The following is a 44,043-nucleotide window of genomic DNA, read 5'->3' on the forward strand; positions in this document are numbered from 1 at the left end:
TGCTTGACGAGCATGGCTAGTGGCGTAAAGCCCTGCCCTCGCGCAGATTTGCTCCCCTCTCCCGCTGCGCGGTAGAGGGGTTGGGGGTGAGGGCTAGCGTATCGTGCTTGACGAGCTTGGCTAGTGGCGTAAAGCCCTGCCCTCACCCCTGGCCCCTCTCCCGCGCAGCGGAAGAGGGGAACAAACAGTCGGATTGGAGAGGATCACTCCAGCCGAATCTCCGCGGCCAGCCCCCCGCCCTCACGATTCCGCAGTTTCAGCGATCCGCCCACAGCCAACGCCAACTGGTGGGCAATCGCCAGACCCAGCCCACTGCCGCCCGTCTCCCGGCTGCGCGAGCCTTCCAGGCGTACAAATGGCTGCAGCACCGCATCGAGCTTGTCTTCAGGAATACCGGGACCGCGATCGAGCACTTCAATGATCACGGTATTGGCTTCGCGGCGCACATCCAGCTCGGCGGCGCCGCCGAATTTCAGCGCGTTATCCACCAGATTGGTCAGAATCCGACGCAGCGCATGGGGCCGCGTAGTCAGCGCCCCCCCTGCATTCCGGGTAATGCTGACCGCCTTGCCGGTGTCCTGGTAGTCATAGACCAGGCTCTCCACAAACGATCCAAGATCGATGCGTGACGGCTTCTCGCCCTCGCCGCTCGTGGTGCGGGCATAGGCGAGCCCTTCCTGCACCAGCGTCTGGATCTCGGCCAGATCGCTGACCATCTTGCGCTTTTCCTCGGTATCTTCGGCCATCTCGGCGCGCAGCTTCATGCGCGTGATGGGCGTCTGGAGATCATGGGAAATCGCCGCCAGGATCTGCACGCGCTCTTCCACGAACTTGGCGATGCGGTCGCGCATGGCGTTGAAGGCACGCGCGGCGCGGGCCAGTTCGGTGGGGCCGGATTCGTCGAGCGGTGTCGATTTGGTATTCGGATCGAGCGCGTCGGCGGCATCGGCCAGCGCCACCAACGGACGAATGGCCAGCCTCACCGCGAACCAGCAGCACAGCACCAGCAGCAGCAACTGCAGCACAAACGTGTACGGCAGCCACTGCGCCACAGGCGTCATGCGCGGATGCACGTCGATGGTCAGCGGGCTGCCGTCGCTCAGTGTCAGGTGCGCCTGCAGCCGCTTGCCATCGCCGGGAATTTCTTCCACGGACACCGGAAACCGTCCGCCGCTGGCGTCCATGATGCGCTCGGCGATGTCCCGTCCGCGCTGCGTCATCTCGGGCGTGCCCGGCAAACCCGGCCCCAGGATGTACTGGTAGTTGCCGCGATTCAGGCGCGGCAACCACTGGGGCCGCTCCGCCGCTGGCAGGCGGTCGAGAATCGCCACGGACGTGGCCACGTCGGTTTCCAGCGTGCCGAGCATCACTTGCCGCGCCGACAGGTACCGCTCGGAAAACAGCAGCGCGAACGACAGCAGATGGGCAACGATCAGGCCACCCAGCAGGATCAGGAACAGCCGCGATACCAGGGAACGCGGCCACAGCCAGTGGCGGATGTTCACTGACGGGCCTCCCGGATCTCCACCGGCATCGAGAACACATAGCCTTCGCTGCGCACGGTCTTGATGTAGGCGGGCTCGCGCGCATCGTCATTGAGCCGCTGGCGCAGGCGGCTGACCAGCAGGTCGATCGACCGTTCGAACATTTCCGCTTCACGCCCCTGCGTCAGGTTCAGTAACTGATCACGGTTCAGCACGCGCTGCGGATGATCCACGAAGACGCGCAGCAGCCGGTATTCCGCGCCGCTCAGGGCCACGATGGTGCCCTCCTGGTCGATCAGGTGCCGTGCGGTGGTGTCGAGCTGCCAGTCACCGAACGCCAGGATCTGGCCCGCCTCGGTGATCTGCAGGTTGGGCGGCAGCATCCGTGTGCGGCGCAACACGGCCTTGATGCGCGCCAGCAATTCGCGCGCGGCAAAGGGCTTGGTCAGGTAGTCGTCGGCCCCCATTTCCAGGCCGATGATGCGGTCGGTCTCGTCGTCTCGCGCGGTCAGCATCAGGATGGGCGTGGTCTTGTGCTTGCCGGCACGCAGCTCGCGGCACAGCACCAGGCCGTCATCGCCGGGCAGCATCACGTCCAGCACGATCAGGTCCACCGCGTTGGCATCCAGGAACTGGCGCATGTGGCGGCCATCGGGCGCCATGGTCACGCGCAGGCCATTCTTGGTCAGGTAGGTGGAGACCAGCTCCCGGATCTCGCGGTCGTCATCGACGATCAGGATGTGGTCCACGTGCGTTTCCATGCGTATTCACCTTTTTCTTTCTGGAACTGGGGGGCGATCTGCCTTGCTGGCCGCCATTGTATGGGGGGTGCGCAGGCAACGTGTATCGCAGTGTATCTGGCCGCGCGGGTCCCACAATCCGGTACAACTCGGCGCTTCCACGACACATCTGCGGAAGATGGCAGGCGTCTCATGGCGGCATGCCAGCGTTTGGCCTGCCCTGCAGACCCGAAGAAGACCACCGAGAGAGACACGACCATGACCCTGCTGATCCTTGCCTACCTGGGTGGCGCACTGACCATCCTGAGCCCATGCATCCTGCCCGTGCTGCCGTTCGTGCTGAGCCGGGGCACCCAGCCGTTCCTGCGCGGACGGCTGCCGATGCTGGCCGGCATGGCGCTGACCTTCGCCGGGGTGGCCACGCTGGCCTCGATCGGCGGTGCCTGGGCCGTGGAAGCCAACCAGTACGGCCGCTATGCCGCGCTGGCGCTGCTGGCCGTGTTCGGGGTGTCGCTGCTGGTGCCGCAACTGGCCGGATGGCTGGCTCGGCCCGTGGTGGCCCTAGGCAACCGGCTGACGAACAGGCAGGGGGTTCTCGCCGACGGTGGCCCCTCGCCCTGGGCATCGCTGCTGCTCGGCGTGGCCACGGGCATGCTCTGGGCGCCCTGCGCCGGCCCGATCCTCGGCATCGTGCTGACCACGGCGGCCCTGCAAGGCGCCAGCGTGCAAAGCTCTCTGCTGCTCGTGGCCTACGCGGCGGGTGCGGCCACCTCGCTGGCGGCGGCACTCGGTCTCGGCGGACGCCTGTTCGCGGCCATGAAGCGCTCGATGGGCACTGGCGAATGGCTGCGCCGGGGGCTGGGCGTCGGTGTGCTGGCCGGTGTGACCGCCATCGCCTTTGGCGCCGATACGGGCCTGCTGGCGCGTCTCTCCACGGGCAGCACGGCCGGACTCGAACAGACGCTGATCGACAAGTTCCACGCCGGCCGCCAGGCATCGGCCCAGGCCAGCGTGCCCGCCGACCCCGGCATGCTGCTGGCCGCCAACGACACCAGCCCTGGCTTTGGCAGCCGCCTGCCCATCGAGGGAAAGATGCAATCGTTCGACGGCGCCGTGCAGTGGTTCAACTCGCCACCGCTCACGCGCGAGCAGTTGCAGGGCAAGGTCACGCTGGTCTATTTCTGGACGTACTCGTGCATCAACTGCATCCGCACGCTGCCGTACCTGCGCGCCTGGGCCGAGAAGTATCCGAACCTGACGGTCGTCGGCGTGCATACGCCCGAGTTCGCTTTCGAGAAGAATCCCGAAAACGTGCGCCGCGCCATTGCCGATTTCAAGATCAAGTTCCCGGTGGCGGTGGACAGCGATTACCGCATCTGGCGCGCCTGGGGCAACAACTACTGGCCGGCTGCGTATTTCGTCGATGCACAGGGCAATATCCGTCATCACCAGTTTGGCGAGGGGGATTATGGCAAGTCGGAGCGCGTCATCCAGACGCTGCTCGCCGAGGCCGGCCAGCCGTCCGCCTCGCGTGACCTGGTGACGCCCGACGCGCCCGGTGCGCAGGCCGCCCCCGATCTCAAGGATCTGCGTTCCGGCGAAACCTACGTGGGCTATGAGCAGGCGACGAACTTCGCATCGCCGGGCGGCATCCGCCAGGATGCCCCGCGCAACTACACCGTGGGCGACCTGCGCCTGAACCAGTGGGGACTGAACGGCCAGTGGACCGTGCGTCCGGACCACGCCGCGCTCGAGCGCGCCGATGGCAGCATCCGCTACCGCTTCCAGGCGCGCGATCTTCATCTGGTGCTGGGGCCGGCCCCCGATGGCCGTGCCGTGCGGTTCCTGGTAACCATCGACGGCAAGCCGCCCGGCGCGAGCCACGGCGCCGATATCGACGCCAACGGCAACGGTGCCATCACGCAGACCCGGCTCTATCAACTGGTGCGGCAAGCGGGCGAAGTGGGCGAGCACACCTTCGAAATCCGTTTCCTGGACCCGGGCGCGCAGGCTTACGCGTTCACGTTCGGTTGAGCGGCGCGGCGCGGCGGGACTTTGACCGCCGCGCCCGCCCGTGGCAGCATCGCGGCTCATGCCTTTTCAGGAACAGGAGCATCGATGACCCGGATTCGTGCCATGCTGCTTGCAGCGATCATCCCCCCCTTGCTGGGCGCCTGCGCCAGCGGGACAAACGTGGAGTATCTGGAAGCCCAGGACGGCAAGGACCTGCACTCGGATGCCAGCGTGGGCGATCTGGTGCTCTGCCTGAAGCGCAAGCTCGGTGACGATGCCAACGTCATGGCCTATCCCGAACCCGGCAAGGTCGATGTCCGCGTGGGCTATGGCAGCCGCGCCGATGCAGGCTATTCCTACCTGATCCGCCTGCGCGCCGCACAGCAGGGTACGAACGTGGAAATCAGCACCGCCGGCGATTTCCGGCCGCTGCTGAGCCAGGGCCGCGTGACCGGCTACGTCAGGGACTGCAAGCCCGGCACGGCAGTGCGGTAAGACGTTTCTGATCGTCCAGAATCGACGGTTTCGAGTCGAATCCGGACATCGCATTCAATTATTTCAAGGCGCGATCTGACACCTTTCGTCGCGCGTTCGCGTGTGTGAAGGCGTACGGCATACTGCCCCGGCCATGGAGTCTTCCATCCCGAGGAGAGGTGAGCCAGTGAAATCCACACAGATCGCGAAAATCGTTAGCCCATTCATCGTCGCAGCCGCGCTTGCCGCGACAGGCGTGGCGCATGCCCAGCAAGCACCTGCACCTGCCACCGTGCCGGTCACGCTCGACAACTTCGTGCGCGCCGAATCGGACATGTATTTCGCCGGACTGGCGAAGCAAGGGGGCGTTGGCAAACTCCTGCATCGTCGCGAGCCCGCGTCGATCGACCACCAGACCGTGGTCCGACTCAACCGCGACACGCTCTACTCGTCCGGTGTGTTCGACCTCGATGCCGGCCCCGTGACCATCACGATGCCTGATCCGGGCAAGCGGTTCTTCTCGATGCAGGTCATCAACGAGGATCACTACACCCAGGCGGTGTACTACGGTGCCGGCAAGCGTGTGCTGACCCGCGCGAACGTGGGCACGCGTTACGCGGTGGTTGGCATCCGCACGCTGATCGATCCCGACGATCCCGCAGACGCCAAGCGCGTGCATGCATTGCAGGATGCCATCCAGGTCAGCCAGGCATCGCCCGGCAAGCTTGATCTGCCCAACTGGGACCCCGCAGGCCAGAAGAAGATCCGCGATGCGCTACTGGTGCTGGCCTCGGTGATGCCTGACTTCCACCAGTCCTTCGGCAAGAAGGGCGAAGTCGATTCGCTGAAGCACATCATCGGTACGGCCGCAGGCTGGGGCGGCAATCCGGATCGCGATGCCCAGTACCTCAACGTCACGCCCAAGCAGAACGACGGCAAGACCGTGTACCGGCTGAAAGTGGGTCAAGTGCCCGTGGACGGCTTCTGGTCGGTCAGCGTCTACAACGCAAAGGGCTACTTCGAGAAGAACGAAGCCAATGCCTATACGTTGAACAATGTGACGGCCCGGCGCGAGACCGATGGCAGCATCAAGATCCAGTTCGGCAACTGCGATGCGCAGACGTTCAACTGCCTGCCCATCATGGAAGGATGGAACTACACGGTGCGGCTGTACCAGCCGAAGAAGGAAGTGCTGAACGGGAAGTTTGTGTTTCCGGAGGCGGTGGCGGTGAAGTGAGGTTCAAGCATTCCGTCAACGTGGTCCCCTCTCCCGCGAGCGGGAGAGGGGTTAGGGGAGAGGGCAGGAGGTCCTGCTTGCCGATTACATCGTAATTTGCACCGCTTGCCCTCTCCCCCGCCCCTCTCCCGGAGGGAGAGGGGAGAAAACAATCAGTGATTCAAACTTTAGTGCGGCTTCTCATCCGGATTCGCCGCCAGCAGATCCAGCATTTCATCCGCGTGTTCTTCCTCCACGGCCAGGATGCTTTCCATCAGCCGGCGTGACGTCGGGTCTTTTTCCCCGATGTAATGCACGATCTCGCGATAGGTGTCGATCGCGATGCGTTCGGCGATGAGGTTCTCCTTGATCATGTCGGAGAGCGAGGACCCCTCCACATACTCCGCGTGGCTGCGGGAGACCAGGCTGTCAGGAGACAGGTCCGGCTCGCCGCCGAGTTGCACGATGCGTTCGGAAATCTGGTCGGCATGGCCCTGCTCCTCGTTGGAGTGCGCCAGGAACTCGTCGGCCACACCCTTGGAGTTCGGACCCTTCGCCATGAAGTAGTGCCGGCGATACCGCAGCACGCAAACGATTTCCGTGGCCAGTGCATCATTCAGCAGCTTGATTACCGTGGCACGGTCGGCGTCGTACCCGGCGGTCACCGCGCCGTCGTCGATGTGCTTGCGGGCGCGCTCGCGCAGCGTCTTGATGTCGGTCAGGAACGGTTGGTTATCAGACATGGGGACTCCTTCGTAATCGTTCGAATGGTTCCGCGCGATGCTGCGTAGGCGGCGGACTTTTACCCCGCAGGCAATATCGATGCCACGGCGCCAGCCTTGGTAATTCCGTGGCGCTCCGCATCACGGCGTGCGTTTTTTACAAAATCCACCCGGTGATGCCTGCAACGACCGTCCGCCCTGTGTATGTCCCTGTCATGCCAAGGCCCAACTTGTTCGCTGACGCCAACGAGCGTAGGGTGACGTTTCGCGCATTTACCGTGCGAACCATGAAACATCACCAAGAATCCAGGGGGTAGTCACCAATGATGTCGATAAAGTCGAGCTTGCCACGGCGCCTGTCCGCCATGTTCCTGACCGCAGCTACCGTTGCCATGGGGGCCGCCACCCTGCCACTGACCACCGGCGTGGCCCACGCGGCGCCGCCCGCGCAGCTCAAGACACAGGTTCCCGGCTACTACCGCATGATGGTGGGCCAGCTGGAAGTCACGGCGCTCTACGATGGCTACATCGACATCGACACCAAGCTGCTGAAGTACACCAGCGCGCGTGAAGTGCAAAGCCTGCTGGCGCGCATGTTCGTGAAATCGACGCCCGGCGTGCAGACCGCCGTCAACGCCTACCTCGTCAACACCGGCACGCACCTTGTGCTGGTCGATACCGGCGCGGCAGCCTGCTTCGGCCCCACGTTGGGCGGCATCCTGAACAACCTGCGCGCCGCTGGCTACACGCCGGAACAGGTCGATACGGTGTTGCTGACCCACATGCACGGCGACCATGCCTGCGGCCTGACCACGGCCGACGGCAAGATGGTGTTCCCGAACGCCACGGTACGCGCCGACAAGGCCGATGCCGACTACTGGCTCAGCGAATCCAACACGGCCGCCGCGCCCGAGGGCGGCAAGCCGTTCTTCGAGATGGCCCAGAAGGCGATTGCCCCGTACATCGCCGCGCAGCACTTCAAGACCTTCGATGCCGCCGCAGGCGAGCAGCCGGTGCCGGGCGTGCGCCCCGTTGTCGCGCGCGGCCATACGCCGGGCCATACCGGCTACCTGTTCACCTCGGGCAAGGAAAGCCTGCTGCTGTGGGGCGATATCGTGCACAGCCATGCCACGCAGTTCCGTCGCCCGAACATCGCCATCGAATTCGACGTGGACAGCCACCAGGCCGTGCAGACGCGCAAGCGCATGATGGCCGACGCCGCCAAGAACCAGCTTTGGGTGGGTGGTGCGCACCTGCCCTTCCCGGGGCTGGGCCATGTGCGGCGTGAGCACAACGGCTACGCCTGGGTGCCGGTGGAATTCGGACCGATCCGCAGCGACCGCTGAGCGGACGCGTCCGGGCGACAACGCATCGGGATTGCGAACGTGCGAACATAGGCGTTCCGCAAAAAAGCTCGCCCCCTCACGATGATCGTCCGCCCGCCGCTTCACTGGCTCCGCATGCTGTTTGTGCTGCGAGGCTCGGTCCTGCCCCGGATCACCTCGCAGCTGGTCGGCGTCACGCTGTTCGCCGCGCTGATCACGCTGGCGCATGGTCGGATCGGTGACTGGAAGGTATCCCTGAACTTCGTACCGTTCTCGCTGATCGGCCTGACGCTGGCGATCTTCCTGGGCTTTCGCAACAGCACGAGCTACGCCCGCTTCTGGGAAGGCCGCACGCTGTGGGGCAGCGTGCTCAACGAATCACGCTCGCTGACGCGGCAGGCACTGACGCTCGTCGGCGACCGTGCGGCAGCACAAGCCCTCGCCTATCGGCTCTGCGCCTTTGTCCATGCGCTGCGCCATCAACTACGTGGCACCGATGCCGCCGCCGATATCGGCAAGTTCCTCGATGAGACCGGCGCAGCGCGTCTGCAGGCCGCGAAATATAAGCCCGCTATCGCGCTGCTGATGGCCGGCGAATGGGTGGGCGAGCAGATCCGTCGCGGGCAACTGGCCCCATCGCTGGCGCTACCGATGGAAACATCGCTGAGCCAGTTGAGCACTGCGCTGGGCGGCTGCGAGCGGCTGGCCGGCACACCCATCCCGTTCACCTACTCGGTGATCATCCACCGCTGCATCTATCTGTACTGCACGCTGCTGCCGTTCGGACTGCTCGACAGCATCGGGCTGATGACGCCGGTCATCGTCTGCTTCATCGCCTATACCTTCTTTGCGCTGGAAGCATTGAGCGCGGAGATCGAGGAACCGTTCGGTGAGGAAGCCAACGATCTCGCGCTCTCGGCCATGTCTTACATGATCGAATCCACGGTATTGGAGATGGTTGGCGAGCTGCCACGGACCGCCGCGCCGGCACCGAACGGATTCATTCAGACCTGAGCGCCATCATCCAGCCGAGCGCTTGACCGCGCGAACCTTGCCGCTTTCACCGCCGCCACAGTAAAAGCGGTCGCGTCCATCGTATTCGAGTCCCGATACGCCCACGCCCTGCGGCATGTCGATGGTCTCCAGCACCTTGCCCGTCTTCGGGTCCAGGCCGCGCAGATCGCTCTGCTCGCCCTCCCAGGTGCCGTGCCACAGTTGCCCATCGACCCACGTCACACCCGTGACGAAGCGGTTCGATTCGATGGTACGCAGCACGTTGCCCGTTTCCGGATCGACCTGGACGATCTGGCGCGCCCGGTACTGGCCCACCCAGAGCGAACCCTCCGCCCAGGTCAGGCCCGAATCATTGCCATTGCCAGGCGCCGGGATGGTGGACACCACCTTGCCGGTTGCCGGATCGATCTTCTGGATATGACGCTCGGCAATCTGGTACAGGAAGCGCCCATCGAACGCGGTGCCGGCATCGGCCTGCACGTCGATGGCACGCCCGGTCTTGCCGCTGGCCGGATCGAGTGCCAGCAGCTTGTCGCCCACGGCGAACCAGACCTGCCGGCCATCGTAGGTCAGGCCATGCACGGTGTCGTGGCCCGGGAAGGGGCCGTATTCCTGCAGGATTTCGGCATTGGATCGCTTCATGGTGGTCTCCTTCGGCTTGTTGCCGTGTGGGTGTGCAAACCATGCTACGCGCCCGGCAGCGGCACAGGGAGTAACAACGCCGTCGCGAAACCGGGTGGCACCGGCGTCATCCAGCGCCGCGCGCGGCCACGCCCCACGGGTTCGACCTTGCCTGCCTCGGCCAATGTTTCGAGTGCGCGCTGCACCGCGCGCTGGCTTGTGCCGAGGGCCAGGGCGAGGGCGGAACTGGACCATGACTCGCCATCGGAAAGGCAGGCCAGCACCGCCGCAGGGAGCACACCGCGCGCGTCGTAAAGGCCAACGCCACCCGCTATGCGCTCCCCTCTCCCGCGCAGTGGGAGAGGGGAGAAAACATAGGGTTCCTCTACCGGATGCGTCAGCACAGCCACGCGCGTTGTGTCACGCGGCATCAGTGCAAACCCACGCGGCGTGGCGCTGATATCGGCCAACGATGCGAGGACCGCGCGCAATCGACCGATCTCCACACGTAGCCGGGCGCGATGCGTCTCATCGGCATGACGAGTCCGGAAAGCCTGAGCGATCAACGTATCGCGCGGCGCATTGTCCGGCCACGGCTCGGCCAGTGCGCGCGCCAGCGAGAACAGCACGGGGCGCCGCGCCAACTGCACCACGGTCTCACGCTGGCGCACGCTCATGCGGCAGGCGTCAATCACCAGCACATCGGATGCGAACAGTTGCTCCACGTCTTGCAGCATCATCGGCTGCGAGGCACCTTCCACCAGCAGACGCGCCACCGGAGTCCGCAAGGCCAGCGCCGCATGTTCCACCTCAGCCCGCAGCGCAGGAATACCGGCCTGCGCTGCGGCTTCGGCAGCACGAGTCATGGCCGCCTGCGCTGCCGCGCCATGCAGGCGCCGCACCGCAATCCCGGCCACGACAAGTTCATGCGCTGCACGCAGGGGCGATGGAAGCTGGACAGGATCGATATCGGCAATCGTCGATTCGGCGGCAACGATCTGCCCGACGAGCAACTGGTGCCGCGCGATCAGGTACTGAGCATGCGCGGCATTGGCGAGGTCGCCATGGGTCTGGAGCACCTTTCGCGCTGCATCGAGAGAGCGTTCGGGCCATCCAAGGTCGCGGGAGACCAGCGCGATCTCGGCCTCGGCCACTGCGCAGCGGGCACGAGCCACGGCTTCCCTCGGCCCAAAGCCCCGCGCCGCGGCGCGCACCAGTGCGCGGGCACGCGGCAAATCGCCAAGCTGGGCCATGGCGATACCGCGCAGTGCCAGCGCGGGCGGATCATCGCGCAGGGCCACGCGGTTCAGGGCGCCCAGCGGATCGCCTGCCGCCAGGGCACGTGCGGCAGCGGTAATCAGGGCGTCCACGGATGACGCTGCAATGGTTACGCGGCGATGCCTCCCAGCGCCTGCAGCTTGTAGACCACTTCCACCACGGTGCGGGCGTTCATCTTGCGCATCGCACTACCGCGATGAATCTTGGCCGTGATTTCGGCCACGCCCATCGCCGCGGCAATCTGCTTGTTCACCAGACCGGAGGCCAGGTGGCGCAGTACCTCACGCTCCCGTACGGTCAGCGTTTCCCAGTTCGAGCGCAGGCCGCGCAGCGACTGCTCGTTCTCCAGGCGCCTGGCGTCATGCTCCAGCGCTGCGATCACCGCGTCGATCATGTCCTGCTCGCGGAACGGCTTGGCCAGGAAGTCGACCGCACCGGCCTTCATCGCCCTCACGGTCATCGGAATATCGGCGTGGCCGCTCATGAAGATGATCGGCATATGCGGTTGGCCCTTGTCCACGATGGATCGCTGGAACGCCAGGCCGCTTTGCCCGCGCAGGCGCACATCGAGCACCAGGCAGCAGGGACCATCCACCGGCGGGCATTCCAGGAATTCTGCAATCGATGCAAACGCGCGGACGTTCAGGTCGAGGGATTCCAGCAGGCTGGCGAGCGCCTCACGCACCAGGTCGTCGTCGTCCACGATATGGACGGTACGTTGTTCGGAAGCAATCATCGGGGGAGTCATCGAGGCAGTCATTGCGGCACCTCCACGTTGTCAAGCGAGCGGCCCTTGGTCTCAGGCAGCATCAGAACCATCAGGAGCACCACGCCATACGCGGCACCGGAGAATGTGGCAATGGCGGTGGCAAGGCTGCTGGAATGGCTGAGCAAACCGACCAGTCCGGGAAACAGCGCGCCGATGCCCCGGCCAAAGTTGTAGGTGAAGCTCTGGCCGTTGGCGCGTACGTCCGACGGATACAACTCGGTCAGGTAAGCCCCCAGTCCACTGAAAATGCCGCACGAGGCAAAGCCCAGCGGAAACCCGAGCCAGAGCATCTCGCTGTTGGTCAGCGGCAGTGTCAGGTACATCGACACCGAAACCAGCGACAGCGCCGAGAACAGGATGAAGTTGCGCCGCCGTCCCCAGTAGTCGGCCAGGAACGCACCCACCATGTAGCCACAGAACGACCCGACGATGATCACCATCAGGTAGCCGCCCGTATCGAGCACGGACAGGTTGCGCTCCAGCTTCAGGTAGGTGGGCAGCCAAGTGGACATCGCGTAGAAGCCGCCCTGGATACCGGTGCAGAGCAATGCGGCGGGAATCGTCGTACGCAGCAGCGCAGGCGAGAAGATGACCCAGATCGAGGTCGACTTGCCCTGCTTGCGCGCGGTGTCGGCTCTCTTGAAGACCTCGGGCTCCGGCACGTTGTTGCGCACGTAGATCACCAGCAGCGCGGGCAGGATGCCCACCCAGAACAGGCTGCGCCACGCTATCGATTCAGGCAGCACCGAGTACGCGATGCTGTACAGGATGGCCGCCGCGCCCCACCCTACAGCCCAGCCGCTCTGCACCAGCCCCACCACCTTGCCGCGATGCCTGGGCGCGACGATCTCGCCGATCAGCACGGCGCCCACGGCCCACTCGCCGCCGAAGCCCAGCCCCTGCAGCGCGCGCAATACGAACACCTGCTCGAAGTTCTGCGCAAAGCCGATGCCCAGCGTGCACACCGAGAACCACAGGATCGTGCCCTGCAACACCTTCACGCGACCGTAGCGGTCGGCCAGCATGCCGGCCACCCATCCGCCAATTGCCGAGGCAACCAGCGTGACGGTGCCAAGCAGCCCGGCCTGTGCACGGTCGAGGCTCCACAGATCGATCAGCGATGCCAGCACGAAGCTGAACACCATGAAATCGAACGCGTCCGTGGCCCAGCCGGCAAACGATGCCTTGAAGGTCCGCTGCCCCGCCGGGCCGAGTTCTGCGTACCAGGACGGGCGCAAACTCCCCCACGCCACGTCTTCCCTGCCTGCTTTTGTTGTCATTTTTCTTTTACCTTCGGTGAAACGCTGTCCTACTGCGATCCGCCTGCCGTATCGGTGAGGGCCGCCAGCGCCCTGCGTACCACATCCGGCGTGGCGGGTGCCTGGCGTATGCGCGCGCCAGTCGCGTCGAAAATCCCGTTCAGGATGGCCGCCGCCGTGGGTACCAGCGCCGGTTCGCCGATGCCCTTGGCGCCATACGGGCCGAGGTCGGTCGGCGCCTCCACGAAGATCGCGCGGACCTCGGGCATGTCGTGCACCGTGGGAATCAGATAGTCATGCAGGTTGTTGTGGCGGCCCGGATGATATTTCTCCATCAACGCCAGGCCTACGCCCTGCGCCACGGCCCCTTCCACCTGCCCTTCGAGCAACGTCGGATTCACCATGCGACCGACGTCATGCGCGGCAACGACCTTCAGCACGCGGACACGGCCGCTCTCGCAATCGACCACGACCTCGGCGATCTGCGCGCCAAATGCGTACGTTGCATAAGGGCGGCCCTGTCCATCCGTATCGAGCGTGGTCACGGGCGGGTCGAAGCTCTCTTCGGCAGCAACGACATAGCCATGTGCATCGACAGGCAAGACACTGAGATCGAGCACGCGACCATCGACATGAATGCCTTGCCGATCCACCGCGATGATCGCCTCTGCCGGTGCGTTCGCCAGCTCGAGCAAGCGGCGGCGCAGTGTGGTTCCCGCGAGATAGGCCGCGCGGCCCGTCACGAACGTTTGCCGCGAGGCCGAGGTGCGCCCGCAGTCGGGCGTGACATGCGTATCGGGTCCGACGATGTGCAGCGTGCCCACCGGCACGCCCAACGCATCGGCGGCGATCTGCGGAATCACGGTATTGGCGCCCTGTCCCGCATCGACCGCCCCCTGGTGGAGCACGACGACGCCGTCGGGACGCACACCGAAGCGAACCGTCGAGGGATTCGGCAGTGCGGTATTGCCGCAGCCGTAGAAGAACGCGGCCAGGCCCACACCATGGCGGATGGTGGCGGGCGACGACGCGTTGAGCGTGGCCACGCGGGCCTGCGCTTCGTGCCACACGGGACGCAGCGCATCGAGGCAGGCGATGAGGCCCACGCTCTTGTCGAGTACCTGCCCGGTCGGCAGCGAATCCCCTGGGTGCATCGCGTTTCTCACGCGGAATTCGAGCGCATCGATGCCAACGCGGCGCGCCAGTTCGTCGATCAGTTGCTCCTGCGACATGGTCGTCTGCGGCACGCCGAAACCGCGGAACGCGCCAGCCGGCGTGATGTGCGTGTGAATCGCCCGCGCGCGCGCCGAGTAGTGCGGTACGACATAGGGACCACCGGCATGCACCGGCACGCGATTCGCCACGGCCGTGCCCCACGATGCGAAGGCGCCAGTGTTGTACTCACCTTCGAACGATACCGCGCAGATCCGGCCGTCCGCATCGGCGGCCATCGACGAAACGATGCTGGCGGGATGGCGCTTGGTCGATGTCGCCATCGACTCTTCGCGCGAAAACACCATCGATACGGGCCGATCCAGATGCCACGCCGCGATGGCCAGCCACGGCTGCACGGTCATGTCCAGCTTGCCGCCAAACCCGCCACCCACCGCCGTGGCGACCACCCTTACCTGTTCGGGTGCCACGCCAAGGATGCGCGCGAGATCGGCGCGATGCGGATGCGGCGCCTGCGTGGACGAGTGGATCTCCACGACATCGCCCACCCTGCGCGCCCAGCCTGCTTCCGGTTCCAGGTACGCGTGTTCGACAAAACTCGATTCGAACGTGGCGCTCACCACGTACGGAGCATCCTTCAGCGCCGTCTCCACATCGCCCCGACGCACCACCCCTTCGATCAGCAGATTGCCGGGACGATTCGCATGCAGTGGCGTGCTGTCGTCGCGGATGGCATCGCCGACGGTGAGCACGGGTGGCAATGCCTCCCATGTCACGGGGAAGCCATGGAGGTCGAGCGCTTCCATCGCGTCACGCTCGCCTGCCACCAGCGCAATCGCTTCCAGGTAGTGGCGCGTCTCGGAGACTGGCAGGACGGGTTGATCGGCATACGGCCCGGCTACGCCGTGCAGGTTCATGCCCGGCACATCGGCATGAGTCAGTACGCGCACCACGCCCGGGTGCGCGGCAACAAATGCGTGCAGATCGCCGAAGGCAAAGCGTGCGCGATGATGGGGACTACGCACGGCGCGCAGCACGAGGCTATCCGCCGGGTGCGCATCGGCGCCAAACGGTTGGCGTCCGTCGATCTTCTCCGGACCATCGAGTCGCGTGATCGGTACGCCTACGACCGGTCCCGTGGCGGGTGGTGCCGTGCAGGGGCGCGCGGGGGCGCCGCAACCGACTTCAGCCACGGCATCGACGATCTTCTGGTAACCCGTGCAGCGGCACAGCACCCCGTCGATGGCCGACCTTGCGCTGGCGCGATCCGTGACCCGCCCCGCATCGACTGCGGCAGCCGAAGCCAGCAGCATGCCCGGCGTGCAGAAACCGCACTGCACCGCCTGGTGCGCGAGGAATGCCTGCTGCAGGCGCGCGCCGCTCTGCGTGCCCTCGGCCACACCTTCGACCGTCACGACGCGACGTCCGGCAACCTGTCCCATCGGCACGAGGCAGGCATATCGCGCCTCGCCATCGATCAGCACCGTGCAGCTTCCGCAATCGCCCTGGCGGCACCCTTCCTTCGTGCCGAACTGCCGCAAGTCCGTGCGCAGATGGTCGAGCAGGCGCCGCGACTGGTCTGCAGGCAACGGCACACGCGCGCCGTTGAGGTCGAACCATGCAGCGTCCGCCGACGTGGAATGGCCGCGCGTTTCCGCTACGTCATCGGCGCAGGTTGAAGACTCAGTAAGCGGGGGCGTCATCGGCGAATTCCTCCAGGCGGAACCGGACAGCCCGCTGGATCGCAAGCCGGGAGAGGTCCAAGCGATGGGCTGCCGTCGCGCGGACATCATCAATGGGGGACAACTCGGCCAGCGCGGCGCCCCCGATGATGCCAGCAAGTTCGTGGCTGTGTCGCCCCATCAGTGCCAATTCCAACCCATGCAGGCGCAGAGGAACATCCGACGCACCGCCCACGCAGACCGCAGCCGATTCGAGCGTGGTGCCCTGCCCCATGCGCAGATGCACCGCGGCCGACACCACGGCCAGCGCCATGCCGTCGCGATTGGTGCATTTCACGAAGGCCGTGCGGTCACGCGCACCCGGCAGATCGAACACGATATCGACCAGCAGTTCATCGGACGCAAGCGCCGTGCGCCGACGACCGAGCAGGAATTCCCGCAACGGCAAGCGACGCAAGCCGCGCACGCTCGCCAGTTCCACTTCGGCATCCAGCACGAGCAGCGGCGGCACACCATCCGCCAGCGGCGAGGCATGGCACAGGTTCCCGCCCAGCGTACCCTGCACGCGAATCTGCCGCGAGCCCACGCCGGCCGCGGCATCGCGCAGCGCCACGGGCATCCAGGCGGTTTGCGCGATGGTCTGCCAGGTGCTGGCCGCGCCGATGCGCGCCACGCCATCGCGGCATGTCAGGCCCCGCAAGGCTTCGATGCCCGCGATGTCGATCCACTCGACACTCCCCGGCGCGAGTGCCGGGTCCGCAAGGCAGTCGGTTGCGCCGCACACGACACGCGCCGGGCGCGCCGCAAGTTGGGCCACTGCTGCATCGAGGGATCGGGGGCGAAGGTAGTTCATGACGAGAGGCTGGCGTCCTGCTGTCGGCGTCGGGGCGGCTTGTCGGGGGTAGCGGGCAGCTCACTGGTGGCAGCCTCCACTCTCACCACGCGCAGCACGCTGTCTATGACAAAGGACTCCCAGTGCTGCACGGCCTCTGGGGTGTCCAGCTCAACGCCGAGAAAGACCGTCAGCGTGTAGCGGTTCGAAGTATAGAAATACGCCGTCGAGGCAATCAACAGGAAAACATCGCGCGCATTCAGGTCCCGGCGGAATATGCCTTGATCCGCGCCGCTGGCGAGAATCCCGCCGATGATGTCCACGGCCAGCGTCGAGTAATCGCCCTTGCGCTCCAGCCTGGACACATGCCGGCCCTTGTGCAGGTTCTCGGTGTTGAGCAGGTTGACGAAATCGGGGTTGCGCCGGTAGTAGTCCAGCTTGAAGCGGATGATGGTCTTGAGCGCCTCCACGGGGTCTGACGGGTCCGGCGCCACCTTCGACTCGGCCTCGTCCATCCGCCGGTAGATACCTTCGAGCACCGCCACGAACAGCGCTTCCTTGCTGCCGTAGTAGTAGTAAATCATCCGGTCATAGGACTTCGCCAGCTTCGAGATCTTCTCCACGCTGCCGCCCTCATAGCCATAGCGCGCAAACACCTTGGTAGCGGCGCGCAGGATGTTGTCGCGGGTGGTCTGCGCCGCAGCCTCCCGGACACCGGTGCCACGCACAGCCTTTTTTACTGCTTGAGTCATATCGCTCCTATGGCAGCGGAGTCATCCGCTGGCGTTTCCCTGCATTTCGTACAGGGAACACTACATGAGTGAGCGATGATACAAGGCGCCCGGACGAGTTTCAACAGAAAGAAATAAATCTCTTTATATTCAATAGATTGCGGCATTAGATCGACGCCGAACCGGCCTCCAGTACGCCGTTCCGCGACCCACACCGTCTGTCATTCCAGAAAATGTTGTGCTAAGGTTCATTTATGGAGCGTTCACTACATGAAGTTGATGCAGGACGGCAAGAACATGACCAACGAACTCGACTACTACCGCTGCACCTTCCTGACGCCATCGGTCTGGCCGGTGGACGCGGACCTGCACGAAACCGCCGCAGACCGGCAGGCCGGGTGGTCGGCAATGATGCAGCACGCGCCTGACGTTCAGACGCTGCGCCACATCTCCCAGACACTGGCTGCCGAAGTGTCGCCGGGGCAGCGGGTCGAGACCTTGCTGCGGGCCGCCCTGCAAAGCACTGGCGCCACCTTCGGATGCGTGGCTGCCATCCGCGACGGTAGTTGGGAGTCTGCGGCGAGCGCCACGGCATCGAACGGACGCGCCCGTTTCGCGGACCCGCACACCCCTTCGGCAGTGCTGAAAGGCGATCGGCTTCCGGTGTCGATCCTCGCCACCGCCATTCGCCTGCGCAACGGACTGGTGCTCGATGACGCCTGCTCTGCCGCCAGTTGGCGCGACGATGAATACGTTCAGCGCTATCGGCCACGTTCCGTGATCTGCGTACCGATGCGCTGCAACGGCATGCTTGTCGGTGCGCTGTACCTGGAGCACCGCCACCTCTTCGGCATGTTCACATCGGCGCGCAGCGCCGTGGTCGAAATCATTGCGCTGCAAGCCGGATTCGCACTGGAGAACGCCCGCCTGCATGATGCGCTGTCCGAACAGGTGGCATTGCTGACCCATGCCGAAGAGAAAATGCGCAATACGCTCTCCGAGCTGGCACGCGCGAGCCGGTTCCAGGTCTACGGCGAGATGATCGCGTCCATCGTCCACGAGGTGGTACAGCCGGTGACGGCGCTGGACTCCTCCGCACGCGCCGGACTGCGTTGGCTGGACCGCAGCGCGCCAGACATCGAACGCGCCCGCCAGACGCTGGCGCATATCTCGGCATGCGCCACGCGCGCCCGCGCCATCATCGACGGTTTGCGCGCCAAGGCGCGGCAGGACACGCCCAATGTCGCCATCTTCGACGCCGACAAAGCCGTGATGGAAGTGGCGGACATGGTGACATCCACGCTGGAGGCGATGAAGATAGACTTCCGCGTGGAGGGGCAACTGTCATCGACGTCCGTGCAGGGCGAGCGCGTGCTGCTGCAGCAGGCACTCATCAACCTGCTGATGAACGGCGCCGAGGCCATGCAGGCAGTGCCGGAAGGCGAGCGCCAGCTGGTGCTGTCATGCGAAGCCGCACCGGACCAGTTGCGCCTGCATATCGACGACCGTGGTGAAGGCTTCGATCCGGAACTGGCCGGCCGCCTGTTCGAACCGCTGTTCACGACCAAACCCGAAGGCATGGGGATGGGACTCGCCATCAGCCGGTCCATCGTCGAAGCCCACCACGGCGAACTCGTCCTGACGCACCGGCCCCAGGGCGGGACACGCGCCACCATCACGCTGCCGCGTTTCGCAAGCTGAATCCCCGACGCAAAAATTAATTCTTGACTGCTCATTCCAATATTCCTAGAATGCGGTCCATGGCCAGACCAAAAGAATTCGACCAGGGCGAAGCCCTCGACGCGGCGATCGGCGTCTTCTGCGAGCACGGATATGCGGGCACATCCACGACCATGCTCACCAGCGCGATGAAGATCGGCCGCCAAAGCCTCTACGACACGTTCGTGGACAAGTGGCAGCTCTACTGCGCGGCATTGCGCCGCTATGGCGAGACCGAAATCCAGGCGCATATTGCGGCGCTGCAGGGCGGGCCGCGTGCCATCGACGGCATTCACCGGATGATGGCGCGTGTCGTGCAAAGTGCCCATACACCGTGCCTGGGCGTGGGGTCCGTGAGCGAGTTCGGCGATAGCCAGCACCAATTGAACGCCATCCGCGCGGAACTCGGTCACGTGCTGTCCGTGCCGCTGATCGCCCGGATTGCAGAAGCACAGCGCGATGGCGACGTGCTCAACGAGGCCGACGCCAAACTGCTGGCCGCATTCCTGCTGGCCAGTGTCTCCGCGCTGCGGCTATCGGCACGCGGCGGTGCGGACCTTGCGGAACTGCAGGGCCTGAGCCAGTTGGCATTGCGCGCGCTGCGATAATTTTTTTACCAATTTTGGAACGATCGTTCCATTAAGGAGCATTGAGATGAAAGCGGTGATCATGGCAACAGCGGGCGGTCCGGAAGTCCTGGAGGCAGTCGAGTGGAAGGCGCCAACAGCCGGCAAGGGCGAAGTCCGGGTGAAGGTAGCCGCAGCCGGGGTGAACTTCATGGACATGGGCGTGCGGCGCGGGCAGTTCTGGAACGAGATTCCCTATCCCCGCGTGCCCGGTGTCGAGGGAGCCGGCGAGGTTCTGGAAGTCGGTGAAGGGGTGACTGACTTCCATCCCGGGCAGCGCGTGGCCTGGGCCTACGCGCCGGGCAGCTATGCGGAACAGGTCGTGGTGCCCGCCACGTCGCTGGTGCCCGTGCCGGACGGCATCGACGACGAGACCGCTGCCTCGATCATGATGCAAGGGCTGACCGCCAGCCATTTCGCGACCGAGTTCTATCCCGTGCGACCCGGCGATACCGCATTGATCCACGCGGCGGCCGGAGGCGTTGGCCTGCTCCTGACCCAGATCGTCAAGCTCCGCGGCGGCCGCGTCATTGGCCGCGTCTCCTCCGAGAGCAAGGCGGCCGTGGCATGGGCGGCGGGGGCCGATCACATCATCGTCGATGCCACAGGCCGGTTTGCCGGGGAAGCGATCCAGTTGTCAGGCGGGGAGGGCGTGGACGTGGTGTATGACGGCTCGGGGCCGGCCACCTTCCAGGGCTCGATCGATGCATTGAAGGTGGCTGGCACGTTGTGCTGGTATGGTCCGATTCTCGGCGGGCCGGGCGCCATCGACATCATGGCCCTGCCCCGCAGCATCAAGATCGGCTATGCGGTCTTTGCCGACCATGTGCGGACGCCCGAACGGTTGCGCAGGCACGCCGCCCAGTTGTTCCAGTGGATTCTCGACGGCAAGGTGCGCCCCACCATCGGCCAGCGCTATCCGCTTGACAAGGCGGCGCGCGCTCACGCCGATATGGAAAGCCGTGCCACGACGGGCAAACTGCTGCTGGTGCCCGGCATGGATGCCTGATGAAAGACCCGGGGGACGGGCGCGGCATGCAGTGCTATGGTTCGACTGTTTCCGCCCCCGCCTACCCATCCCATGCCCGAGCAGACAGCACAGACATCGGCAACGCCCTTGTGGCTGCGTATCGCCCCCGCGCTGTTCCTGCTGCTCTGGTCTTCGGGCTTCGTCTTTCTCAAGCTCGGGCTGCAATACGCCGATCCGCTGACATTCCTCGCCCTGCGCTACGCATGCGTGACCGGACTGCTCATCCTGCCCTGTCTGCTGCTGCGCCCGCGACTGCCACCCGGTGCGGCGCCGTGGCTGCACCTGGGCGTGATCGGCCTGCTGATTCAGGCCGGCTACTTCGCGTTCACGTATCTCAGTCTCAAGCTTGGGATGTCCGCAGGCGCGGTGGCACTGGTTACGTCACAGCAGCCGATCCTGATCGGACTGCTGGCGCCAGCGGTAGCGGGCGAGCGCGTGGATCGCGTCCACTGGATCGGGCTGGCGCTGGGTGTGTCGGGCGCCGCCATCGTTATCGGGTCGCGTTCTTCTGTCGAGGTCGGCTCGCTGCCGGCGCTGATGTTCGCGATCCTCGCGCTACTCGCCATGACAGGCGGCACGCTCTACGAGAAACGCTTCGGCACGTCAGTCCATCCGGTCCTGGCCAACACCGTGCAATGCGCCGTCGCCCTGGCGGTGACCGCACCGCTCGCGTGGTGGCTGGAGCCGATGCACATCGAATGGACTCCCGGCCTGTTCGGCTCGCTGGCCTACCTCGTATTCGGCAACTCGCTCGTGGCGATATCACTGCTATTGGCGATGGTCCGCCACGGAGAAGCCTCGCGCGTCTCGGCCTTGTTCTTTCTCGTGCCGCCCGCCACGGCCGTCATTGCGTTCGTGCTACTCGACGAGGCACTGCCGCCGATGGCATGGGCCGGCATGGCACTGGCTGCAGCGGGGTTGCATCTGGTGATGCGACGCAGGGTGGGATGACCAGAAGGTCGCGCACTTCCACACTGCGAACTTGCGTTTGATCGAACGCAAACAGCATCGGCTTTTCGCCAAAAATGCGGATGCTGAAGGACTACTATCGAACGCGTGGCGCGCCATCCGCGGCGCCCACGCACTCCATGCGCAAACCATTCCCCCTCCACCCCAAGCACCCCGAGCGCATCTGCTGGGGCTGCGACAAGTACTGCGCCGTCAACGCCATGGGCTGCGGCAACGGATCGAGCCGCACCCAGCATCCCGCGGAATTACTGGGTGATGACTGGTACGAGCATGGGGATTGGGGGATCGAGGTGGAGACTCGCGCCACCCCCTCCACCTCCGCTCAATAGCCGTAGTAAGGCTGCGGCGCGTACCGGACCGGCGCCGGACGGCCGCACGGCACGTAGGCGCCCTGATAGTTGTCGTAGCAGTATCCCGGCGGTACTGCCGGCGCGGCGTAGGCTACGGGTTGCGGCGCGTAGACCGGCTGCGGCGGCGCATAGACCGGCGCGGGTGCGGCCATCACCGGTTGGCTGCTTGCCACCAGCGCGCCCAGCGCCAGGCCAGCCACTGCGGCCACGGCAATCGCGGCACCGGCAGATCCGCCGCCACCGCCGTGGTGATAACGATCGCGCGCCGAAGCCGTCCCGGCGACGAGCATGGTGGCACTCAGGACAGCAATACCGGCGTAACGAATCGACTTGCGCATGACAGGCTCCTTGGCGGGCCAACCTTGGCCCCCTTTTACGGACTCCATCATGGACGTCGATCCATTACAGTGGGTTACGCGCTGGTGAGCAGATGTAAATGCGCGGGACCTGCTCCCGGTCATCAAAGCTCTGAAAGTGGCTGATTTACGATGCCGCGCCGCGATTTCCACGCCACACGATAAATCCTGCGTTACAAATCACCCGGCGCCTGGCATGGGGCGATGCGGATTGACAGCGGCGCCGGCCGTGCAAATACTCGCTCTCGCAACGCTTCAGCAGTTGCAGTGCGATGTCCGCCGGAGCGGTGCGAAAGCCAATGTCGAGACAATCTCCATCCGGGACGACCATGACCACACGCCGCCTTTCCGCACTGCTGCTCGCCTGCTCCGCTGCAACCCTCGGCGCCTGCGCCTCGAACGTTGGCAACGCGCCCGTTCCAGTCCAGCCGACCGCCGCCTCGGCACCGGCCACCGCCGGCAAGACCGACGTCCTCTGGCTCGGCCAGGCCGCCATGCGGATCACCACCCCCGGTGGCAAAGTCATCGTTATCGATCCCTGGCTGACCGGTAATCCCAAGACTCCGGCTGGATTCAAGCAACTCTCGGCTATCGGCAAAGTCGACCTGATTCTCGTCACCCATGCCCACGGCGACCACCTCGGCGACGCCCCCGAACTCGCCAAACTCAACAACGCCCCGATCTACACAGGCGGCGGCATGGGCAACCAGCTCGTCCAGCTCGGACTCGTACCCGCCAACCTTTCGCAACGTTTCGGCAAGAGCGGCTCGGTCATGCCTTTCGGCCCCACCGGCCCCAAGATCACCGCCGTCCACGCCGAGCATTCGTCAGAACTGATCTACAAGAACCCAACCACGGGCAAGGATGAAGCCCACTACGGCGGCGAACCCGTCGGCTACATCATCGAGATGGAAAACGGGTTCAAGGTCTGGCATATGGGCGACACCGGCCTGTTCGGTGACATGAAGCTCATCGGCGACCGCTACAAGCCCGACCTCGTCCTGATTCCCATCGGCGGCCATTTCACGATGGGACCACAAGACGCCGCCATCGCCATCCGCGACTTCGTCAAACCGAAGTATGCGATTCCGATGCACTACGGGACGTCGCCGATGCTGAAAGGGACGCCGGACGAGTTGAAGGCTGCGCTGGGGACGGCGTCAGGCACGGCGGTAGTGGTGATGGAGCCGGGGATGCGGGTGGGGTTTTGAGAACCGATTGAGGTCAGCAGTAAAGAGAAAGCCCGCTTGATAGCGGGCTTTCTCATGGGTAAAGCGCGACGGCCGGAGCCGTCTGTTACGAGATTACGGACGGAGGACCGAAATGTCGTAGAACAGCGATTTCGGGTCGAGACTGACCAGGACGCCGATACCGGAGTTGCCCATCGTCATCGCGATCGATTCATAAGCCGTGCTGTCTGCAGACTTTGCGCGATAGCGAAGGCCGTCCGAAGGATTGTCCTGAATCCAGGTGTCCTTGCGGCCATCCGCTGCGCGCACGCGGCTATACGTTTTCGTCGCCTGGTCTACAGCCGTCACCGTCATCGTCGTTTCCGCCATCGAGACGTCCAGTTTGCCGAATACGGTAAGGTCCCAGAACGTCGTCACCGCGCCAACTTCCGGCAACGGACGTGCGATCTTCTTCGTGGCGATGATCAGACCGTTTGCCGTCGAGATGACCGCGAACATCTGGCCGTCTGCATCCTTGAATGCTGCAACCGGTGCAGTGCCGCTCGGGTCCGTCAACGTGAAACCATTCGAACCGTTCAGCGTCAGCGCAGGCAGTTCGTTCGGCAGCCAGTCTTCGCAACCCGTGTCGGTAGCGCCAGCGCAGTCAGCACCCGCGGTGAACTGGCCGGATGCGTTCACGCTGAACTTGATACGTGAAGGCTTGAACTGTTCGAGCGGGGTGTCGCGTTCGAAGCCCAGTGCATTCCAGTCACCAGCCATATCGGCCAGCGCAACCTGTTGCACCGGAATCAGCAGACCCGGCAGGCTCGGCACCGACACGTTGCGCACCAGCGCCATGCCCGACTTCGACACCATCACATCGTTGACGATACCGTTGCCCGATGCCACGAATCGGCAGTTCTGGCCTTGATACCGCACGAACGGCGACTTGCCGAGCTGCTTGCCCGACAGGTCGGAGGTGATGAGTTGAGCCGTGGCGCTGTCATATTGCGCGCGCACAAAGCCACCCATGCCGGCGAGGAAGAACGTGCCGCCATCTTTCAGCGCGGCGCAGCTTTCGACGCCGGGCTGGAGCATGCTGCCCGCGCCGCCTGCGTTGGTGCCAACGGCGGTCGACAGATCGGCCAGCGTCGTACGTGCCACAGCCAGGCGTGCGGCCAGCGCGTCAAGCAGCTTGTCCAGGTCATTGCCGGCCTGGGAGCCGGCTGCTGCTACCAGCGTGCCCTTCACGGGGTCCACGTTGGTCAGGTCAACGCTGCCTTGCAGCAGTTGTCGAATCGCTGCAATGGCCGTCGTCAGGTTTGCCACGGTCAGGCGACCTTGCGCGACGCTATCGAACTTGGCGAACGTTTCGGTGCTGCCCTGCGCCAGTGCGGCTGTGATCAGTTCCGTCAGCGGCGTGACGTTTGCCACGACGTTCGCACCCGTGCCGGCTTCCACGACCGAGTGCAGTACCGAACCATCCGGGCCTTGCGTGGACAGCACGCAGGGACGTACGGCGTTGGCGATGGAAATCTTGAACGTACCGTCCGAATTGGTGACGGCAGATCCGGTGCCCTGCGCGCAAATGACCTGGACCTTGGCTTGCGGGAGTGCAGCGCCAATCGCGGCGGTTCCGCTGATCGTCATTGCCTGCGGTGTCGTCGTAGTGCTGCCGCCCGTCGTCGACCCGCCATCCCCACCACCACCGCAAGCCGACAGCACAGCCGCCATCAGACCCGTCAAAAGAAGCTTCGATTTCATCCCAGTTGTCTCTTCTTGAAGTTGGATTTCCGTGACGCGTGCCGGGTAGCCGACCCCTGGCTCCCTTTCTTGTTGGCGCGCGCGATTTGCCTCGGCTTTGAAGCCAATGGCAAGCGGCGTGGAGTGTCGCGTAGGGGATGTATGTCGGCTAACCCCCCAGAGGGGCATTGACAGATGTCATTTCTGTCATCTTTCTGTGACACACTCGATACACGGTTCCGCTCCCGGCATGAAGTTAGTACCTACAATCGCCAGAATCGTTGTCGGAAAACGATTATGTCTTCTCGTATCGACGCGTCATACGTATGTCTGATGCCTGTCGCCGCAGCGCACATAGCGAAAACGCCACTATTGCCTATACTCTTCTGACTGTCCCCGCGTCACCAGAACGTCGCAATAAATCCATTGACCGGACCACGATCCGGTACAAGGAGGTGTCCCCCATGGTTACGATGAACCGCCGACAGTTCCTGAAGTTTTCAGGGGCTTCGCTGGCGGGTTCCAGCCTGGCGCTGATCGGGTTCGCGCCCGATGTGGCACTGGCCGAAGTGCGAGCCTATAAACTGGCGCGCACCACGGAAACCCGCAATACCTGCCCCTACTGCTCGGTGGCATGTGGCGTGCTGATGTACAGCCTTGGCGACAAGGCCAAGAACGCCAAGTCGAGCATCATCCACATCGAGGGCGACCCGGATCATCCGGTGAATCGCGGCACGCTTTGCCCCAAGGGTGCGGGCCTGATCGACTTCATCCACAGTCCCAACCGCTTGCAATATCCCGAGTACCGCGCGCCGGGCTCGGACAAGTGGCAGCGCATCACGTGGGAAGACGCCATCGACCGTATTGCCAAGCTGATGAAGGCCGACCGCGACGCCAACTTCGTCGAGAAAAACGACAAGGGCGAAACGGTCAACCGCTGGCTGACCACGGGCATGCTGGCAGCGTCGGCCAGCAGCAATGAAACCGGATATATCACGCACAAGACGATCCGCAGTCTTGGCATGCTGGGGTTCGACAACCAGGCTCGTGTCTGACATGGCCCGACGGTGGCAGGTCTTGCCCCGACGTTTGGCCGTGGAGCGATGACGAACCATTGGGTCGACATCAAGAACGCGGACGTCATTCTGATCATGGGCGGCAATGCAGCCGAGGCACACCCGTGCGGTTTCAAATGGGTGACTGAAGCCAAGGCGCACAACAAGGCACGCCTGATCGTGGTGGACCCGCGCTTCACGCGCTCGGCGTCCGTTGCTGACCTGTACGTGCAAATCCGCACGGGCACCGACGTGGTGTTCCTGGGCGGCGTGATCCGCTGGCTGCTGGAGCAGGACAAGATCCAGCACACCTACGTGAAGAACTACACGGACTTCACGTTCATCGTGCGCGAGGATTTCAACTTCGAGAACGGCCTGTTCTCGGGCTATGACGCCGAGCGGCGCTACTACAACAAGGCGAGCTGGGATTACGAGATCGGCGAGGACGGCTATGTGAAGTCCGATCCCACGCTGCAGCATCCGCGCTGCGTGTACAACCTGATGAAGCAGCACTACGCGCGCTATACGGCGGAGATGGTGGAACGCGTCTGTGGCACGCCGCAGGACAAGTTCCTCAAGGTCTGCGAGATGATGGCCAGCACGGCCACGCCCGACCGCGCGATGACGATGATGTACGCGCTGGGCTGGACGCAACACTCCATCGGCTCGCAGATGATCCGCACCGGCGCCATGGTGCAGTTGCTGCTGGGCAATATCGGCGTGGCGGGCGGCGGCATGAACGCGCTGCGCGGGCACTCGAACATCCAGGGCCTGACCGATATCGGCCTGATGTCGAACCTGTTGCCGGGCTATCTGACGCTGCCGGCCGAGAGCGAGCAGGACTATCGCAAGTACATCGAGGCACGTGCCTTCAAGCCGCTGCGGCCGAACCAGCTCAGCTACTGGCAGAACGTGGAGAAATTCCACGTCAGCCTGATGAAGGCATGGTGGGGTTCGGCGGCGACGGTCGAGAACAACTGGGCATTCGAATATCTGCCCAAGCTCGACAAGCCTTATGACCTGCTTCAGGTCTTCGAGCTGATGAACGCGGGCCGCATGACGGGCTACCTCGCGCAGGGCTTCAATCCGCTTGCGGCGGCGCCGAACAAGGCCAAGCTGCTGGCGGGATTGAGCAAGCTGAAGTTCCTGGTAGTGATGGACCCGCTTGCAACGGAGACCTCCGAGTTCTGGCGCAACGCGGGCGAATCGAACGATGTCGACCCGAAGACGATCCAGACCGAAGTGTTCCGTCTTCCCACGACGTGTTTTGCCGAGGAAAACGGCTCGCTCGTGAATTCGTCGCGCTGGCTGCAATGGCATTGGCAAGGGGCCGATCCACCCGCCGAGGCACGTTCGGACATCGAGATCATGGCCGAACTGTTCCTGAAGATCCGCCAGATGTATGTGAAGGACGGCGGCAAGTATCCGGACCCGATCGTCAACCTGTGGTGGCCGTATGCGCTGCCCGCATCGCCTACGCCTGAAGAACTGGCGAAGGAACTGTCCGGTCGCGCGCTGACGGATCTCGTCGATCCCAAGGACGCCACCAAGGTGGTGCGCAAGGCCGGCGAGCAGTTGAACAGCTTTGGCGAGTTGCAGGCCGACGGCAGCACCATCAGCGGCTGCTGGGTCTATTGCGGATCGTGGACGCAGGCCGGCAACCAGATGGCCAAGCGCGACAACAGCGACCCGACCAATATCGGCCAGACGCTGAACTGGGCGTGGTCGTGGCCGGCGAATCGCCGCGTGCTCTACAACCGTGCATCGTGCGATCCGGAGGGCAAGCCGTTCAACCCGGCGCGCAAGCTCATCGCATGGAACGGCAAGAGCTGGACCGGCTTCGACACGCCCGACTTCAAGCTCGATGAAGATCCGGCCAAGGGCATGGGGCCGTTCATCATGCAGGCCGAGGGCGTGGGCCGCTTCTTTGCGCGGCAGAACCTGGTGGAGGGACCGTTCCCCGAGCACTACGAGCCGTTCGAGAATCCGCTCGGCTACAACCCGCTCAACAAGTCGCCGCAGGCGGTGAGCAATCCGGCCGCGCGCGTGTTCAAGGGTGACTGGGCACAGTTCGGCAAGGCCGATGCGTATCCGGTCATCGCCACCACGTACCGGCTGACCGAGCACTTCCACTACTGGACCAAGCACGCGCGCATCAACGCCATTTTGCAGCCGGAACAGTTCGTGGAGATTGGCGAGGAGCTTGCCAGTCAGGTGGGCGTGAAGGCGGGAGACCGTGTGAAGGTGACATCGACGCGCGGCTACATCAAGGCGGTGGCGCTGGTCACCAAGCGGATCAAGCCATTCAAGATCGACGGGAAGGTGGTGCACATGGTGGGTATCCCGCTGCACTGGGGTTTCACCGGCATCGCCAAGCCAGGGTTCCTGGCCAACACACTGACGCCATACGTGGGCGACGGCAATACGCAGACGCCGGAGTTCAAGTCGTTCATGGTGAAGGTGGAACGGGCATAGGGAGCGAACCATGGCACTACAGTCACTCGACATCGTTCGGCGATCGGCCACCACCACGCCATCGCCCAGCGCACGCCAGCCCGCCACCGGCAGCGTGGCCAAGCTGATCGACACCACGAAATGCATCGGCTGCAAGGCATGCCAGGCGGCGTGCATGGAGTGGAACGATTTGCGCGGCGAGGTGGGCACCAACGTGGGCGTCTACGACAACCCGGCGGATCTCGACGAGCATACGTGGACGCTGATGCGGTTCGCCGAGTACGAGAACCCCAACAGCGGCAACCTGGAATGGCTGATCCGCAAGGACGGCTGCATGCATTGCGAGGACCCGGGCTGCCTGAAGGCATGCCCGTCCCCGGGCGCCATCGTGCAGTACGCCAACGGGATCGTCGATTTCCACGAGGAACACTGCATCGGCTGCGGCTACTGCATCACGGGCTGCCCGTTCAACATTCCGCGTATCTCCAAGACCGATCACAAGGCGTACAAATGCACGCTGTGCTCGGACCGCGTGGCCGTGGGGCAGGAGCCTGCGTGCGTGAAGACATGCCCGACGGGCGCCATCGTGTTCGGCACCAAGACCGACATGATTGCGCACGCCGAGGAACGCGTGGTCGACCTGAAATCGCGCGGCTTCCAGAAGGCCGGTCTCTACGATCCACCCGGCGTGGGTGGCACGCACGTGATGTACGTGCTGCATCACGCGGACGACCCCACGCTCTATCACAACCTGCCCGCGGACCCGCACATCAGCCCGCTGGTGAGCCTGTGGAAGGGCATCGCCAAGCCGCTGGCCGTGGCCGGCATGGCGCTGGCGGCGGTGGCCGGATTCTTCCACTACATCCGCGTGGGTCCGAACGAGACGGGGCCGGAAGACGAAGCAGCAGCCGAAGATGAGATCGTGCGCAGCGGGCGCGACAGCCCCAAGCCGCGCGGGACACCCGATGAAGTCGTGCCACCCGAGGAGGTCCGCGATGAGAATCGATAAGCAACGCGAAGCGTTCATCCGACGCTACTCCGCTGGAGAGCGCACGAATCACTGGATCGTGGCGCTCACGTTCATCCTGCTGGCGCTGTCCGGGCTCGCATTGTTCCACCCGTCGATGTACTGGTTGAGCAACCTGTTCGGCGGCGGCACGTGGACGCGCATCCTGCATCCGTTCATCGGTATCGTGATGTTCCTGGCTTTCGCCATCCTGGCCGTGAAGTTCTGGCATCACAACCTGATGACGTGGTCCGACCGCGAATGGCTGCGCCATGGCCGCGAGGTACTGAACAACCGCGAGGAAAACGTGCCCGAGGTGGGCCGCTACAACGCGGGGCAGAAGCTGCTGTTCTTCGTGATGGTGGCGTGCCTGGTGCTGTTGCTGGCCAGCGGCATCGTCATGTGGCGCGCCTACTTCGCTTTCCTGTTTCCGATCTGGGCCATCCGGCTGGCATCGGTCGTGCATGCGGTTTGCGCATTCCTGCTGATATGCGGCATCATCGTGCACATCTATGCAGCGGTCTGGGTCAAGGGATCGGTGCAGGCCATGACGCGCGGCACGGTCACGCCGGGCTGGGCTTGGAAACATCACCGCGCCTGGTTCCGCGAGACATTCCGGCCAGGCGACAAATAGCAGCGCTGCCGGTCACTCCGGGGCGCTTGCCAAAGGACGAAACGATGGTGCAGCGCATTCTGGAGCCGGCAGAAATCGAATCGATCGACCACGTTGCCATTGCGCGCGTGCGTCTGCCTGACCGCGCGGAGATCTTCGCCGCGCGGGCCGCACGGCTGCGGCAACTGGCGCCGGGCAGCGCCATTGGCCCGTACCTGCTGTTGATGGCCCACGTGGCCGACGCCCAGCACGCGGTGGCCCAGTCGCTCGACGTTCCCTTGCCATCCCACGCCGATATCGCACGCGCCACCGAGCATTGCATGCCGCTGCTCGACGCGCCCGATATCTCGCTGCGCGGGGCCGATGCGCTGTTCGCGCACATCGCGGCCCATGCCGATGCGCCGGAACTGGCCGCGCCGATAGCCCGCTTGCAGTCGATGTCCGCCGACGCGCGCCGCGCGCAACTGCAGGCGCTACTGGGCGTCGCTTCGGCCGACAACGATGTCGAAGTGGAAGCCACGCTCGCGCCGTTCCTGATCGCCGCACTGCAACTGGATCGCACGGTACTGGCCAGCCAGTTGCGCGAGAAGGACGTGCCGATGCTCGATGTCCACACGGTGTGCCCGGTATGCGGCACGCCGCCCGTGGCGAGCATCGTTCGCATCGGTGGCCGCTATCAGAGCCTGCGCTACCTGCACTGCGGCCACTGCGCCACGGAATGGCACATGGTGCGCGTGAAGTGCAGCCACTGTGAATCGACGGAAGGCATCTCGTACTATGCCGTGGAAGGTCAGGGCGATGCACTCAAGGCAGAGGCCTGCGAGCCCTGCCATCACTACCGCAAGATCAGCTACATGGAGAAGGATCCATTGGCCGAGCCACTGGCGGATGACCTCGCTTCTCTCGCACTCGACGTGATGATGGGTGCCGCCGGCTTCGGACGCCCCAACGGCAATCCGCTGCTATGGCTTGCCGATGACGACGAGGTTGCTGCCGATGAACGATAGCGTCTCGATGCCAGCGCGCCCTGCCGACCTTCCTTCGGTAGACCGGCTGCTCAACCTGCCCGCACTGCAACCGCTACTGGAGCAGTATGGCCGCGCACCGGCCACGGCAACGCTGCGCCGGCTGCTCGATACGCTGCGTGCGCAGGCCATCGCGGGCACGCTCACGCGTCAGGCACTTGCGGAGTCTGCACTGGTGGATACGCTGACCGCGCAGCTCGCACGCGAGCATCAACCCCGCCTGCGCACTGTGATCAACCTGACCGGCACGGTGCTGCACACGAATCTGGGCCGCGCGTTGCTGCCGGACAGCGCCGTGCAAGCCGTGATGCGCGCGATGACTGCGCCGGCCAATCTCGAATTCGATCTCGAAACCGGCGGCCGTGGGGATCGCGATGATCTGATCGCCGACCTGATCTGCTCGCTGACTGGCGCGGAGGCCGCGACCGTCGTCAACAACAACGCCGCCGCCGTGCTGTTGATGCTGAACACGCTCGCCACACGGCGCGAGGTGGTGGTGTCGCGCGGTGAATTGGTGGAGATCGGCGGCGCGTTCCGCATTCCCGACATCATGCAGCGCGCTGGCGCGAAGCTCGTGGAGATCGGCACCACCAACCGCACGCATCCGCACGACTACGCCAATGCCATCGGTGCGCGCACGGCAATGCTGATGAAGGTGCATTGCAGCAACTACGAAATCACCGGCTTCACGCGCAGCGTGGATGTGGCCGAGGTGGTACGCATCGCGCAGCCGCATGGCACTCCGGTGGTGGTCGATCTTGGCAGCGGCACGCTGTGCGACCTCACGCGCTGGGGCCTGCCGCGCGAGACCACCGTGCGCGAGACCATCGAGGCCGGCGCCGATCTGGTGACATTCAGCGGTGACAAGCTGCTCGGCGGTCCGCAAGCGGGCATGATCGTGGGTCGCGCGGACCTGATCGCGAAGATCAAGAAGAACCCGCTCAAGCGCGCGCTACGCGTGGGCAAGCTCACGCTTGCGGCACTGGAGCCGGTATTGCAGTGCTATCGCGATCCGGACACGCTGGCGCAGGCATTACCCACGCTGCGGCTGTTGACACGGCAGCCCGGCGAGATGGCAGCGATGGCCGAGCGTTTATCGCCAGCGGTGCAGACTGCGCTGGGCGATGCATGGCAGGTATCCGCCGTACCCATGGTCAGCCAGATCGGCAGCGGTGCATTGCCGGGTGGGCAGTTGCAGAGCTATGGGCTGGTGATCGGTACACGCGAAGAGGGCAAGCGCAGTGGCCGCAAGCTGCAACAGTTGGAAGCGGCGCTGCGCAGCGTGGCGCGTCCCGTGATCGGACGCATTGCCGAGCATGCGTTGTGGCTGGACCTGCGCTGCCTGGAACCCGGCGACGAAGCGGACTTCGCCGCGCAATGGCCCGCCGTGGCCGAGGCGCTGCGCCGATGATCGTTGGCACCGCCGGCCATATCGACCATGGCAAGACCACGCTGGTGCGCGCGCTGACCGGCGTCGACACCGACCGGCTCAAGGAAGAGAAAGCACGCGGCATCTCCATCGAACTCGGCTATGCCTACACGCCGCTGCCCAATGGCGACGTGCTCGGCTATATCGATGTGCCAGGCCATGAGAAGCTGATCCATACGATGGCTGCTGGTGCCAGCGGCATCGACCTCGCGCTACTGGTCATCGCGGCAGACGATGGCGTCATGCCGCAGACACGCGAGCATATCGGCATCGTCGAGCGGCTGGGCGTCACGCGCGTCGTGGTGGCGCTGACCAAGGCCGACCGTGCCGATGCGGCACGCCTGGTCACGGTGCGCGCGGACATCGACGCATTGCTCTCCTCCACACCCTACGCAGGTGCCACGCTCTTCGCCGTCAACGCCACCGATCCGGAAGACGAAGGCGTTGCCGCGCTGCGCGCATGGTTGCACGACGCCGCGCAACATATGCCGATACGCAATGCGCGTGGCAAGTTCCGGCTCGCCGTCGATCGTGTTTTCACGCTCGCCGGACACGGCACAGTGGTGACAGGCACCGTCCTCAACGGCCGCGTCGATGTGGGCGATGTCATGGAAGTCGCGCCCGCCGGATTACCGGTGCGCGTGCGTAGCATTCATGCGCAGCAGCGCGAATCCGGCAGCGGCGTGGCCGGGCAACGCTGCGCGTTGAATCTCGCTGGCATCGACAAAAGCGAGATCCGGCGCGGCGACTGGATCGTCGATCCCTCGTTAATGGCGCCGGTCACGCGTCTCGACGTACAGCTTTCGCTGCAAGCCGGCACCGGTACACGTCTTGGACACTGGGCGCCATTACACGTGCATCTTGGCGCGGCACACCGCATCGCCAATGTGGTGCTGCTGGAAGGCGAAACGCTGACTGCTGGCGCTACGGCGCTCGCGCAACTGGTCTTTGCATCGCCGGTCTGTGCGCTGGCGGGAGACCGCTTCATCGTGCGCAATGCGCAGGCCACGCAGACAATTGGCGGCGGCATCGTGCTCGATAACGTCGCACCGGAACGGCATCGCCGCTCTGCGCCACGGCTGGCCTGGTTGCACGCGGTGCAGCGTGTCACCGAAGGCGCGGGATTGCTCGCACTGCTCGACCATGCGCCGCACGGCATTGACGAGAAGCGGCTGGTGCAGCTGACCGGCCTTGCAACGTGCGAATGGGAAATGGCAAATGGCATCGCGCGCGTAGACGACACGCTGATCCTTCCCGCCTTCCTCACAGCGCAGCGCACACGCCTGGTCGATACGCTTGCTGCCTTCCATGCGCGCATGCCCGATGAGCCCGGCCTGGCTGCGGGATCGCTGCGCCGCGTGGCATTTGCCGGTACGCCAGTACCCCATGCGCTGTGGTCCGGTCTGCTCGACATGCTGTTGCGCGAAGGTGCGCTGGAGCGGCACGGCGGATGGCTGCGCCTGCCCGGGCAGACCATCGTGTTCTCCGATGCGGAACAGACGTTGGCCGCGCGCCTGCTGCCCCGCGTGGTGGCTGGTGCGTTCGATCCACCGTGGGTGCGCGACCACGCCACAGCGCTCGATGCGCCAGAGGAACAGGTCCGCCACCTGCTGCGCAAGCTCGCGCGCCAGGGCACGGTGCACCAGGTGGTGCGCGATCTCTTCTATGACAACGACGCCATTGAAACGCTCGCCCGGATGTTCGGCACACTGGCTTCGCACGGCCGCGTGGAAGTGATTGCGTATCGCGATGCAACGGGCCTGGGCCGCAAACGCACCATCCAGATTCTGGAGTTCTTCGACCGTGCGGGATACACTCGCCGCGTGGCAAATGCCCGGATGGTGCGGCCCGACAGCGAATGGCGGCCCATGCCGAGGCAAGTCTGACGATCAAGAGGAAGGCATCCGCATCCGGTGATGCGGCCGGGCTTCAAACCCGGTTGGGGGCGCCAGACGTTCCCAGGTAGGTTCGACTCCTGCTGCTTTCCGCCAATATTCTGGTTTTCTCCCCTCTGGTTTTCTCCCCTCTCCCACTTCATGGGAGAGGGGAGCCAACCGCTCACCACTGTGTTTCCCACGTTCCGTTTTCGGCGCCTGTCACCTACCATGCATGAGCAGCTTATCGAGCAGCGATTGGGCAGGTTTCGGGTCCCGAACAACACACCCAGGGGAGCAACATGGACAGACGCAATTTCCTGCGGCTTGGTGCCGCAATTCCGGTTTCCATCGGCGCCGGCGGCATGGCGCCGGCATTTTCCGCAACGGCTTCGAAGGATGCGACGCCCGCATCCGAGGGCTGGCGCGTCTACGAGATGACTACCGAAGTCATGCTGCCCGAATCCCCCGGGGCCGCCACCGTCTGGTTGCCGGTCACCGCCGCGCGGCTCGGTGACTACCAGCGGACCCTGTCGAGCGAGTGGATCGCGCCGGGCGGCCAAGCCCGTGTCACGCGTGCCGGCCCCTACGATGTGGGCATGGTTGTCATCGACTGGCCCCGTCCCACCCCCGGCGCACCGCTGACCGCTCGCATGGTCAACACCGTGGCACTGCGCGACCGCGACGTGGATCTCGGCGCAGCCCCTTCGGCCCGCGCTACGCGCGAATCCCCGGCTGCGCTGCAGGAGTACTTGCGCCCTACGCAGTTGATGCCCACCGACGGCATCGTGCGGAAGACCGCGCTGATGATCACGGCCGGCATGACCGATGACATGACCAAGGCGCAGGCCATCTACCAGTGGGTGGTCGACCACACCTGCCGCGACGCCGCCGTGCGTGGCTGCGGCACCGGCGACGTGGTGACCATGCTGAAGACTGGCGGCATCATGAACGGCAAGTGTGCCGACATCAACGGGCTGTTCGTGGCATTGGCCCGCGCCGCCGGCATTCCGGCGCGCGATGCGTATGGGGTGCGCGTGGATAACTCCGCGCTCGGTTTCAAGGCGCTGGGCAAGGCAGGCGATATCTCCAAGGCGCAGCATTGCCGGTCCGAGTTCTACGCGGCCGGCGTCGGCTGGATTCCTGCTGACCCTGCCGATGTTCGCAAGGTGGCGCTCGAAGAAGTCCCGGGTGGACTGCCGATGACGGACGCCAAGGTACGCGCCGCCCGCGCGATGCTGTTCGGCGCGTGGGAAGGCAATTGGGTGGCCTACAACCACGGCCACGACGTGCGCCTGCCGGGCGGTGGCACGGTGCCTTTCCTGATGTATCCGCAGACGAGAACCGTGGCAGGCATGCTCGATAGCCTGGATCCAGCGGCCTCCGGGTATCGCATCACGTCGCGCCGGGTCGCTTGACCCCGCGCTCCCCTCTACCACTTCGCGGTACACAAGCGGCAGAGGGGAGCCAACCATCCCTGCGCGCCCAAAAAAATTAACAAGATTCCCCTTGAAATGAGATCGATTCCCATTTACTATCCATTCACTGTCTGACGCACGGCACTGCCAAAACCGGACAGGAACAGATTGCAGAGGGTTGTTGGGTAGTGGATGCAGCGTAAGTCAGCCATCACCAACAATGTTCGATACCGTCTTTTGTGGGGACCGCTCCGACACACGGAGCGTTTGGTAGTAGCCAGTCGCAGGAAGATCGGGAAAACATCCAGACCCCGTTTTCCCGATCGCGTCATCCTGCGACAAGCCAGGCCACCTTTTTATTCCGCGCGCCGTGCAGGCACAGCGCGCCGTCCGGGGCGATCCAGTATGGGCCGGCCCGAGCGACTCCCGCCTGATTCCGTCAAGCCCCGGCAGATGGGCCGCCAACCGAATGCGTTGGCGCAGCGCCCCTGCCCCGGATCCACCGATTTGGAGTACCAACCGAGCGCCCGTTCCGGCGCGAGCTGCCGCATGACTACGTCCACCGTGAATTCCGATGCCGTCCCTCTCAAGCGCGCTGGCCTGAAGGCCACGTCGCCGCGCATGCACGTGCTGGAAGCGTTTCGCACCAGCAACCGCCGGCACCTGAGCGCGGAAGATGTCTACCGGATACTGCTCGATCACGAGGTCGATGCCGGTCTTTCCACGGTCTACCGCGTGTTGAACCAGCTGGTGCAGGCCAATATCCTGCTGCGCCACAGCTTCGAGTCCGATCACGCAGTTTTCGAACTCAACGAAGGCGGCCATCACGACCACCTGATCTGCGTGGGTTGCGGCGTGGTCGAGGAGTTCAAGGATGAAGGGATCGAGGCGCGCCAGAAACAGGTGGCTGCACAGAACGACTTCGTGTTGAGAGAGCACATGCTGGTGCTCTATGGGCTGTGCCCGGTGTGCCAGCAAGGGCAAGCGGGATAGCCCTCCAGGTAACGCGCACGTTTCTTACAGAAACGCCATGTGCGGTTACAAACGCGTGCAAACGGTAATACGCCACATCGGTAGAGTGGAGACATGACCTCTCACCCTTGGTGAATACCATGAGCAAGCGCCCCCTCTACCTTTCCCTGATCCTTGCCGGCACTGCCACGCTGGCCGTATCCACTGCCGCGATCGCCCGTGTGGATGTCGACGTCAACCTCGGCGTGCCCGTGGCACCGGTCTATGTGGCGCCGGCGCCCGTCTATGTGGCGCCCCAGCCGGTGTACGTTGCGCCGCCACCCCCGCCGCCCGTCGTATATCGCCCCGGCCCGCCGGTCATCGTGGCGCCTGCACCGGCTGTAGTAATCGGCTGGCATGGCGAGCGCTACTGGGACGGCCGGCGCTGGTACGATCGCCACGAATACCGGCGATTCCACGATCGCGACTACCACGCCGCGCATCGTTACGAGCACGACCGCGGTCCGTGGAACCGCTGATTGGCCTTATGACCGGGCCGTAGCCGGCGCCACCGCCGGCGCGGACGGCCTGAGCACCAGCCAGACCGCCACGCCGATCAGCAACATGCCGCCTGCGTGCGCCCACGACAGCGTTTCGCCCAGGAACATCCACCCCCAGACAATGCCGAACGGCGGAATCAGGAACGTTACCGTCAGCGAGCGCACCGGCCCCAGTTCGGCGATCAACTTGAAATACAGCACATAGGCGATGGCCGTGCAGAACATGCCCAGGCCGAGCATGGCGGCCCACAGGCCCGGGCCGGTAGCCGGCAGGGTGTTCTCGCGGATCAGCGCCGCCACACTGAACGGCAGCAGGAACAATGCAGCGCCGATCAGGCTGCCGGCTGCCACCAGCCGGTTGTCGAGACCGCCCTGTGCCGTGATCCAGCGGCGCGTCAGGAATCCCGCCAACCCATAGCAAGAGGTGGCCACCAGGCAGGCCAGCGCGCCGAGCAGGACATCGTGCGAAAACACCACCGGTCCCGTGCGGGTCAGCACGGCCACCCCCGCCAGGCCGATCAGCACGCCCGCCGCCTTGGCGCGGGTCAGCTTCTCCGCAAAGAACAGCGCCCCGATCACCACACCCATCAGCGGCGTCATCGCATTGAAGATCGCGGAGTAGCCCGCTGGCAGCCATAGCGCCGCCACGGCGTACATCACGAAGGGAATCCCGGAATTGATGATGCCGAGCACGATCACCGCCCGCCACTTTCCCTTCATGTCCCACCGCACGCCCAGGAACGGCAGGCACGCCGCCAGCGTCACGGCGCCGATCAACACGCGGAAAAAGGCGGTCGGCAGCGGCCCGAGCACGGGTGCCGCGATGCGGATGAACAGAAAGCTGGCGCCCCAGATAGCAGAGAGCGACAGCAGGCGGATCAATTGAATGGGTTGCATGGGTTTCAGGGGGCGCAATGATGATGAGACAACAAGGAATACTGTTGCAGCCGAGCGACAGAAACGAAAATCCGCCCTGTATTCCCGCGATTGGGTAATGCCCGAGCCGATACGATTTCACTGCAATCCGGGCTGCGAAGCGCGCTGTTTCCGGACATCTGCCAACGGCGCCAATGACGAACACGTGTTCGAGTTGGCCGCCGAACATGCCCGGATATGGGGCAAAACCCACTTATGTGGCATTTTTGCCGCGATTTCGCTTTCGAGTGGCTTACGGTCCTACCCCACCGATGGAGGGGGCAATACCACACCACGTGACATCGCGTATTAGATTCCATTAAACTCTGTTCTGCGCCAGAGTTAATTGACCCCTCCGACGCATTCCCGACAAGCCGCCAGGCAACTGGCGGCTTCTTTTTTTTCTGGCGTCGCGAAATCGTAAAACCACGTATCGTAGCGACTGCGGCGCGTCCCTGGGGTAGGACGTTTCGCGCACGTTGCATTCCCGCGTCAACCTATTGCCCCGGTTTTGCGTTGCCTGCCTCATGAAACGACAGTTCCTTGGCTTGTTAGCCCGCGTCTACGTCATGCAATTTGCCATGGAGGTGCCAGCCACCGTGGCCATGCTCGCTGAAATGCTCATGGAGTACGGATTCCAGGTGGATATTGGCACCGTACGCCCCTTGTTGCGCGCCCTGCAGATGGAGGGTTACCTCGAAAGCGTGCTGCGTGACGGCATCGGCCGGGTCTACCAATTGACCGAGCAAGGCCGCGAAGAGCTGGCCAGCAGCCGCAGCCGCATCGACGAGCTGTATCGCAGGCTGCACAACCCTTCGGTCTCGGACGATGAAATGCCGTCCCTTTCCGCCGGCCTGATGGGAAATACCCCCGCCGTCGCCACGAATTCCTGAACCGCATACTGAGCGCCCCCGCTCGCGGAAACCCGGCTGACACACTCGTGTTGGCCGGGTTTTTGTTTTTTCTGGGGAGGACGAACAACGCGGGCGAGGAAAAGCGTACCCGTTTCTGCGTATCAAGCAGCGTGCGCAAAGCCCTTGCCGCCGAGCAGGATCTGGCGCAGCGCGTCCAGGCTGACGGGGTGGCTGAACAGGTAGCCCTGGACCGCGTCGCAGCCCTCGCCGCGCAGGAATTCGAGCTGGGCCCGGGACTCCACGCCCTCGGCCACCACCTGCAGGTGCAACTGGTGGCCCAGCGCGATGATGGCCGCCGCCACGGCCCGGTCATGGCCGGGCGCAGCCAGGTCATCGACAAATGACTTGTCGATCTTGAGCTTGCTGATGGGCAGGCGGGTCAGGTAGCCCAGCCCCGAATAGCCCGTGCCGAAATCGTCGATGGACACCCCGACGCCAAGCTGGCGCACGCGACGGAACGTCTCGACGGTGATATCGCCGCCATCGACCAGAATCCCTTCGGTGACCTCGATGGTCAGGCTACCGGCCGGCAGGTCCGCTGCCTGGAGGCAACGCGCCACCACATCGGGGAAATTGGCTTCGCGCAGTTGCAGCGGCGAGATATTCACCGCTACGTCGATGTCGCGCCCCAGCTCGCGGCGCAATTGCTGGATCTCGCGGCAGGCTGTGGCCAGTGTCCATTCACCGAGTGCGCCGATCAGGCCGCATTGCTCCGCAATCGGGATGAATTCCGAGGGCTGCATCGTGCCGCGCTCGGCCGTTTCCCACGCAATGAGCGCCTCGACCCCCACCACGGACAGCGTACCGACATCGACGATGGGCTGGTAGCGCAACCTGAACTCCTGCTCGGCCAGCGCGCGGCGCAGCAGTGCCTCGATGGTGAAACGCGCCAGCGTGGCCTCGGCCATCTCGCTGGCAAAGCGCCGGAGCTGCGCACGGCCGCTGCGCTTGGCCGCATACATCGCCGAATCGGCGGATTTGAGCAGTTCGGTCAGCGTACTGCCATCGTCCGGGAAAATCGCCATGCCCAATGACGGCGTCACGCGCAGCGACTGCCCCGCCAGTTGCAACTCTTCCGAGACCCGCGCCAGGATCTTGGCCGCCGCCAGTTCCGCCTCGCTGTCGTGGCGCAACCCGCCGAGCACCACCGCGAATTCGTCGCCGCCCATGCGCGCCACCACATCGCGCGGACGCACTGCGCCGCGAATGCGGTCCGCGATCGTGCGCAGCACGTCATCGCCAACGGGGTGCCCCAGTGTCTCGTTGATGTGCTTGAAGTGATCCAGATCGAGCAGCAGCAGCGCCACGCGAGCGCCCTGCCGGCGCGCCTCGGCCAGTACTGCTTCTGTGCGGGCGTGCAGTTCGGTGCGGTTGGGCAAACCCGTCAGTGCGTCGTGCTGGGCCAGATGGCGGATGTATTCGTCCACGCGCCGGCGCTCGGTCAGGTCGTGCGCGATGGCCAGGAACCCGGTATCGGCGCTGCCATCGGTCATCGCCGTCAGCGTGAGGTGCACGGGCAGGCGCGAGCCGCCCTTGCGCAGGTACACCCACTCGCGTTCATCGGGTACGCCGAGACGGGGTTTGGCGATCAATGCCGGAAGCCCGGGCAGGACGGGCGTGCCGATCTCCCCGGAGAGCACACGCGCATGGGCGGCCACTTCGTCGGCGTCATGCAGACTGTCATAGGGCATGCGGCCCACCAGTTCCGGCTCGCCGTACCAGAGCATCCGCTGGCCGGCCCGGTTGATGCCCGTAATCATGCCCGTGGCGTCGAAAGTAATCACGCAGAAGGGCGCCTGATCGAGCAGCCGCGCGTAGCGCATGCTGGCCGTGGCAGCGCTGCGCTCGGCCCGCGCCAGATTCGCGCGCAGGCTCACGGCTTCGGCATGGCTGGCCTGTTCGGCCATTTCGCGTTGCTGCCGGGCCTCGCGGCGGCTCCTCGTTACGCGGAGTCCGAGCCATACGGCGACCAGCGCTATGGCCATCACCAACGCCCCACCCGCTGCATCGAGCAGCGCAAGCATGGTGGGAGACAGCGATGGCAAGGTCATGAATCTGGCGACGCGAAAAGGGGGGAAAGACGCTTGCGCCAGCCTTCGAACGGCATGGAAAAGGGGCGCCCCGGCTGGCAAGTTGGGCGCACTATAACCTGCCCCCTTACGCCCGGAACAGTGCGGTCACCCCGGACAGTGGCGGGACACACACTTCGCGGCTTCGGCCATGCCACGGCCACGGCACTTGGCGTTCCTGTGCAGGGCTATCCAGCCGCGCCGGCGGTGTGCAAGTGTCGCGCAAATCGCACGGAGTCGGCGCGTGGAGGCTCGTTTGTCGCGAATGCCTCAAACGGGTGAGCCGTGATAGCTTACGATGGCGTCCGACGTAGCACCGGCGCCCGATCTTCATGACGCGGGCGCCCGTTCCCTTCTTTCGCATGCCCAGGTTCTTGCCATCGCTCAAGGCGCGACTCGCGCTGATCACCACGGTGCTTGCCGCCGTGCTCGGTGGCGGCATTGTCATGGGCTCGCTCTACTACGCCCACCGCGATCTCGAAGAGGCGCTCCAGAATCAGCAGGACTCCATCGTCAAGCTGTCGACCGACCAGCTCGATACGGCCATGGAGGATCGCATCGTCACGCTTGCCCACCTGGCTCCGCAATTGCGCGGCATCCTGGCCAATGCGTCCCACACACGGCCCGATCTGGTGCGCCAGCGTCTGCGCGAGGCCGTGGCACGGACAGTGCCCGTACCCGCCGCCCTCAACGCCGTGATGGTGGCCGATGCGCACGGCACGTTGCTGACCATGGATGGGCTGCCCGCCGATGTCAGCGACCGTCAGTATTTCCGCGAAGCCGAGCGCACCCGCAACGTGGTGGTGGCCGCGCCGCTGCGCGCGCGCACGGACAACTCGCGCGGCGTGCTCGTGGTGGTGCCTGTGCTGGCGGAGTCCGGTGCATTCATGGGATTGGTGGGGGGCTGGCTCAACCTCGACAAGCCAAATTTTCTCGTCGAGATCGGCCATAACCGGCTGGGCATCACCGGCTTCTACTGCCTGGTTTCGGCGGGCGCACAGCCCGTCTATATCCAGCATCCCGAGCCCGCGCAAGCGCAGCAGCCGGCCAAGCCGTTCGGCGACAACTGCGGCCTGACCGGCAAAGCCTCCGCATTCGAATTCCTGACGCCTACGCGTCCCGTGATCGCACGGCGATTGATGGCCACCACAGGTTGGGAGCTGGTGGCGGTGCTGCCCGCTCAGGAGGCGTACACACCGCTGCGCCAGATGCAGCAGCGATTCCTGATGATGTCCGGCATCGTGCTGGCCGTGGTGGCGCTGTTGATCTGGCTGGCCGTACGCCGATTGCTGGAGCCGCTCTCGCGCCTGCACCACGTGGTGCGCGACAGCACCGGCGACGTCGATGCTTTCGAGCGCCTGCCGCAACGACCCCAGCGTGACGAGATTGGCGACGTGACACGCGCCTTCATCCGCCTGATGCGCGATGTTCGCGAACGCGGCCGGCAACTCTCGCGCAGCGAGCGCCGTCTTCGTGCAGTCACCGATACGTTCCCCGCGCTGCTCGCCTTCATCGACACCGACGAGCGCTACCTCTTCAACAACCTGGCCTACGAACGGGCCTTCGGCATTCCCGTAGATCAGGTGCGCGGCATGACGGTGCGCGAACTGCTGGGCGAGGAGCGCTACCAGCGCGCGCGGCCCTATCTGCTGCAGGCGCTCGCAGGCGGCGTGGTGAGTTTCGAAGGCGAGTACCTGTTTCCGACCCACCACTGGATGGAAACCAGCTACCGGCCCGAATGGAACGAGGACGGCACCCAGGTGGTGGGCGTGCACATCCATGTGCAGGACATCACGCAACGCAAGCTGGAAACGCTGCGTCTCTCGCACATCTCTCGCACCGATCACCTGACGCAGCTTCAGAATCGCAGCGCCTTCGAGACCCTGCTGCAGGACGCCATGGCGCTCAGCCGCGCCGAGCATCGCCTGATGGCACTGCTCTATCTGGACATGGACCGCTTCAAGGCCGTGAACGACGCCTTTGGCCACGCCACCGGCGACATGCTGCTGCAGGCCTTTGCGCTACGCCTGCGACGCTGCGTGCGCGAACAGGACCACGTGGCCCGCCTGGGCGGCGATGAGTTCGCGGTCATCCTCCCGGACATCGGCTCGCCGGATGCCGCCCAGCGCGTGGCCGAAGCCATCCTGGAGTCGGTGGGCCGGCGGTTCTACTTCGACGGCATCCTGGCCGATGTGGATGTGAGCATCGGCGTGGCCCTGTACTGCGGCGCGTCGATCGGAGAAGAAGCATTGATGCGCATGGCCGATGTGTTGCTGTATCGGGCCAAGGCGATGGGAAGGGGACGGTTTGAAATGGGGCCGGAGGAACTTCTGGTTCCCCTCTCCCGCGAGCGGTGTACAGACCGGAGACATGGGTAACAGGTGTTCGGAGACATGGGTAACACGTGATCTGCGCGTATCACAGTACGCGCAGGTCGAGTTCCCCTATCTCAAACCGGCTGAACC

Annotated in this window: 36 protein-coding genes and 1 tRNA gene; 23 read left to right on the forward strand and 14 right to left on the reverse strand. The window is 64.7% G+C overall.

Features of this window, described 5'->3' with window-relative positions:
• Positions 1-203: 203 nt before the first annotated feature.
• Entirely contained in the window at positions 204-1,505 is a 1,302-nt protein-coding gene (locus tag FFS21_RS22730; RefSeq protein ID WP_137926994.1) for a sensor histidine kinase, read from the reverse strand.
• Positions 1,502-2,245, reverse strand: a complete 744-nt coding sequence (locus tag FFS21_RS22735) for a response regulator (RefSeq protein ID WP_137926995.1) — start codon at positions 2,243-2,245, stop codon at positions 1,502-1,504. Before FFS21_RS22735 ends, FFS21_RS22730 begins: the two co-directional genes overlap by 4 nt.
• 237 nt (positions 2,246-2,482) lie before the next feature.
• Here FFS21_RS22735 and FFS21_RS22740 point away from each other — a divergent pair, with 237 nt between their 5' ends.
• From FFS21_RS22740 to FFS21_RS22750, 3 genes are all read left to right on the forward strand, one after another.
• On the forward strand, positions 2,483-4,258 hold the full coding sequence (locus FFS21_RS22740; RefSeq protein WP_137926996.1) for a cytochrome c biogenesis protein DipZ: 1,776 nt from the start codon (positions 2,483-2,485) through the stop codon (positions 4,256-4,258).
• Between the two features lie 84 nt (positions 4,259-4,342).
• Positions 4,343-4,732, forward strand: a complete 390-nt coding sequence (locus FFS21_RS22745) for a hypothetical protein (RefSeq protein ID WP_137926997.1) — start codon at positions 4,343-4,345, stop codon at positions 4,730-4,732.
• Positions 4,733-4,898: 166 nt separating this feature from the next.
• Positions 4,899-5,948, forward strand: coding sequence for a DUF1254 domain-containing protein (locus FFS21_RS22750; protein ID WP_249359568.1), 1,050 nt, complete (start codon positions 4,899-4,901; stop codon positions 5,946-5,948).
• Positions 5,949-6,115: 167 nt separating this feature from the next.
• Here FFS21_RS22750 and FFS21_RS22755 read toward each other — a convergent pair whose 3' ends face one another.
• A complete protein-coding gene (locus tag FFS21_RS22755) occupies positions 6,116-6,670 on the reverse strand; it encodes a ferritin-like domain-containing protein (protein ID WP_137926999.1) in 555 nt (184 codons plus the stop codon).
• Positions 6,671-6,975: 305 nt separating this feature from the next.
• Here FFS21_RS22755 and FFS21_RS22760 point away from each other — a divergent pair, with 305 nt between their 5' ends.
• Both FFS21_RS22760 and FFS21_RS22765 read left to right on the forward strand, forming a co-directional pair.
• Positions 6,976-7,995, forward strand: a complete 1,020-nt coding sequence (locus FFS21_RS22760) for an MBL fold metallo-hydrolase (RefSeq protein ID WP_137927026.1) — start codon at positions 6,976-6,978, stop codon at positions 7,993-7,995.
• An 81-nt stretch (positions 7,996-8,076) separates the two neighbouring features.
• Positions 8,077-8,988, forward strand: coding sequence for a bestrophin family protein (locus FFS21_RS22765; RefSeq protein ID WP_137927000.1), 912 nt, complete (start codon positions 8,077-8,079; stop codon positions 8,986-8,988).
• Positions 8,989-8,994: 6 nt separating this feature from the next.
• Here the strand turns inward: FFS21_RS22765 and FFS21_RS22770 are convergent, their stop codons facing one another.
• From FFS21_RS22770 to FFS21_RS22800, 7 genes are read right to left on the reverse strand one after another with little or no spacing between them, the layout of a single operon-like run.
• Positions 8,995-9,630: a Vgb family protein gene (locus FFS21_RS22770; RefSeq protein ID WP_137927001.1), complete on the reverse strand. Its 636-nt coding sequence runs from the start codon at positions 9,628-9,630 to the stop codon at positions 8,995-8,997.
• Between the two features lie 44 nt (positions 9,631-9,674).
• A complete protein-coding gene (locus tag FFS21_RS22775; RefSeq protein WP_137927002.1) occupies positions 9,675-10,979 on the reverse strand; it encodes a helix-turn-helix transcriptional regulator in 1,305 nt (434 codons plus the stop codon).
• A 17-nt stretch (positions 10,980-10,996) separates the two neighbouring features.
• Positions 10,997-11,647, reverse strand: coding sequence for a response regulator transcription factor (locus FFS21_RS22780; protein ID WP_137927003.1), 651 nt, complete (start codon positions 11,645-11,647; stop codon positions 10,997-10,999).
• Complete coding sequence (locus FFS21_RS22785) at positions 11,644-12,936, reverse strand: MFS transporter (protein WP_137927004.1); 1,293 nt, start codon at positions 12,934-12,936, stop codon at positions 11,644-11,646. Before FFS21_RS22785 ends, FFS21_RS22780 begins: the two co-directional genes overlap by 4 nt.
• A gap of 29 nt (positions 12,937-12,965) precedes the next feature.
• Entirely contained in the window at positions 12,966-15,791 is a 2,826-nt protein-coding gene (locus FFS21_RS22790; RefSeq protein ID WP_137927005.1) for a molybdopterin-dependent oxidoreductase, read from the reverse strand.
• Positions 15,772-16,623 (reverse strand): FAD binding domain-containing protein, encoded by an 852-nt coding sequence (locus tag FFS21_RS22795; protein ID WP_137927006.1) that lies wholly within the window; start codon positions 16,621-16,623, stop codon positions 15,772-15,774. The genes FFS21_RS22790 and FFS21_RS22795 overlap by 20 nt, the downstream gene beginning before the upstream one ends.
• Positions 16,620-17,354: a TetR/AcrR family transcriptional regulator gene (locus tag FFS21_RS22800; RefSeq protein ID WP_137927007.1), complete on the reverse strand. Its 735-nt coding sequence runs from the start codon at positions 17,352-17,354 to the stop codon at positions 16,620-16,622. The genes FFS21_RS22795 and FFS21_RS22800 overlap by 4 nt, the downstream gene beginning before the upstream one ends.
• A gap of 249 nt (positions 17,355-17,603) precedes the next feature.
• On the opposite strand from FFS21_RS22800, the gene FFS21_RS22805 reads away from it, so the two are divergent.
• The 5 genes from FFS21_RS22805 to FFS21_RS22825 all read left to right on the forward strand — a co-directional run bounded on the left by FFS21_RS22805 (position 17,604) and on the right by FFS21_RS22825 (position 22,006).
• Positions 17,604-19,034 (forward strand): sensor histidine kinase, encoded by a 1,431-nt coding sequence (locus FFS21_RS22805; RefSeq protein ID WP_137927008.1) that lies wholly within the window; start codon positions 17,604-17,606, stop codon positions 19,032-19,034.
• Between the two features lie 59 nt (positions 19,035-19,093).
• Positions 19,094-19,660 (forward strand): TetR/AcrR family transcriptional regulator, encoded by a 567-nt coding sequence (locus tag FFS21_RS22810; RefSeq protein ID WP_137927009.1) that lies wholly within the window; start codon positions 19,094-19,096, stop codon positions 19,658-19,660.
• A 46-nt stretch (positions 19,661-19,706) separates the two neighbouring features.
• Positions 19,707-20,687 (forward strand): quinone oxidoreductase family protein, encoded by a 981-nt coding sequence (locus tag FFS21_RS22815; protein ID WP_137927010.1) that lies wholly within the window; start codon positions 19,707-19,709, stop codon positions 20,685-20,687.
• Positions 20,688-20,759: 72 nt separating this feature from the next.
• Positions 20,760-21,659: a DMT family transporter gene (locus tag FFS21_RS22820; protein ID WP_137927011.1), complete on the forward strand. Its 900-nt coding sequence runs from the start codon at positions 20,760-20,762 to the stop codon at positions 21,657-21,659.
• A gap of 137 nt (positions 21,660-21,796) precedes the next feature.
• Positions 21,797-22,006 carry a DUF3079 domain-containing protein gene (locus FFS21_RS22825; protein WP_137927027.1) on the forward strand — a complete coding sequence of 70 codons (210 nt, stop codon included), beginning with the start codon at positions 21,797-21,799 and terminating at the stop codon, positions 22,004-22,006.
• Here the strand turns inward: FFS21_RS22825 and FFS21_RS22830 are convergent.
• Positions 22,000-22,365 carry a mechanosensitive ion channel protein MscS gene (locus tag FFS21_RS22830; protein WP_137927012.1) on the reverse strand — a complete coding sequence of 122 codons (366 nt, stop codon included), beginning with the start codon at positions 22,363-22,365 and terminating at the stop codon, positions 22,000-22,002. The two genes, FFS21_RS22825 and FFS21_RS22830, sit on opposite strands and share 7 nt — an antisense overlap.
• Before the next feature lie 347 nt (positions 22,366-22,712).
• On the opposite strand from FFS21_RS22830, the gene FFS21_RS22835 reads away from it, so the two are divergent.
• Positions 22,713-23,594 (forward strand): metal-dependent hydrolase, encoded by an 882-nt coding sequence (locus FFS21_RS22835; RefSeq protein WP_137927013.1) that lies wholly within the window; start codon positions 22,713-22,715, stop codon positions 23,592-23,594.
• Positions 23,595-23,687: 93 nt separating this feature from the next.
• On the opposite strand, the gene FFS21_RS22840 is transcribed toward FFS21_RS22835, so the two are convergent.
• The gene (locus FFS21_RS22840) at positions 23,688-25,316 is read right to left on the reverse strand and encodes a hypothetical protein (RefSeq protein WP_137927014.1); all 1,629 of its coding nucleotides are present in this window, start codon (positions 25,314-25,316) and stop codon (positions 23,688-23,690) included.
• 443 nt (positions 25,317-25,759) lie between these two features.
• Here FFS21_RS22840 and fdnG point away from each other — a divergent pair, with 443 nt between their 5' ends.
• The 10 genes from fdnG (at position 25,760) to FFS21_RS22890 (ending at position 37,659) form a co-directional block, all read left to right on the forward strand.
• The gene (gene fdnG, locus FFS21_RS22845) at positions 25,760-28,825 is read left to right on the forward strand and encodes a formate dehydrogenase-N subunit alpha (RefSeq protein WP_137927015.1); all 3,066 of its coding nucleotides are present in this window, start codon (positions 25,760-25,762) and stop codon (positions 28,823-28,825) included.
• 10 nt (positions 28,826-28,835) lie between these two features.
• Positions 28,836-29,813, forward strand: a complete 978-nt coding sequence (gene fdxH, locus FFS21_RS22850; RefSeq protein ID WP_137927016.1) for a formate dehydrogenase subunit beta — start codon at positions 28,836-28,838, stop codon at positions 29,811-29,813.
• Complete coding sequence (locus FFS21_RS22855) at positions 29,800-30,444, forward strand: formate dehydrogenase subunit gamma (protein WP_137927017.1); 645 nt, start codon at positions 29,800-29,802, stop codon at positions 30,442-30,444. Before fdxH ends, FFS21_RS22855 begins: the two co-directional genes overlap by 14 nt.
• 44 nt (positions 30,445-30,488) lie before the next feature.
• A complete protein-coding gene (fdhE, locus tag FFS21_RS22860; RefSeq protein WP_137927018.1) occupies positions 30,489-31,430 on the forward strand; it encodes a formate dehydrogenase accessory protein FdhE in 942 nt (313 codons plus the stop codon).
• Positions 31,420-32,859 carry an L-seryl-tRNA(Sec) selenium transferase gene (selA, locus tag FFS21_RS22865; RefSeq protein WP_249359570.1) on the forward strand — a complete coding sequence of 480 codons (1,440 nt, stop codon included), beginning with the start codon at positions 31,420-31,422 and terminating at the stop codon, positions 32,857-32,859. The genes fdhE and selA overlap by 11 nt, the downstream gene beginning before the upstream one ends.
• Entirely contained in the window at positions 32,856-34,763 is a 1,908-nt protein-coding gene (gene selB / locus FFS21_RS22870) for a selenocysteine-specific translation elongation factor (RefSeq protein WP_137927019.1), read from the forward strand. The genes selA and selB overlap by 4 nt, the downstream gene beginning before the upstream one ends.
• Before the next feature lie 9 nt (positions 34,764-34,772).
• Positions 34,773-34,868, forward strand: a tRNA-Sec gene (locus FFS21_RS22875).
• 185 nt (positions 34,869-35,053) lie between these two features.
• Positions 35,054-36,169, forward strand: a complete 1,116-nt coding sequence (locus FFS21_RS22880) for a transglutaminase-like domain-containing protein (protein ID WP_137927020.1) — start codon at positions 35,054-35,056, stop codon at positions 36,167-36,169.
• A gap of 549 nt (positions 36,170-36,718) precedes the next feature.
• Positions 36,719-37,162 (forward strand): ferric iron uptake transcriptional regulator, encoded by a 444-nt coding sequence (fur, locus tag FFS21_RS22885; protein ID WP_137927021.1) that lies wholly within the window; start codon positions 36,719-36,721, stop codon positions 37,160-37,162.
• 119 nt (positions 37,163-37,281) lie between these two features.
• Positions 37,282-37,659: a hypothetical protein gene (locus FFS21_RS22890; RefSeq protein WP_137927022.1), complete on the forward strand. Its 378-nt coding sequence runs from the start codon at positions 37,282-37,284 to the stop codon at positions 37,657-37,659.
• Positions 37,660-37,665: 6 nt separating this feature from the next.
• Here the strand turns inward: FFS21_RS22890 and FFS21_RS22895 are convergent, their stop codons facing one another.
• The gene (locus FFS21_RS22895; RefSeq protein ID WP_137927023.1) at positions 37,666-38,577 is read right to left on the reverse strand and encodes a DMT family transporter; all 912 of its coding nucleotides are present in this window, start codon (positions 38,575-38,577) and stop codon (positions 37,666-37,668) included.
• Positions 38,578-39,122: 545 nt separating this feature from the next.
• Between FFS21_RS22895 and FFS21_RS22900 the strand changes: the two genes are divergently transcribed.
• On the forward strand, positions 39,123-39,488 hold the full coding sequence (locus FFS21_RS22900) for a PadR family transcriptional regulator (RefSeq protein WP_137927024.1): 366 nt from the start codon (positions 39,123-39,125) through the stop codon (positions 39,486-39,488).
• 122 nt (positions 39,489-39,610) lie between these two features.
• On the opposite strand, the gene FFS21_RS22905 is transcribed toward FFS21_RS22900, so the two are convergent.
• Positions 39,611-41,560, reverse strand: coding sequence for a putative bifunctional diguanylate cyclase/phosphodiesterase (locus FFS21_RS22905; protein WP_502705192.1), 1,950 nt, complete (start codon positions 41,558-41,560; stop codon positions 39,611-39,613).
• A gap of 380 nt (positions 41,561-41,940) precedes the next feature.
• Here FFS21_RS22905 and FFS21_RS22910 point away from each other — a divergent pair, with 380 nt between their 5' ends.
• Positions 41,941-43,956, forward strand: a complete 2,016-nt coding sequence (locus FFS21_RS22910) for a sensor domain-containing diguanylate cyclase (protein ID WP_137927025.1) — start codon at positions 41,941-41,943, stop codon at positions 43,954-43,956.
• Positions 43,957-44,043 lie beyond the last annotated feature (87 nt).

Source organism: Cupriavidus sp. 2SB, from assembly GCF_005503625.1.
Lineage (GTDB): Bacteria > Pseudomonadota > Gammaproteobacteria > Burkholderiales > Burkholderiaceae > Cupriavidus.

Bases quoted from the DNA above. Each gene is read 5' to 3' on its own strand.
- FFS21_RS22835 (WP_137927013.1), top strand. From the start codon at position 22,713: ATGACCACACGCCGCCTTTCCGCACTGCTGCTCGCCTGCTCCGCTGCA.
- FFS21_RS22790 (WP_137927005.1), bottom strand. From the start codon at position 15,791: ATGACGCCCCCGCTTACTGAGTCTTCAACCTGCGCCGATGACGTAGCG.
- FFS21_RS22815 (WP_137927010.1), top strand. From the start codon at position 19,707: ATGAAAGCGGTGATCATGGCAACAGCGGGCGGTCCGGAAGTCCTGGAG.
- FFS21_RS22895 (WP_137927023.1), bottom strand. From the start codon at position 38,577: ATGCAACCCATTCAATTGATCCGCCTGCTGTCGCTCTCTGCTATCTGG.
- FFS21_RS22745 (WP_137926997.1), top strand. From the start codon at position 4,343: ATGACCCGGATTCGTGCCATGCTGCTTGCAGCGATCATCCCCCCCTTG.
- FFS21_RS22780 (WP_137927003.1), bottom strand. From the start codon at position 11,647: ATGACTGCCTCGATGACTCCCCCGATGATTGCTTCCGAACAACGTACC.
- FFS21_RS22810 (WP_137927009.1), top strand. From the start codon at position 19,094: ATGGCCAGACCAAAAGAATTCGACCAGGGCGAAGCCCTCGACGCGGCG.
- FFS21_RS22910 (WP_137927025.1), top strand. From the start codon at position 41,941: ATGCCCAGGTTCTTGCCATCGCTCAAGGCGCGACTCGCGCTGATCACC.
- FFS21_RS22820 (WP_137927011.1), top strand. From the start codon at position 20,760: ATGCCCGAGCAGACAGCACAGACATCGGCAACGCCCTTGTGGCTGCGT.
- FFS21_RS22755 (WP_137926999.1), bottom strand. From the start codon at position 6,670: ATGTCTGATAACCAACCGTTCCTGACCGACATCAAGACGCTGCGCGAG.
- FFS21_RS22760 (WP_137927026.1), top strand. From the start codon at position 6,976: ATGTCGATAAAGTCGAGCTTGCCACGGCGCCTGTCCGCCATGTTCCTG.
- selB (WP_137927019.1), top strand. From the start codon at position 32,856: ATGATCGTTGGCACCGCCGGCCATATCGACCATGGCAAGACCACGCTG.
- FFS21_RS22770 (WP_137927001.1), bottom strand. From the start codon at position 9,630: ATGAAGCGATCCAATGCCGAAATCCTGCAGGAATACGGCCCCTTCCCG.
- FFS21_RS22805 (WP_137927008.1), top strand. From the start codon at position 17,604: ATGAAGTTGATGCAGGACGGCAAGAACATGACCAACGAACTCGACTAC.
- FFS21_RS22795 (WP_137927006.1), bottom strand. From the start codon at position 16,623: ATGAACTACCTTCGCCCCCGATCCCTCGATGCAGCAGTGGCCCAACTT.
- FFS21_RS22900 (WP_137927024.1), top strand. From the start codon at position 39,123: ATGAAACGACAGTTCCTTGGCTTGTTAGCCCGCGTCTACGTCATGCAA.
- FFS21_RS22800 (WP_137927007.1), bottom strand. From the start codon at position 17,354: ATGACTCAAGCAGTAAAAAAGGCTGTGCGTGGCACCGGTGTCCGGGAG.
- FFS21_RS22840 (WP_137927014.1), bottom strand. From the start codon at position 25,316: ATGAAATCGAAGCTTCTTTTGACGGGTCTGATGGCGGCTGTGCTGTCG.
- FFS21_RS22785 (WP_137927004.1), bottom strand. From the start codon at position 12,936: ATGACAACAAAAGCAGGCAGGGAAGACGTGGCGTGGGGGAGTTTGCGC.
- FFS21_RS22830 (WP_137927012.1), bottom strand. From the start codon at position 22,365: ATGCGCAAGTCGATTCGTTACGCCGGTATTGCTGTCCTGAGTGCCACC.
- FFS21_RS22890 (WP_137927022.1), top strand. From the start codon at position 37,282: ATGAGCAAGCGCCCCCTCTACCTTTCCCTGATCCTTGCCGGCACTGCC.
- FFS21_RS22740 (WP_137926996.1), top strand. From the start codon at position 2,483: ATGACCCTGCTGATCCTTGCCTACCTGGGTGGCGCACTGACCATCCTG.
- fur (WP_137927021.1), top strand. From the start codon at position 36,719: ATGACTACGTCCACCGTGAATTCCGATGCCGTCCCTCTCAAGCGCGCT.
- FFS21_RS22880 (WP_137927020.1), top strand. From the start codon at position 35,054: ATGGACAGACGCAATTTCCTGCGGCTTGGTGCCGCAATTCCGGTTTCC.
- FFS21_RS22825 (WP_137927027.1), top strand. From the start codon at position 21,797: ATGCGCAAACCATTCCCCCTCCACCCCAAGCACCCCGAGCGCATCTGC.
- FFS21_RS22765 (WP_137927000.1), top strand. From the start codon at position 8,077: ATGATCGTCCGCCCGCCGCTTCACTGGCTCCGCATGCTGTTTGTGCTG.
- FFS21_RS22855 (WP_137927017.1), top strand. From the start codon at position 29,800: ATGAGAATCGATAAGCAACGCGAAGCGTTCATCCGACGCTACTCCGCT.
- FFS21_RS22735 (WP_137926995.1), bottom strand. From the start codon at position 2,245: ATGGAAACGCACGTGGACCACATCCTGATCGTCGATGACGACCGCGAG.
- FFS21_RS22905 (WP_502705192.1), bottom strand. From the start codon at position 41,560: ATGACCTTGCCATCGCTGTCTCCCACCATGCTTGCGCTGCTCGATGCA.
- selA (WP_249359570.1), top strand. From the start codon at position 31,420: ATGAACGATAGCGTCTCGATGCCAGCGCGCCCTGCCGACCTTCCTTCG.
- fdhE (WP_137927018.1), top strand. From the start codon at position 30,489: ATGGTGCAGCGCATTCTGGAGCCGGCAGAAATCGAATCGATCGACCAC.
- fdxH (WP_137927016.1), top strand. From the start codon at position 28,836: ATGGCACTACAGTCACTCGACATCGTTCGGCGATCGGCCACCACCACG.